A 54898-nucleotide genomic window follows, 5' to 3' on the forward strand; every position below is an offset into this window, starting at 1 on the left:
CCGCGCACGAGATCGCCGAGAAGCTCACCGCCGCCGGGCTCAAGCTCGAGAACATCACCTCGCACGGCCACGAGATCAAGAACGTGGTGGTCGGCCGGGTGCTGGAGATCGAGGAGCTCACCGAGTTCAAGAAGCCGATCCGGCACTGCCGGGTGGACGTCGGCGAGGCCGTGCCCCGCGAGATCGTCTGCGGCGCCGTCAACTTCGTGCCCGGCGACGTGGTGCCGGTCGCGCTGCCCGGCGCGGTGCTGCCGGGCGGCTTCGAGATCGGCTCCCGCAAGACGTACGGCCGGCTGTCGGACGGCATGATCTGCTCCGAGGCCGAGCTGGGCATCGCCGAGTCCTCGCCCGGCATCCTGGTGCTGCCCGCCGACACCGTGATCGGCGCGGACGTGGTGGAGCTGCTCGGGCTCCGCGACGAGGTGCTGGAGCTGGAGATCACGCCGGACTGCGGCTACGCGCTGTCCATCCGCGGCGTGGCCCGCGAGGCCGCCACGGCGTTCGAGGCGGACTTCCGCGACCCGGCCGCGATCGACTACCCCGTCACGGGCGGCCCCTCGCACCCGGCCTCCATCGCCGACCCGACCGCCTGCGACCGCTTCGTGCTGCGCGCCGTCTCCGGCTTCGACCCGGCCGCGCCGTCCCCGCTCTGGATGCGGGTACGGCTCGCGCGGGCCGGCATGCGCCCGGTCTCGCTGGCGGTGGACGTCACCAACTACGTGATGCTGGAGCTCGGCCAGCCCCTGCACGCCTTCGACGGGGCCACCGTGCGCGGCGAGATCGTGGTCCGGCGGGCCGAGCCGGGGGAGACCCTGGAGACCCTCGACCACGTGGTGCGCAAGCTGCACCCGGAGGACATCCTCATCACCGACGACTCGGGCCCGATCTCCATGGCCGGCACCATGGGCGGCCTGGCCACCGAGATCTCCGACGGTTCCACGGACATCCTGATCGAGGCCGCGCACTTCTCCGCCACCGGCATCGCCCGCGAGTCCCGCCGCCACAACCTGGTCAGCGAGGCGTCCAAGCGGTTCGAGCGCGGCGTCGACAGGGAGCTGCCGCTGGCGGCCTCCTGGCGCGCGGTGGACCTGCTCTGCACCCTGGGCGGCGGCACGGCCGAGCCGGGCGTCACGCACGCCTCCGCCGATGTCGCGCCGGTCGCCATCACCATCCCGGCCGGGCATCCCGGGCGGGTGGCGGGCGTGCCGTACTCGAAGGAGACGGTGGTCAGGCGGCTGGAGCAGGTCGGCTGCGAGGTCGTGGACGGCGCGGTGGCGCGGGACGGCGGCCAGGGCGTGGCGGCCAGCGGCGTGGTGTCCGGCGGCGACCTGGCCGGGAGGCTGGCCGTCACCGGGGACGACCCGATCACCGTGTACCCGCCGTCCTGGCGTACCGACCTGACCGACCCGAACGACCTGGCCGAGGAGGTCATCCGGCTGGAGGGCTACGACCGGCTGCCGTCGGTGCTGCCGGCCGCGCCCGCCGGGGCCGGGCTCACCGAAGCGCAGCGGCTGCGCCGCCGGGTCGGCCGCGCGCTGGCCCTGTCCGGCTACGTCGAGGTGCTGTCGTACCCGTTCATCGGGGTGCGCGACCTGGACGGGCTGCAACTGCCCGAGGGGGACCCGCGCCGCCGGGCCACCCGGCTGGTCAACCCGCTCAGCGAGGACGAGCCGCTGATGCGGACCACGCTGCTGCCCGGCCTGCTCAAGACGCTGGTCCGCAACGTGGGCCGCGGCTTCACCGACGTGGCCCTGTTCGAGACCGGCCTGGTCTACCGGCCGGAGGCGGACGCGCCGGCCACCGCGCCCATCCTCAACGTGGACCGCAGGCCCACCGACGAGGAGCGGGACTGGATCGAGGCCGCCCTGCCGGGCCAGCCGGTCCGGGTCGCGGTCGTGCTGGCCGGCGAGTTCGAGCGGTCCGGCTGGTGGGGCGCGGGCCGCGCCGCCTCCTGGGCGGACGCGATCGAGGCGGCCCGCTCGGTGGCCCGCGAGGCCGGGGCCGACCTGGAGGTGCGGGCCGACCGGCACGAGCCGTGGCACCCCGGCCGGTGCGCCGCCCTCTACGTGGACGGCACGCTGGTCGGGCACGCGGGTGAGCTGCACCCGCGGGTGGCGGAGGCGTACGGGCTGCCGCCGCGCACGGCCGCGATGGAACTGGAGCTGTCCCGCCTGACCCCGGCCGGTCCCGCGCAGACGCCGCCGGTCTCCGCCTATCCGGTGGCGACCCAGGACGTGGCGCTGATCGTGCCCGCGGACACCCCGGTGACCGCGGTCGAGGCGGCGCTGCGGGCGGGCGCGGGCGAGCTGCTGGAGTCGATCCGGCTGTTCGACGTGTACGCGGGCGCGCAGGTCGGCGAGGGCAACAAGTCCCTGGCGTACACGCTGCGGTTCCGGGCGCCGGACCGCACGCTGACCGCCGAGGAGACGACCGCCGCCCGGGAGGCCGCCGTGGCGGTGGCCGCCGAGCGCACCGGAGCCCAGCTCCGCGGGGCGTAGCCCTCAGAGACGCCTCTTCCACCCGGGGACTTCCCGGGTGGAAGAGGCGTCTTCGGGTGAACCGTTCAAAGCCGACGTGCGCGGATGCTCGCGGAACTTGCCAGGCTCGCCTACAGCGCGTGAGATCTGAATCCCCGGTCCGCTGCGTTGGAGGCGTGATGCGACTCATCCGTGCGCTGCTCGCTCTCGTGATCTCTCTGGCTCTCGCCGGAGTGGTGAAGGCCACCGCGGCGGAAGCCGCCGTCGCCTGCCGGGTGACGTACGCGGCGAACTCGTGGACCGGGGGGTTCACCGCGAACCTCACGATCAGGAACCTGGGGGACCGGGTCAACGGCTGGACACTGCGCTTCTCGTTCGCGGCTGGCCAGACGGTCACCAACGGGTGGGGGGCGCGCTGGAGCCAGGTGGGCGCGGCGGTGACCGCCCGCAATCCCACCACCAGCCCGGTGATCGAGCCGGGGGCGACGGTCACGCTCGGCTTCAACGGCCGAGCGCCGGGCGCGAACCCCAGCCCCACGGTGTTCACCCTCAACAACGTGACCTGCACGGGAATCCCCTCGCCATCCCCGTCGCCATCCCCGTCGCCGTCACCTTCACCGTCTCCCTCTCCTTCGCCCTCGCCGGTGGTCCGCGTCAACAACCCCTACCTGGGCGCGCGCGGCTACCTGAACCGGGACTACACGGACAAGGTCAACGCGGCGGCGACCGCGGAAGGCGGCACGCTGGGCGACCAGATGCGGCGGGTCGCGTTCCAGCCGACCGCGCTCTGGCTGGACAGCATCGCCGCCATCGGCGCGGTCCGCGGCGGCAAGAGCCTGCGCCAGCACCTGGAGGCGGCACTCGTGCAGTCGCTGTCCCAGGGCAACAACGACCCGGTCACCGTCACCCTGGTGCTCAGCAACCTGCCGGAGAAGGACTGCGCCGGCCTGGCCGCCAACGCCGAGCTGACCGCCGACCCGGCCGGGCTCAGCGCCTACCGCACCCAGTTCGTGGACCCGATCGCTGCCGTGCTCGCCGATCCCCGCTACCGTGACCTGCGGATCGTCACGATCCTCGAACCGGGCACCCTGACCAGCATGGTCGCGTTCAACGCCACCAACTACCGCTGCATGACCGTCGCCCAGTCCGGCGTCTACCAGGACGGCCTGCGCTACGCCATCGGCAAGCTGCGCGCCGTCCAGAACGTCTACGTCTACCTGGACATCGCCCGCGCCTCGCTGGGCGGCTACGACAACCTCGCCCAGCCCCTCGTCAACATGTACAACAGCGTGATCGCGGGCACCCCCGGCGTGGACGGCTTCGCCACCAACGTGTCCGAGTACGTCCCCCTGGAGGAGACCTTCCTGCCCGACCCGCTCAAACTGATCGGCGGCTCCCCGATCTGGATCTCCAGGTTCTTCGACTTCAACAAGGTCCTGGACGAGCTCGACTACGTCACCGGCATGCGCAACGCGTTCATCGCGGCCGGCCAGCCGTCCTCCATCGGCATGCTCGTGGACACCTCACGCAACGGCTGGGGCGGCCCCGACCGGCCCTCGGTGGTGAGCACCTCCATGGACCTCAACACCTACGTCGACCAGTCCAGGATCGACCGGCGACCGCACCGGTTCGCCTGGTGCAACCAGGTCGGCGCGGGCATCGGGCCGCGCCCGGCCGCCGCGCCGCACGCGGGCGTGGACGCGTACGTGTGGGCGAAGCCGCCGGGCGAGTCCGACGGCTTCAGCGAGCGCGTCGGCGCGCCCGACATCCCGGGCCTGCGGCACAACCCGTGGTGCGACCCCGACTACAACCCGCCCACCGGGGCCAGCCCGCGGTCCAACGCGATGGACAACGCGCCGCTCTACGGTTCGTTCTTCCCGGCCCACTTCCGGACGCTGGTGCAGAACGCCAACCCGGTGCTGTGATCACTCCTGTGATCACTCCTGGGGCTGGAGTTCGCCGCGGCGGCTGCGCTCGGCCAGGGCGTACTCGTCGGTGCGGGAGTCGTACGCGCGGAACCTGGGCATGAGGGCGGCGAGCGCGAGCACGCCGCCGACACAGAGCAGGCCGCCCGCCCCGAGGGCGAAGCGCTCGCCGCCCATGGCCGCCATGAAACCGGCCCGGCCGTTGCCCAGCATCGGCCCGGCCGAGTACGACAGCAGCTCGATCCCGGCCAGCCGTCCCCGGTACTCGTCGGGGATGGTCTGGTTCCAGATCATGCCCCGGAAGATGCCGCTGATCATGTCCGCGCCGCCGGCGAAGACCAGGCAGAGCACGATCAGCCAGATGTTCGGCATGATCGCCGCGGCCGCCACGCCCGCCCCCCAGAGCACGGCCGCGACGATCACGCCGAGGCCGTGCCGGTGCACGTGCGCGGTCCAGCCCGAGGTGAGCGAGGCGATCACCGAGCCGATGCCGCCCGCCGCCGCCAGCAGGCCGAGCGCGAACTGTTCGCCGGAGCCGCCGTAGCGCTCGGCCAGGAACGGGAAGAGCGCGTTGGACATGGCGAAGAACATGGCGGCGATGTCCACCAGGTAGGTGCCCATCAGGTCGGGGCGGCGGGCCGCGTACCTGACGCCGTCGATCATCGAAGCCAGCGACGGCGGGGAGGCGTCCTCGGCGGGGGCGACGGTCGCCACCCGGACCAGCAGGAGCAGCGAGAACAGGAACGAGACCACGTCGATGCCGTAGGAGGTGGCCGGGCCGAAGCCGACCACGATCACGCCGCCGAGGGCGGGCCCGGCGATGCCGCCGATGTTGCGGGCCAGCCCCTGGATGGCGAAGGCCGCCCCCATCTGGTCGAGTTTGAGCACCCGGTTGATCACGGCCTGCTCGCTCGGCCCGCGCACGCTGTAGAGGGTCGCGCTCACCGCGCCCAGCACGAACAGCACCCAGACCTGCGGCTCGGGCAGCAGCGCGTTCACCATGAACAGCAGCGACGTGAGGCACAGCCCGACCTCGGACCAGATCATGATCTTGCGCCGGTCCAGCGCGTCCGCGATCGCCCCGCCGTAGAGCCCGCCCACCACCATCGGCACGAACTCCACCACGCTCACCAGCCCCACCATCAGCGGCGAACCGGTCAGCTCCTTCATCTGGTACGGCACCGCCACCAGCGTGATGAAACTGCCGAACATGGTGATCAGCGAGGACCCCAGCAGCAGCCGGAAGTCGCGGGATTCGCGGACGGGACTCACGTCCATGCGCATGCGGCGCAGGAACCCCCGGGTAGTTTGCGGCACGAACGGCCATGATGGCCGGTTCGGCGGCGCGATCGCAACGTTTTATTGCGCGTGTCAGATCTCCCGACACCGTCCGTCGTTTCAGTAACGGTTGTCAAAGCTCACACATCCCGTCACACGCGGGCGGGGCAGAGTTCGCAGTGACGACGATCAGGGACGGTGAGAACGGTGCTGCGGACCTACCAGGAGATCCGTGCGAAGGCCAACGAAGTCGCCCGGGAGACGATCCTCAGGGAGCTGCCTGAGGACGCCCGGCCGGGGTTCCTGGCCGACTACGAAGCCGTCGGCGACGCGGCCCCCGAGCGCCTCCCGGAATTCCTGCACACCTGGTGGATGCGGACCCGTCAGTCCTGACCGCCGAGCACCTGCTGCCGGAGCCGGGTCTTGAGGATCTTGCCGCCGGGGTTCCTGGGCAGGTCGGTCTCGTGGAACCAGATCCGCACCGGGATCTTGAAAGGCGCCAGGGAGGACGTCAGGAACGTCTGGATCTCCTCCTGGGCGGCCGGCGCCCTGAGCTTCACGACCGCGCCGACCAGCTCGCCCAGCTCGTCGTCGGGGATGCCGATGACGGCGGCGTCGTCGACGGCCGGGTGCTCGAACAGGGCGGCCTCCACCTCGGCGCAGTAGACGTTCTCGCCGCCCCTGATGACCATGTCCTTGGCGCGGTCGACGATGTAGACGTAGCCCTCCTCGTCCACCCTGGCCAGGTCGCCGGTGTGCAGCCAGCCGCCGACGATGGTCTCCGCGGTGGCCTCGGGGCGGTTCCAGTAGCCCGGGATGACGATCGGGCCGCGCAGGCACAGCTCGCCCACCTCGCCCGGCGGGAGGTCCTCGCCGCCCAGGCCGCGGACGCGCACGTCCACCACGGCCAGCGGGATGCCGATGCTGTCGGGCTTGTCCTGGTAGCTCTGGCCGCTGTTGTAGATCGCCAGCGCGGTGGTCTCGGTCATGCCGTACCCGTTGGACGGGGTGCGGCCGGGCAGGAGTTCGGTGAGGCGCTCCAGGAGTTTGGGCGGGGCGGGGGCGCCGCCGTAGGAGATGCCGGCCAGCGAGGAGATGTCGCGGGAGCCGAGGGAGGGGTGGGAGAGCAGCTGCCAGGCGTTGGTGGGGACGCCGCTCATCACCGTGACCCGCTCGCGCTCGATCAGCCGCAGGGCGTCCTCGGCGTCCCACTTGTACATGAGGACGAGGCCGCCGCCGCTGAACATGGTGGTCAGCAGGACCGCGAAGCAGCCGGTGGCGTGGAAGAGCGGCACGGTGAGCAGGGTGATCCGGCGCTGGCCCAGCGAGGCGGCGGTGTCCTTGCCGGCCATGGCCACGCCGCGGAGCATCGCGTACGCGACGCTCATCGGGGCCTGGCCGAGGTTGCGGTGGCTGCCCAGCGCGCCCTTGGGGCGGCCGGTCGTGCCGGAGGTGTAGAAGATCGTGGCGGGGTCCTCGGGGCGGATGTCGGCGGGCGGGAGGGCGGCGCCGGGGGAGACCTCGCCGATGACGTCCTGCCATGATCCGGGGCCGGCCTGGCCGCGGGCGACGATCACGGGGAGGTCGATCCCGGACAGTCGTCCGGCGCGTTCCTCGTCGGCGATGAGCAGCACCGCGCCCGAGTCGGCGAGGCCGTACTCCAGTTCCGGGCGGGTCCACCAGGCGTTGAGGGGGACCGCGACCGCGCCGATGGCCAGGGTCGCCGAGAAGGCCACGATCCACTCGGGGAAGTTGCGCATCGCGATGGCCACGCGGTCGCCCTTGCGGACTCCGAAGTCGTCGGTCAGGCGGTGGGCCAGGGTGGCGGCCAGGCGGAAGTGCTGGGCGTAGGTGAGGCGCTCCTCGCCGTACACGATGAATTCCTTGTCGCCGTGGAAGGCGCTGTTCTCCAGGAGCGCGCGGAAGGTGGCGGGCGCGTGCTTCCAGGCCCGTACGCCGCCGCCGACCTCCTCCATCTCGAACAGCTGCCCGGGACCGGTCAGCGTGGCCAGGACCTGATCGTGCGTGATGCTCATCCGGAGGCTCCCTACCAAAGTGCGACAAGTCACGATACCGACCAGTAGGTATGGCAGCCAAGCGTCGCGATCACAAGGTTTCCGGCCCTCCGGTGTCGCGCGGCACAGCGTCCAGCACGTGGACGCCTGCTTGCATGCCCATGCCTTCGGGTGCATACTTTCCATGGGTAGGCAAGTTGATGAGCTGGACTGCATGAACATACAGCCATGGATTCGGGGGGATGCGGCGTGAAAGCGGCCGTGGCGGGAGCGAGCGGATACGCCGGAGGCGAGCTGCTCAGGCTCCTCCTCGCCCATCCCGGCATCGACGTCGGCACTCTCACCGCGGGATCCAGCGCGGGCACCCCCCTCGGCGACCACCAGCCCCACCTGGCCGACCTCGCCGACCGGATCATCCAGGACACCACGCCGGAGGCGCTCGCCGGCCACGACGTCGTCTTCCTCGCCCTCCCGCACGGGCAGTCCGCCGCCCTCGCCGCCCAGCTCGGCCCGGACACCCTGATCGTCGACTGCGGCGCCGACTTCCGCCTGACCAGCGCGGCCGACTGGACCGGCTTCTACGGCGGCCCGCACGCCGGCACCTGGCCGTACGGTCTGCCCGAGCTGCCCGGCCAGCGCGAGATCCTGGCCGCCGCGCGGACCATCGCCGTCCCCGGCTGCTACCCCACCTCGGTCACCCTCGGCCTGTTCCCCGCCTTCGCCGCCGGCCTGGTGGAGCCCGACGTGGTCGTGGTGGCCGCCAGCGGCACCAGCGGCGCCGGCCGCTCGCTCAAGCCGTCCCTGCTGGGCAGCGAGGTGATGGGCTCCGTCAGCGCGTACGGCGTGGGCGGGGCGCACCGGCACACGCCCGAGATGGTCCAGAACCTCTCCGCCGTCGCCGGCGGGCCGGTCACGGTCTCGTTCACCCCGACGCTCGCCCCGATGGCCCGGGGCATCCTGGCCACCTGCGTCGCCCCCGCCTCGCCCGGACTGACCGCGGCCGGGCTGCGGGAGGCGTACCAGGAGGCGCTGAAGGGGGAGCCGTTCGTGCGGCTGCTCCCGGAGGGCCGCTGGCCCGCCACGGCGATGACGCTCGGCGCCAACACGGCCGTGCTCCAGGTGGCGCTGGACGAGCGGGCCGGGCGCGTGGTCGTCGTGGTGGCGATCGACAACCTGACCAAGGGCACCGCCGGCGGCGCGATCCAGAGCGCCAACCTCGCGCTCGGGCTGCCCGAGGAGCTCGGCCTGCCCACCACCGGCGTCAGCCCGTAAAGGAGAGCACCAATGAGCGTGACCGCCCCCCTCGGCTTCCGCGCCGCGGGCATCGCCGCCGGCATCAAGAAGCGCCAGGGCCCGCCGGACCCGGCCAACGACAGCCGCGACCTGGCCCTGGTCGTCAACGACGGCCCGTCCAGGGCCGCCGCCGGGGTCTTCACGAAGAACCGCGTCAAGGCCGCCCCCGTGCTGTGGTCGGCGCAGGTCGTCGCGGGCGGCCTGGTCCGCGCCGTGGTGCTCAATTCGGGCGGCGCGAACGCCTGCACCGGACCCGCCGGGTTCCAGGACACGCACGCCACCGCCGAGAAGGTCGCCGCCGTGCTCCAGGACTCGGCCGGGGAGATCGTGGTCTGCTCGACCGGCCTGATCGGCGAGCGCCTGCCCATGGACCCGCTGCTGGCCGGGATCGACACGGCCGCCGCCCAGCTGTCCAGGGACGGCGGCGTGGCCGCGGCGGACGCCATCCGCACCACCGACACGGTCAGCAAGATCGCCTTCCGCCGGGGCGCCGGCGGCTACATGGTCGGCGGCATGGCCAAGGGCGCCGGCATGCTGGCCCCCGCGCTGGCGACCATGCTCAGCGTGCTCACCACCGACGCCGACCTGACCGCCGAGGAACTGGACGCGGTGCTGCGCCGGGCCGTCTCGGTCACCTTCGACCGGCTCGACGCCGACGGCTGCATGTCCACCAACGACACCGTGCTGCTGCTGGCCAGCGGCGCCTCCGGCGTCCGGCCCGACCTGGCCGAGTTCGAGCGCAAGGTCACCGAGGTCTGCGCCGACCTCTGCCGCCAGCTGCTGGTGGACGCCGAGGGCGCCAGCAAGGCCATCGCGATCGAGGTGGTCGGGGCGGCGTCGGTCGAGGACGCGGTCGGCGTCGGCCGTACGGTCGCCCGGAGCAACCTCCTCAAATGCGCCATCTACGGAGAGGACCCCAACTGGGGCCGGGTGCTGAGCGCCGTCGGCACCACCGACGCCGTGTTCGAGCCGGACCGGCTCAACGTGGCCATCAACGGCATCTGGATCTGCCGCGGCGGCGCCGCCGGAGACGACCGCGCCAAGGTGGACCTGAGCCCCCGCGACGTGACGATCACCATCGACCTGTCCGCGGGCCCGCACTCGGCCACCATCCACACCACCGACCTGACCGCCGCGTACGTCCACGAGAACTCGGCCTACTCCTCATGACCGCCGAGAAAGCCCAGACCCTGATCGAGGCGCTGCCGTGGCTGGCCCGCTTCCACGGCGCCACCATCGTGATCAAGTACGGCGGCCACGCCATGACCGAGGACGGCCTGCGCGCCCAGTTCGCCGACGACGTGGTCTTCCTCCGGTACGCGGGCCTGCGCCCGGTCATCGTGCACGGCGGCGGCCCCCAGATCAACGCCCACCTGGACCGGCTCGGCATCGAGTCGAGTTTCACGGCCGGGCTGCGGGTGACCACCCCCGAGGCCATGCAGGTGGTCAGGATGGTCCTGGTCGGCCAGGTCAACCGGGACGTGGTGGCCGCCGTCAACCGGCACGGCCCGTTCGCGGTCGGCCTGTCCGGCGAGGACGCCCACCTGCTCACCGCCGAGCGCAAGCACGCCGTCGTGGACGGCGTCACGGTCGACATCGGCCAGGTCGGCGAGATCGTCCGGGTGGACGCCGACGCCGTCGTGGCGCTGCTCGACAACGGGCGCATCCCGGTCGTCTCCTCCATCGCCCGCGGCGAGGACGGCACCGTCTACAACGTCAACGCCGACACGGCCGCCGCCGCCCTGGCGGTCGCCCTGAAGGCGTCCAAGCTGATCGTGCTGACCGACGTCGAGGGCCTGTACGCGGACTGGCCGCACAGCACCGACGTGATCAGGTCCATCGAGGCGACCCCCCTGGCCGAGATGCTGCCGGGGCTGTCCACCGGCATGGTGCCCAAGATGGAGGCCTGCCTGGCGGCCGTCCGCGGCGGCGTGCCGCAGGCGCACGTGCTGGACGGCAGGCAGCCGCACGCGGTCCTGCTGGAGATCTTCACCGACGAGGGCATCGGCACCATGGTCCTGCCCGACAGCCACCAGGAGCGGGCATGAACCTCTACGACCGGTTCGAACGGGCGTTCATGCCCAACTACGGCGTGCCTCCGGTCGCGCTCGCCCGCGGCGAGGGCACCCTGGTGTGGGACGTGGACGGCAAGGAGTACCTCGATTTCATCGGGGGCATCGCGGTGACCTCGCTGGGCCACGCCCACCCGGCCCTCGTCGCGGCCGTCTCCGCGCAGGTCGCCACTCTCGCGCACACCTCCAACCTGTTCCTGCACGAGCCGGAGGTGCTCCTGGCCGAGCGCCTGCTCGCCCTGCTGGGCGGACCCGGCCGGGTCTTCCTCGCCAACTCCGGCACCGAGGCCAACGAGGCCGCGCTCAAACTCGTCATCAAACACGGCAAGACCACCGGGCGCGGCTACGTCGTGGCCGCCGAGATGGGCTTCCACGGCCGTACCCTCGGCGCGCTGTCGCTCACCGGCAAGCCGTCCATCCGCGACCAGTTCGGGCCGTTCCCCACCGACGTGCGCTTCGTCCCGTACGGGGACGCCGGCGCGCTGGACAAGGCCGTGGACGAGAACTGCGCGGGGATCTTCCTGGAGCCCACCCAGGGCGAGGCGGGGGTCGTGCCGCCGCCGGACGGGTACTTCGCCGCCGCGCGGGAGATCGCCACCCGGACCGGGGCGCTGCTGGTGGCGGATGAGATCCAGTCGGCCATCGGCCGTACCGGGCACTGGTTCGCGCACCAGGCGGACGGGGTGCTCCCGGACATCCTCACCCTGGCCAAGGGCCTCGGCGGCGGCCTGCCCATCGGGGCCGTGGTCGGCTTCGGCGAGGCCGGCACCCTGTTCGCCAAGGGGGAGCACGGTTCCACCTTCGGCGGCAACCCGGTCTCCTGCGCGGCCGCGCTGGCCGTGCTCGACAACGTCGACCTGGCCCACGTCCGCGAAGTCGCCCAGCGGCTCCGCGACGGGCTGGAGGCCATCGAGCATCCGCTGCTCAAGGGGGTGCGCGGGCGCGGCCTCTGGCTGGCCGCCGTGCTCACCGAGGACCGCGCCGCCCAGGTCCAGGCCGCGGCCCAGCAGGCCGGATTCCTGGTCAACGCCGTGCAGCCCGACGCCGTCCGGCTGGCCCCGCCGCTGGTCGTCACCCCCGCCGAGATCGACGCGCTGACGGCCGCCCTCCCCGCGATCCTCACCGAGGCCCACCATGGTTAGACATTTCCTGCGCGACGACGACCTGTCGCCCGCCGAGCAGGCCGAGATCCTCGACCTGGCCGAGGCCATGAAGAAGGACAGGTACGGCTACCGCCCCTACGCCGGCCCCAAGACCGTCGCCGTCCTGTTCGACAAGCAGTCCACCCGCACCCGCGTCTCCTTCGCCGTCGGCATCGGCGAACTGGGCGGCCTGCCGTTGATCATCGACGGCGGCTCCTCCCAGCTCGGCCGGGGCGAGCCCATCGAGGACACCGCCAAGGTCCTGGCCCGCCAGGTCGCCGCCATCGTCTGGCGCACCTCCGGCCAGGACCGGATCCAGGCCATGGCCGCGGCCAGCGCCGTGCCCGTGGTCAACGCGCTCACCGACGAGTTCCACCCCTGCCAGGTCCTCGCCGACCTGCAGACCATCCGCGAGCACAAGGGCGCGCTGACCGGCCTCACCCTCGCCTACTTCGGCGACGGCGCCAACAACATGGCCCACTCGTACCTGCTCGGCGGCGCCACCGCCGGCATGCACGTACGGATCTGCGCCCCGGACGGCTACCACCCCGATCCGGCGGTCGTCGCCGACGCGGCCGCCATCGCCGCGGGCACCGGCGGATCCGTCGCCGTCCTCACCGGCCCGGCCGACGCGGCGCGCGGAGCCGACGTGCTGGCCACCGACACGTGGGTGTCCATGGGGCAGGACGGGAAGGAGGCGCGGATTGCGGCGTTCGCGCCGTACCAGGTGAACGCGGACCGGCTGGCCGACGCCGCGCCCGGCGCGATCGTGCTGCACTGCCTGCCCGCCTACCGGGGCCTGGAGATCTCCGCCGACGTGCTCGACGGCGAGCGGAGCGTCGTCTGGGACGAGGCCGAGAACCGGCTGCACGCCCAGAAGGCCCTGCTGCACTGGCTGGACGCGCGATGAGCATCCCGCTCACCAAGACCGCCCGGCACGCCCGGATCGTCGAGCTGCTCACCCGCAACAAGGTGCGCTCCCAGCCCGAGCTGGCCAAACTGCTCGGCGAGAGCGGCGTCGAGGTCACCCAGGCCACGCTCTCCCGCGACCTGGACGAGCTCGGCGCGATGAAGCTGCGGGCCGACGACGGTACCCTCGTTTACGCCGTGCCCGGGGAAGGCGGCGAGCGCATCCCGCTCTACCGGACCGGCAACACCGGCGAGAACCCCGACGCGCGGCTCCGCCGGCTGGCCGAGGAGCTCCTGGTGTCGGCCGAGGCGTCCGCCAACCTGGTGATCCTGCGCACCCCGCCGGGCGCCGCGCAGTTCCTCGCCTCCGCCATCGACCACGCCGACTGGGAGTCCATCCTCGGCACGGTCGCCGGAGACGACACCATTCTCGTCATCAGCCGCGACCCCCACGGAGGTGACGTCCTGGCCGAATCCATGCTTCGGCTGACCAACCGTTCGAGAACCAATTCACTGGAGAAACAATCATGAGCGACCGGGTCGTACTCGCCTTCTCTGGCGGCCTCGACACGTCCGTGGCCATTCCCTTCCTGGCCGAGAAGATCAACGCCGAGGTCATCGCGGTGGCCGTCGACGTCGGCCAGGGCGGCGAGGACATGGAGGTCATCCGCAAGCGCGCCCTGGACTGCGGGGCCGTCGAGTCGGTCGTCGTGGACGCGCGCGAGGAGTTCGCCACCGACTTCTGCGTGCCGGCGCTGCAGGCCAACGCGCTCTACATGGACCGCTACCCACTGGTCTCCGCGCTGTCCCGGCCGCTGATCGTCAAGCACCTGGCCGCCGCCGCCAAGCGCTACGGCGGGACCATCGTCTCGCACGGCTGCACCGGCAAGGGCAACGACCAGGTCCGCTTCGAGGCCGGTCTGGCCGCCCTCCACCCCGAGCTGAAGGTCATCGCCCCGGCGCGCGACTACGCGTGGACCCGGGACAAGGCCATCGCGTACGCGGAGGAGAAGGACCTTCCCATCGAGACCACCAAGAAGAACCCGTACTCCATCGACCAGAACATCTGGGGTCGCGCGGTCGAGACGGGCTTCCTGGAGGACATCTGGAACGGCCCGATCGAGGACGTCTACTCCTACACCGCCAACCCGGCCGACCCGCGCGAGCCCGACGAGGTCATCATCACCTTCCAGTCCGGCGTGCCGGTGGCCCTGGACGGCCGACCGCTCTCCCCGTTCCAGATCATCGCCGAGCTGAACGAGCGGGCCGGCGCGCAGGGCGTGGGCCGCCTGGACATGGTCGAGGACCGCCTCGTCGGCATCAAGTCCCGCGAGGTGTACGAGGCTCCCGGCGCGATCACCCTGATCACCGCTCACATGGAGCTGGAGAACGTCACCGTCGAGCGCGACCTGGCCCGCTTCAAGCGCAGCGTCGACCAGCGCTGGGGCGAGCTCGTCTACGACGGCCTCTGGTTCTCGCCGCTGAAGAAGGCCCTGGACGCCTTCATCGCCGACGCGCAGCAGCACGTCACCGGCGAGATCCGGATGACCCTGCACGGCGGCCGCGCCGTCGTCACCGGCCGCCGCTCCGAGACCTCCCTGTACGACTTCTCGCTCGCCACGTACGACACCGGCGACAGCTTCGACCAGTCCCTCGCGAAGGGCTTCGTCGAACTGTGGTCGCTGCCGAGCAAGATCGCCGCAGCTCGCGACGCCCGCGCCTGACGATCGTCCCGACCGGCGGGACCAATCCCGCCGGTCACCCCTCGCCGCCCGTCTACCCTCACCTCGTGACGGCCGGTCACCTCTCGCCCGCCCGTCGCCCTCGCCTGGTGGTGACGGCCGGTCACCCCTCGCCGCCCGTCGCCTCGCCTACTGGTGGCCCATCGCTTACCGGTCACCCATCCAGCCGGTCACTCTTGCCGCCTGCCAGCCCTCCTGCCGGTTACCCATCTCACCGGCTCACCGGTCAGCCCTTCTCGCAGGGCGGGCCGACGATCCTGGCGCGGTTCAGTTCGTCCTCGTCGAGTTGGGCGACGGCGGCCTTCAGTTCGTTCCTGAGCTTCTCGTCCACGCTCTCGTTGGCGATCAGGACCAGGTTCCTGGTGGGCAGCAGGTCCTTCAGGAGCGGATCCGCGCAGGTGTAGGCGGGATTCAGGCCGAGGCTGTCCGGCACCAGCACGCCTTCCTTCGCGCCCAGGGTGGCCAGTTTCTCCCGGAAGGCGTCCGGAGGCTGGTAGACGACGGTGAGTCCCGGGTACTTCGTCAGCCGTTTCCGGAACCCCGGCAGGTAGCCCTCCCGGGCGTAGACGGCCACCACCTCCCCGCCTTTGCCCTCGATCCGGTCCTGGGCGTCGTCGCGCGCCTCCTCTGAGCCGACGACCAGCACGTCGCGGCCGGATGCCGGCGCCGTCGCGAGCAGGGTGAACCGCGGGTTCTTGTGGTCGAGTTCGCTTCTCAGCCTGGCCTGGATGTCCTTCTTGCGGGTGCCGACGAAGCCGGCCGTCTGGACGGACTCCAGCACGTCCAGGTCGTAGGCGATGATCACGGTGGGTTCGCCGCTCCATTCGAGCGCCGCGGGGTCGTCCGCCGGTTTGGCGCGCACCTCGTATCCCGCCTTCCGGAGTCTGTTGGTGATCATGGCGTCCACGTACTGGGCGGCGCTTCCGGAGACCGTCTCGATGATCACCTCCTTCGGCGCGGCGGCTGGGGGCCCGGTCGTGGCCGCTGCGGGCGCACTCGTGGCGGCGTTCGGCGGCGGTGCCGTCCCGTCGGAGAGGCCGGGCTTGATGACGAAGCCCACACCGAAGCCCGCGCCGAAGAGCAGCACCCCTGTGGCGACGACCACAATCGCCCGTGGCGGCCGCCGTCCCGCCCGCTCCGGTTCGGCCGGAGCAAGGAGTTCTGCCTGGTCCGCCCACGGCAGGAGCGGGCCGGCCGGTTCCGGCACGATCGGCTCCGAGTCCGGCCGCGACCCGGCTGACTGCGCCGTCCCCGGCCGTATAGTCCCCGGCCACATCGCCACCGGCTGCGGCGTCCCCGGCGGCGGTGGCTCTGGCTGCCACATCACTTGCTGCGGCGTCTCTTGCTGCGGTGGCTCTGGCTGTGGCATTGCTCGCTGTGGCATCACTTGCGGCATCGCTTGCTGTGGTGGCTCCTGCCGCGGAGGTTCCGGCTGTCCGGCCCAGTTCGCCAGTTGGTTCACCACCGCTTCCCGGTCCTTGGGGCCGAAGGTCATGGGGTCGGTCATGCGGGCCAGGTGCGCGATCACCTCGTCAGGGGGACGTGCCGTCAGAGCCTCGTGGTAGCGGACGGCCAGTGGTTCGGTGTGGGGGAGTTCGATGTGGCCTTGGAGGGTGACCCGGTGGGCGTCGCCGACCGCGTGGGTGGCGAAGGAGAGTCTGATCTGGTGGGGAGAGGTGCCGCTGGTCCAGGTGGAGGCGGCCAGCCGGGTGCGCATGCCGTACGGGAGGAGGGTGGCGACCGTGTCGAGGAAGCGCAGGCGGTCGTCGAGGGAGTAGGTGTCGCCGTCGGCGATGTAGACGGGTTTGCCGGTCATCAAAAGGGCGGCGATTCGCATCTGGCTGAGCAGGAGCTGGCCGAACTGGGGGACCCGCAGTCTCAGTTCGGGGGAGGGCAGGACTGTGGTTCTCAGTTTGCGGTAGAGGTCGTGGTAGCCGACCGGCTCGTTGAGGAGGTCCCGGTAGGGGAGGTAGAACCAGCGGGTTTGGGCGATTTTGCGGCCTCGCGCGTCCAGGTTGCCGGACCATTCCTTGAGGCCGAGGACGACGTGGTCGATCACGTTGCCGGCGGGGTCGGTGAAGGGGGCGTTGCAGATCGTCACCTGCGGTAGTTCGGTGGCCGTACCGATCGAGAACTTCGCGCTGACGTCGGCGAAGTTCTGCCGGCTGTAGAGCCGCCTGCTCCACACCATGATCGTGTAGTCCCCGTGGCTGCCGGGAAGTTTCCCTTCAAGCGCCCACTCGAACGGAATGCCCTGAGCCCTGCCGTCCTCGTCCATGGGACCGTTCGCCTGGCCGTTCAGCCGGCCGTTGTTGATCTGCCCGTCGTTCATGGGGCGGTCCGATCGCCGGACAGGCGCCGGCCGAGCCAGAGGAGCGGCTCCACCACGTTGATCGGATGGACCTGGCCGCGGATGCGGAACTCCCGCTCGGACACCAGCGGAGGCGCGCCCCCGAGCGACGGCGACGGCGTCGTCGGGATCATGTTCCTGACGTTGCCCTGGTCGAACCGGCCGGTGTCCCTGTTCAGGTGGAACCCGATCGACGAGGTGACGAAGAACTTGATCCGATCCTTGTGGAAGTACTTGCTGAGGTTGTTCAGCATCAGGTCGGCGCTGCCGGTGGCGGACACCGAGCAGAGCCCCTCCAGCAGCGTCCGCGCCTCCTCGCTGCGCACCACCGGGAACCCGTGCGGGTCGTCCGGCCTGGTCGTCAGCAGTCCCAGCTGCCGCGCCGTGTCCAGCACCTGCGGCTCGTCGAACTTGGTGATGCAGATGCTGATGTAGTGGGGCAGCCGGTCCGCCGTCGCTCCCGGGCCGCCGAGGATCCGGCTCGCCAGTTTGGTCAGCGGGCCGTGCAGGTGCTCGAAGGCGTCCCCGATCTCGAACTCCCTGATCGGGTCGAACAGGAACACGATGCCTTCGCTCTGCGCCAGGTTGTCCTGGAGCTTCTTGGCGGCCTCGGGGGCGGGGGGATTCTTGTCGCCGTACCAGCCGCCGGGGACGTCGACCAGGCTGAGGCTGATCCGGAGAGCGCCCGGCCCCCGCCGGTGCCGCCACCAGGATCTGGGCTGTTGCTCGGGCCCGATGAGCGTCCAGTGGTAGGACTCCAGGGACTCGCTCGCCAAAGGGAAGGCCCTGCCGTCGGAGAGCGCGTTCGTCATCGTGATCAGATACTCCATGGACGCCTCGTCCGAGCTGGCGATCAGCCAGTCGGGGCGGCGGGCGAGGGCGATGCCCAGGGCGGCCAGCATGGTGGTCTTGCCGCTGCCGGGCGCGCCCCACATGGCGATGTTCTTGCCGGGGCGCGCGCCCGCTTGCTCAGTGCTCATGGCGCTCATCGCAGAGTCTCACCAGGTCTCATTCGTCGGGGCTCGGCTTCGTCAGGGCTCGTCGAGCAGGGGGAAGGGAACCGGCGTCGGCGGTGCCGAGGTGAGGCCGAGCGCGGGCCCGAGACCGCGCACGTCCACCTCGCTCGTCTGTGCCAGCAGATCCCGGCCGAGCAGAGCCCACGCCCCCGAGGCCGGCTCCGGGGGCGCGTCGCAGATCGCCGCGAACGCGAGCCCGAACTTCTGCGTCAGGTACCGGACGAGGCCGGCCCAGTCGTGGTGGCGCGGGCAGGGCAGCAGCCGCGACGGATCGTCTTCGGGCGGATGGGGCGGCCGGGCGCCCACCGTGAGCAGCACGGTCCTGGCCGCTCGCGGCCCCGGCCCGGCCTCGCGGAGCAGGCCCGTCACGGTCGCCAGCATGTCCTCCAGCTGGGCCGCGTCCGGATGGTACGGGTAGCCGGGTTTCGGCACTCCCCGTCGCGCCAGCCGGTCCACCCCGGCCGCGACCTCGGCGGGGGAGGCCGCCCAGGCGAGGACCTCGACCGGCCTGTCCGGGGTCCGCCAGTCGTAGGAGTGCGGGCCGTAGGCGATCAGGGACGCCTGGAGGTCGCCGGAGCCGCCCGCCACCGTGACGATCTGGCTGATCCGGCTGAGCCGCTCGGCCACCTCCGCGGCGGTGCCGTAGACCTCGACCGCGCAGATCAGGTGCGCCGAGTCCACCCGCCCCGGGAGTTCGGGCGGCACCATGGCGACCAGCTCGCCCCAGCCGGCCTCGGCCGGGACGAACCCCTCCGGATCGACGAAACGCACCAGCCCCGGACGTTCCAGCCGGGCGGTCAGGGTGTGCTTCCCGGGCCCGAGCCGCGCGGCGTACTGCACCACGAGCCGGGGTACGCCGCCGTCCCAGGTGACCACGGCGAACACGGTGCCCATACCGCCGTCGGGCCCGCACCGTACGCTCACCTGGGCGGAGGACCCCCGCTTCGCCCCGCTGCCGAACAGCCGCAGCCCGCCCAGCCTGAGCCGCCCGGTGTCAGGCGCGGGCCTGAGCACCACCAGGTCGTACGGCTGGCAGAGCGGGTCGTTGGCGATCGCCTCCGTGATCAGCGAGCCGATCGGCGTACCGGACCGGAAGACGGGCGCGTCGGGACGGGCGGCGCGCAGCCAGCCGCGCACCCGGTCCGCCCGCGAGTCGTCCCCGTCCGGCGCGAACACGAGGATGACCGGGCCCGCGGCCGGCAGGCCGGCGACGCCGAGGAGCTCACGTTCCGCGTCCGTGGTGCCGGGCAGGTCGCCCTCGGTCCCCACCAGCAGGTCCGCCCACGCCACCGGGCGGCGGCGGTATCCGCACGGGGTGCCGCTCTCGTCGCGGCGCACGTGGCAGCGGACGACCCCGTCGGCGCCCGCCGCCACCACGACGAGGCGATCCGTCCCGGACAGGGCCGCGATCGCCTGGGCGAGGGCGACCCGGAGGGGACCGCTGTCGGTCTCGGGCACGATCGCCTCCAAAAATTCCTTAAACGCGAAATTTGTCTTTTGGGCAGCATTCATCGCCACGTGGCGAGATATGTGCCAGTGGAACCCCCGATGTGCTGAGACGCGCGGCCCCGAAGGGCGGTTTACACACTCCCCGTCTTTTGAATTGGTTGACTCGCCGTCGATTTCTCCGTGAAATCTACCTGTATGTGCTGAAAGTCTAAGACGAGAACTAGGATAACGGGAGTTAGGGTGAGTCGCGATGTTTCATGGCACTCGTGAAGCTGGAACTCCATTCCATCTATGGAGCGTGATATGAGGCGTTTTCTCCAGATTCTTTCTGGGGCACATCCCGAGGTGCTCGAACGCTGCGAAACCGACCGCAGGAAATTCCAGGGCATCGGCGGCGCGGTTCTCACCACCGGCGTGCTGGCCGCCGTGTCGATGACGTTCGCCCTGCACAGCATGCTCGGCGTGCCCCTGGCCGTCGCCGTCCCGGCCAGTCTGGCCTGGGGACTGGCCATCCTGAGCCTGGACCGATGGCTCGTCGGCTCGATGCAGGCGGGCGAGCCCCGGCGCTGGCTGATCGCGATGCCGCGCATCCTGATGGCCGTCCTGCTCGGCTTCGCCATCTCCACCCCGCTGGTCCTGCAGATCTTCAAACCGGAAATAGACGCGCAGACCAGTCAGATAAAACAGCGCCACGCCGACGAGTTCGCCGCCCGGCAGCAGGCCGGCGCGAGCGGCGCGGACATCGAAAAACTCCGCGCCGAAGTCACCTCCCTGGAGAAGGTGGTCTCATCCGGCGGCGACGATCCGCTCGACCCCGCCAGGGACCCGCGAATCAGCGCCCTGACCGCCGAACGTGACGCCGAGCAGGTACAGGCCGACAAGAGCTATAAGGAATGGCGCTGCCAGCTGTACGGCGGCGAAGGCTGCCCCAAGAAAGGCAACGGCCCGCTCGCCCAGGGCAGTGAGGCCGCCTACACCAAGTCGAAAGACCGCGTCGACGAACTCAACCGCCAGATCGAGAAGCGGAAGAAGCAGCTCTCCGACGCGAGCAGCGGCGCCAAGGCGACCCGGCTGGCCATCGCGAAGCAGGCGCTGCCGCAGGCGCGGGACCGCCTGAGCACCGCCGTCGACCAGCAGCGCAGGCTCCAGGACGCGTTCGCCGAGGAGAACCTGCGATCCAGCGGCCTGCTGCTGCGGCTCCAGGCGCTCGACGAGGTCGCCGACCGCGACGTCACGCTCCGCGTCGCGCACGTGCTGCTGATGCTGCTGTTCCTGCTCATCGAGTGCCTGCCGGTGGCGGTCAAGCTGATGCAGCGTCCCGGCAACTACGAGCGGCTCTACCCGCTCGTCATGGACCACGAGTTCCGCCAGGCCAGGACCGATCTGGTCACGCCGGGCCAGACGGGCGACGGGACGACGGGAATCCAGCGGATCTGGGCCCGCCAGGAACGGCCGGCCCGCGTCACGCCCGTCCCGGTCGCCGTGCCCGCGCAGGCACCGGCCGCCGGCACGATGCCGTACCCGCCCGGCGACCCCGAAGGCTCGTACGGCACCCTGGCCGACGACGCCCTGCGTGACATGCCGGACGGCCAGACCACCACCTGGGTGGCCCGCCCGGAGGACCCGGCCGACGGCCGCGTCGGGGAGTTCGAGCTGCTGGCCGATGAGAACTGAGCCCGCCGCCCGCCTGGTCAAGGGCAGATACCGGGTGGGGCGCCTGCTCGGGGCGGGCGGGATGGGCTCGGTGTGGCTGGCCTTCGACGAGCTGCTCGGCCGCGAGGTCGCGCTGAAAGAGATCGTGCTCGGAGAGCAGCCGGGGCATCCGGCCGAGCTGCGGCGGCAGGCCCTGGACGAGGCTCGCGCCTTGGCCCGGGTCGACCACGCCTCGATCGTGGAGATCTTCGACATCTTCCTCGACGGCGGCACGCCCTGGATCGTGATGCGCCACATCCAGGGCCGCACGCTGTCCCGCGAGATCGCGGCGACCCGGCTCGGCGAGCGCAGGGTCGCCGAGATCGGGGGAGCCGTGCTGGCCGCGCTGCGCGCCGTGCACGCGGCGGGGGTGGTGCACTGCGACGTGAAGCCCGCCAACATCGTGATCGACAACCAGGGCGGGGTGTTCCTGGTCGATTTCGGCATCGCGTACCTGGGCGGGCGGAACGGCCGCACCGGTGTGCTGGGCACGCTGGAGTACATGGCGCCGGAACGCCTCCGGGGCGGCGACTTCCACGCGCCCGCCGACCTGTGGTCGCTCGGCGTCACCCTCTTCCAGGCGCTGGAGGGCTATCCGCCGTTCCGCCGGGACACCCAGGAGGCGACCAGGAACGCGATCCTCACCGAGGATCCGCCCCCACCCGCCTGGCCGGGACCCCTCGCCGCCGCCATCACCCGTCTCCTGTACCGGAATCCCGCATCGCGGATGGGCGCGGCCGAACTCGCGGGCATCCTCACCTCAATCGCCCGAAGCCCGGCCACCCTCAACACCCCGGATCACGGCCACATCCCGGATCACGGTCGCCCCCATATGCCCGGCCCGGCCCGCCCCCATGTCGCCGGCCACGGTCGCGCTGCCATGCCAGGCCCGGCGGGCTTCGACATGCCGGGTCAGGCCGGAGCTCATCTCCAGGGCCATGGCCATCCCCGCATTCCGGGTCCGGTTCGCGGCGGAACTCCGACGCCCCTCCCGGCTCCCGGGGCCGAGCCGGGTGAGCCCGGCAGGCGGCTCGCGGCGACGCTCCTCGCGGCCGACCCGAAAACGGCCGGTTCCCTCCTGGACGGCATGGCGGGACAGCCGTCCGCGGTCGAAGCCGTACGCGTCCTGATGGCGACCCAGAGCGCCGCCGCGGCGAAGATGGTCGGCTACATGACCCCGGCCCGCGCGGCCGCCCTGCTCGCGGCCATGCCGTTCGGCGAGGCCGCCCACCTGCACGCCCGTACGGAGACGCAGACGGCCGCCGGGCTGCTCACCGCCCTGGGGACCACGCCCACCGCGCTCCGCCTGGTGGAGGCGATGACCGTCTCCCGCGCCCGGGACGTCTTCGACTACGTCCGCCCGGCCGTCGTCGCCGCGCTGCTGGCCGCCTCCACCGACGGCCGGCGGGACCGCCTCCTCGACGCGCTCAGGAAGCCGCTCGGCGACCAGGTCCGCCGCCTGCTCGGGCAGAATTGATCTTTATCGGGCTTTCCGATTCCGCGGCTCCGCCGGGCTCGGTGCGCAGGTCACCGATGGCGCCGGTCATGGGCTATCGTCGCGGATTGAACAGTGAGAGGAGACGACTCGGTGGTGCAGGTGACGCGCTCGCGCGATGACCAGAGGGTGAGCGGCACGTGAGTCCTGAGGGGAAGCCGATGCGGCTCTGGGGCGGCAGGTTCGAAGGCGGCCCGGCGGACGCGCTCGCCCGGCTGTCGGTGAGCGTGCATTTCGACTGGCGGCTGGTGCCGTACGATCTGCTCGCCTCGCGGGCGCACGCCCGGGTGCTCAACCGGGCCGGGCTGCTGTCCGACGACGAGCTGGCCCGCATGCTGGCGGCCATCGACGACCTGGAGGAGGCCTGCAGGTCGGGCGCCTTCCGTCCGACGGTGGCCGACGAGGACGTGCACACCGCGCTGGAGCGCGGCCTGCTGGAGCGGCTCGGCACGCTCGGCGGCAAGCTGCGGGCCGGGCGGTCCAGGAACGACCAGATCGCCACCGACCTGCGGCTCTACCTGCGTGACCACGTGCGCACGATCGTGTCCCGGCTGGTGGAGCTGGAGACGGCGCTGATGAGCCAGGCCGAGCAGCACGCCGACACGGCCGCGCCGGGCATGACGCACCTGCAGCACGCCCAGCCGGTCTCGTTCGGCCACCAGCTGCTCGCGCACGTGCACCCGCTGACCCGCGACATCGAGCGGCTGCGGGACTGGGACCGCCGGGCCGCCGTCTCGCCGCTCGGGTCCGGCGCGCTGGCGGGCTCCTCGCTGCCGCTCGACCCGCAGGCGGTCGCCGCCGAGCTCGGCTTCGACGCCGCCGCGCCCAACTCCATGGACGCGGTCGCCGACCGGGACTTCGCGGCCGAGTTCCTCTTCTGCGCGGCCATGATCGGGATCCACCTGTCCCGGCTGGGCGAGGAGATCGTCCTGTGGGCGTCGCAGGAGTTCCGCTGGATCGAGATGGACGACGCCTACTCGACCGGCTCCTCGATCATGCCGCAGAAGAAGAACCCGGACGTGGCCGAGCTGGCGCGCGGCAAGTCGGGCCGCCTCATCGGGTCGCTGATGTCGCTGCTGACGACGTTGAAGGGCCTGCCCCTCACGTACAACCGGGATCTGCAGGAGGACAAGGAGCCGGTGTTCGACGCGGTCGACACGCTGCTGCTGGTGCTCCCGGCGGTATCGGGGCTGGTCTCCACGATGCGGGTGAACACGGCCAAGCTGGAGAGCTCGGCGTCGGACGGGTTCGCGCTCGCCACCGACCTGGCCGAACTGCTGGTCCGCAAGGGCGTCGTGTTCCGGGAGGCGCACGAGGCGGTCGGGCACCTGGTCGTCTGGTGCCAGGTCAACGACAAGGAGTTCGGCGACCTGACCGACGAGGAGCTGGCGAAGATCTCGCCGCACTTCGGCGGCGACGTCCGGGATGTGCTGAGCGTGCCGGGCGCGCTGGCGTCCCGGAAGGCGTACGGCGGGACCGCGCCCGACCGGGTCCGCGACCAGCTGGCCGCGCTCCGCGAGGCCGTGGACGCGCAGGCGGCATGGGCGACGGGAGCCTGACCCCGCTGGGGCGGGATTTCTTCGACCGGCCCGCGCACGAGGTGGCCCCCGACCTGCTCGGGCGGATCCTCTCGCACGGGCCGGTGTCCGTCCGCCTCACCGAGACCGAGGCGTACGGCCTGCCGGGCGAGGACCCGGCCTCCCACACCTTCCGCGGCCTGACCCCCCGCAACTCGGTCATGTTCGGCCCACCCGGCCACCTCTACGTGTACTTCACGTACGGCATGCACTTCTGCGCCAACCTGGTCTGCCTGCGGCCCGGCCTCGGATCCGGCGTGCTCCTGCGCGCCGGGGAGATCGTCACCGGCGAGACCATGGTCCGGTCCCGCCGCGAGAACGCACGCCCCCTGGTCTTCCGTGATCTGGCCAGAGGGCCGGCCCGGCTGGCGGTGGCGCTCGGGCTGGGCCGCGAGCACAACGGCCTCGACTGCTGCTCGGGCGACGGGATCGTCAGGATCCTCGAAGGAGAGCCCGCCACGGGCGTCAAATCGGGCCCCCGCACCGGGGTCTCGACCGGAGCCGAGACCCCGTGGCGTTTCTGGATCGACGGGGACAGGACGGTTTCGCCCTACAAGCCGCACGTACGGCGGATCAGGACCTAGTCGGCCCAGGTCCGGGGAGCGTACGGACCCGGACCGGGGTCAGCGGACGTACACGTTGGGCTTGGCGGGCGTGGCCATGCCGTCCCCGATGAAGAAGCTCGGGTGCGGCGGCTGGTTGTAGGCGGTGTTCTGCTTACCCCGGTTTGCTGACCTGGACCAGGTCCCCGTGCAGCCCTTCTGAGCTGGTAAAACACCGGTGGACGTTGGTGGCCGTCGGTGGCGTCCGGTGGCTGTCGGACGGCCCACCGACGGCCCGGGGGAGTAGGCGACGGCCCGGCGTGTTACTCGTTCGCCTTCTTCCCGGGCGGACGCCCGCCCTTCCGGGAGCGCCGCTCACGCAGCTCCCGCTCCCCGGCCTCAAGGTCGGCGAGATCCTTTTCATCTCCGTGGTCACGGATGTCCGCACGCACGTGATCGAGCAGCCGGGCGGTCCGGTTGCCGCCCATGCGTTCGGTTACGCGCCCGAACGCATCCCACATCGGCCGGGGGATCCGGAACCGGGTGTGGTGCGTGTGGCCGGCGCTCTCGTCGTCAGGCTCGGTCGGCATCTTCTTCCTTTCGTGTTCCCACGGGGATTCTCGCACGCTTTATTGTGTGGGACCACGGTTGTCTGTTACTGTGGTCCCACACAGTTAATCGTGGGACTTGAGGGAGCAAAGATGTCCGCCAGCACCGAGATCCAGGTCACCACCCGCGAGGCCGCGACCGCCCTGGGCGTCTCGGTGCGGACCATCCAGCGCCACGCCAAACAGGGCAAGCTCAACGCCGCCAAGGCCAACGGTCGCTGGGTCATCACCCTCACGATCGCCGACGAGTACAAGCCCGCCCAGGTCGCGAAGGCGCTGGAGCTCGTCGAGCAGGCCGCGATCATCCCCACCAGCTCCAACGGCGCGTTCGCCGCGATCGGCAGCGACGGGGAGACCTGGTACCCGGTCACCGTCCACACCTGTGGCTGCAAGGCCGGGCTCAGCGGCCGCAACTGCTACCACCGCCTCGCCGCCCACCTCAAGACCCGAGCCACCTACGGGAGCGCAGCGTGAACACCCAACACCCCACCCCCGCAACGGGCCCCACAGGGCAGGGGGTGCTGGTGGTCCCCATCACCCGCGAAATCCTCGCGAACGCCACCATCGGCGAACTCGCGTCCGCCTTGCACGACGAGGGTTACGAGGTCCAGATCATCCCCGCCGGGATGGCCAGCCTCCCCGAAACGCGCGTCCTCGCCCGCCGAGGCGACTACCACGCCACCGGGGCAAGCCTCGACCTTCGTGACGCCCTGGCCGCAGCGGCTCTGTACACGCCCGGAGTCGCCTCGCGTATCCACGCCGCCGACCGGGCCGCTCGCACCCGCAAGTGGTCCGGCAGGCGCGGCGGCCCCTGCATCGGCCCCCAGGCCGAGGAGGAGTACCGGCGCGAACAGGCCGACTACGACGACTAGAAGACGGACGGGCCAGGTGTCCTACCACCCGGCCCGGCCTGGATCCCTATCCCCGAGTGCACGGAACGGAAAGAGACCCATGAACAACAGTATGGGCGCCAACGACGACGCCGACACCAGTTCCCCCAGCACCGACTTCGCCCCCGACACCTCGCCCGTCACCTGGCTGACGGGTGACTGCCCCGCCTGGTGCGACGGCTTGCACGCCGCCAACGAATGGGGCTCGGACCGCCTCCACATGGGGCACGTCGGTCGCGTCGAACTCCTGACCATGAGGTTCTTCAACCACGGGAGCGAGAACGCGCCCCGCTACCTCCCTCGCGCCATCGAGATCAACCTGGCACAGCAGTACCGGGAGATCGAGCCGAGGCTCACCTTCGAGATGGACCTCGGGGCCAAGGAAGTCCCTGAACTGTCCCTCACGGAGGCCCAGAGCTTCATCGCGGCCCTCGCGGCGGCGATCGTAGGAGAACTCCCGCTCGACCAGGCCAAGAGGCTCGTGACGTCTCTGGGGGTGACGATCGCCGGGCGCCTTATCGGGGAGCGGCCGGAACGCGCCACACCCGAATGTCCGCCATGGTGCGAGGACCACACCGGCGGCCACCGGACCGACGACGGGGCATGTTGCCGCGACCTTCAGGGCGAGTACGGCGACATCGCCATGACGGAATGCGCCGACATGGGCGCCCCGGCGCTGTGTGTCCGTCCGGCCAGCCAGGAGCTGACGGTCGACCAGGCCGAGGAACTCGCTAGGGATCTGCTCCTGCAGGTCGCAGCGGCTCGGCTCAAGGACGCCAGCGACGGCGGGGACGCCGTCGAGATCGAATAGCGCAACGGACCCAGGCGGGTGTCTCACCACCCGCCCGGGTCCTGACCCCACCCCTGCACACACAGGAGCAAGGCATGGTCATCGACCCTAGCGCCCACGTCAGCCCGCCGCACTGCCCCGTCAGCTGGTGCGGCGAAGGCCGGCCCGTGTGGAACAAGCCCCACGGCCGCGCCCACATCGCTGACCTCACCACGATCGACTGCGGAGACCGCGCCGTCGCCGCCCTCCTGTACCGACTTGTGGACGAACGCGACCCGGCCAACGCGTGGGTGCGCGTCCAGTACGGCCTCGACCTCGCGAAGCCGACCAACGTCGACATCAACCCGGACGTGGCGTCGCTGATCGCGGACGCCCTGGCGATGGTGCCGTTCCAGCTCATGCCCGACTTCACCGCCGCCCTGCGTCTCGGCAAGACCACGCTCGCCCGCGAGACGGCTCGGCCCTAACCCTCTCGGCCGCCCTCCGGCCGGCGACCTCACCGCTGGCCGGAGGGCTTCCCCCAACCCCTGCCAAGACAGGAGATGGAGACCTTGAAAGAAGTACCCGACGCCCGGGACCAGGCGCCAGAGAACAACCGTTCGGGCGAGTGCCCGGCCTGGTGCGGCGTCCCCGCACCGCACCCTGACCTCAGCCACCTCCGTTCCATCGGCCTGGTCACCGCCCATCGCATCGAGCTCACCCTGATCGGAGATCAGGAGACCGATTACGTCCTGGTGGACGCCAAGGGCTTCCCGCTGATCGGCCACATCTTCGAGCTGTCCGAGGCGCGCGCCGAAGTGCTCGGCATTCTGCTGAGCCACCTGGGTTTCGCGGACCTGCGCATCCTCGGAGCGGCCCTCACGTGCGGCTACCGGCTCATCTCTGAGGGGTCGGTATGACGAACCCTCGCCCGGCCATGAGCCCGGCCACGCGCCGCTTCGCCTTCACCGTGATTTCGGTGATCGCGGCCGTCGCCGCGTACGTCTCGTTCCGCCACCAGTTCGGTCTGGCCATCGCCGCCAAGGAGCCGCCCGAGGTGGCGTGGACGCTGCCCGTCCTCATCGACGGCATGATCGCCATGGCGTCGCTCGTCATGCTCGACACGTCCAAGCGCGGCCAGGCAGCGCCATGGCTCGCCCGCCTCACCCTGGCTGCCGGCGCGCTGGCCACACTCGCTGCCAATGTGGCGCATGGCTGGTCGGGCGGATGGGAATCCCGCCTGATCAGCGCGGTCGCGCCGCTGGTCTTGGTGGTGGCGTACGAACTGCTGATGGGCATGCTCCGCCGCGGTGCCATCGTCGCCGAATCGGCGATCTCCGGACCGCCTGCCGACCAGCCCTCCGTGCCCATCGCCGACGTGCCGGTCCTGACGCCCGCCGTACCGCGCACGGCCAGCGAGGCGGCCCGCGCCGCCTACGAAGCCTCCATCACCGAGGGCAAGCCGATCTCTGAGCGCGGCCTGGGCGACCGCTTCAACCTCACCCGCCCCCAGGCCCGGCAGACCATCGGCCACGTGGTCATCGAGGCGGTCGCGGCCGATCTCTCCGGGCAGCTCGGTATGCCGCAGGCCGACCGCGTCGCCAGCCAGTACGGCGTCTCGCTGAAGCGGGCGGGCGAACTCATCGCTGCGGCGGTCGAGGGGCGCGCCGAGACACCCGTCCCGGAATCGGCCGATGGCGGGCTGGTTGCCGGGCCGACTCCGGGCGAGGTGCTGCGAGAGCGGTACGCCGCCGTGAACGGGACTGGGCGGCGCGATGGCTGAACCAGCCGCCGAACACGGGCCGGACGCGGAAGTCATTCCGCTCCGGCCCTCGGCCGTCCCCGCACCCGTCCCTGCCATGCCCGCCGGCCCGGGGGAGAGGCGGCATCGGGTGCGCCGGTTCATCCAGTGGACCCGCCAGCACCGGTACGGGAGCCGTGCCGTCAAGGGCGCATGGACCATCGTGGCGACGCCCGCCGTGGGCACCGGGAAGATGACCGCCAAGGGGTGGCGGTGGATCCGCGCCGACGACTACGCGGACGCCGACAACCCGATGTTCCGCGAGCAGGTCCGTACCCGCCGGCGGCGTACCGCCTGGTGGGTCGGCGGCCTGTACGCGGCCGGCAGCGGAGCGAGCATGCTGTGGTGGACGCCCGCCCCGCTCACCGGGGTCGGTGTGGCGGTCGCGGCCGGGACCATCATCGAGGGCAGCCGTCGCTTCCAGCACCGCGCCAAGAAGCCCGGCTTCCCGGGCCTGAACAAGAAGACCCCGAGCGAGAACCTGGTCACCCGGGCTGCCGTTGCCGCCAAGCTCGGCCGCGCCGAGGGCATGCAGCTGGCCATGCCCGTGCTGACCGAACCGGACGGCTGGTCGACGGTCCTGCAGTTGCCGCCCGGCCAGCGTGCTCGCGCCTGCCTCGGCAAGGAGGGCGACTTCGCCTCAGCGCTCGGGACGGGGGAGACGCAGGTCGTCTTCACGCTGGTGCCCGAGCATGCGGGCCGCCTTGAGGTGTTCGTGGCCAAGTCGGACCCGTTCCTCAAGCTGCACCCGTCGCCCCTGCTCGGCCGTACGGACCCGATCGACTTCTGGGCGGGCATTCCGGCCGGGGTGAACGCGCGAGGCCGGGAGGAGCGCCTACGGCTCGTTGACGCCTCACTCCTGGTCGCCGGGGAGCCGCGGGCGGGGAAGTCGGCGGCGGTGAACGGCATCATCGGCGCGGCGGCGCTGGCGGTCACGCCGAGGATCCATCTGTGGGACGGGAAGGGCGCCGGGGACCATCGGCCGTGGCGGCGCATAGCGCACACCGCGGAGAAGCGGAACGCGGCCGGGCTGCTCGACCACCTGCGCCGGATGCAGGACCGCATGGAGCAGGTCTTCGACATGCTCGACGAGGCGGGCGGCTCGTCGAAGCTGAACCCCGAACTGTGCCGCCAGCTGGGCGTGGACATCGAACTGACGATCGTGGACGAAACCAGGTACTACGTGACCTCCCCGCACGGACCGGAGATCGTACAGGCCGCCACCGACATCGCCTCGCGCGGACCGGCGGCCGGGATCCTGCTCGTGCTGGCCACCCAGCGGATGACGAAGGAGGGCATCCCGCCGGAGCTGAAGGGCGTGTGCTCGCTGCGGTGGGCGATGCGCTGCCCGGACGTGATCGCCTCCAACGCCGTCCTCGGCCCGGGAGCGGCCGGCGCCGGGTACGACGCGTCGGAAATCCCGCGTACGCACCGCGGCGTCGGGATCCTGGACGCGGACGGCGCCGACCCGGTCAAGCTTCGGTCGTACTACCTGAACGACGAGGGGCCGGACCTGGTGGCCGTGGCCGATGCGGCGTACGCACTGCGGGCGGCGGCCGGCACCCTGCCCGCCCGAGAGACCGCGCAAGACGGCATCGTCGTAAGCGGGTCGGCGGAGATCCTGGCGGCGTTCGGCGATGACGAGAAGCTCCTGCCCGGGGAGCTGGCCGAGCGGCTCGGCTGGACGCGCCAGCACCTGGCCGACGCTTTGCGCGGTGTGCAGGTGCGGCAGATCTGGCGTGACGGCGGGAACGCCGGACGCGGATATTACCGGGAGGACGTTGCCGCACGGGCTCGTTAGGAGTACTGCTAGGGCCTGGCGTGGCGCTAGGCCCTAGCAGGTGGTCTAACGGGTGCTGACCTGCGACCTAGCGGTTCTAGCGAGGTGTGAGGCATCAGTTCTGGAGCCCGTCGTCCACGTCTTGCATGCGGTATCACGGGAGAGACGCTTCGCTCCCAGAACCCGTTGGCCAGTGCCCCTCCCAGCCAGACAATTCATCATAAAGATGATAATGAATCGTCTGGTTCCAGTCATTGGTATGAGTCCAATGCATGTTGGAACAATGGTCTCAAGCCGATATGTTGCCGGAGAGCGACAAAGGGCCCAGGCCGCTGGCACGGCTCAGGCCCTCTGTTGCGGAGGTTGATGGCGACCGACCATTTGCCGACTGCTCACAAACCCCCAGCAAGTGACAGCGCGAGGGTATCCGGATGCGGAGCGTCGAAGCAAACGGTCGGTGGCCTTATGAGCCATTCGTCCATTTCGACAACGGAGACTCGCATGTCCGACTTCTCGCTCCAAATCACCATTCCCGAATCCTGGGGCCGACACATCAGAGTCGTCGTCGTGGTGATCGTGCTCGCCGCCGCTCTCGGCCTTGGCGACCACGTCTACCCGATCCTGTCCGCCCTCTAGGCGGTACGCGCGAGAAGCTGAAGACGGCCCGGGTGCCCCTTCCCGAGGCACCCGGGCCGTCCCTGGCCTCACCGAGGTCCCTCAAATACCTCCTTGGTGAGTCCCTTCCCGAGGCCGGCCAAAGCCTCGGGGTTGATCGGTCGGCACGGCCAGTTCCTGCGCAGCAAGCCGTGCCGACCAGCTCATGGGGACTTGTCGGTCAGCCGGACGAAGAAGTCGAGCAGGAGTTCACCGGCCCGCTGCTGGGCGTCTTCCCACGTGGTGCGGCGCTCTAGCGCAGCGGAGCCGTTCTCGGCAGGCAGAAGGGAGTGAATCTCCAGCCCGTCGAACGTCTCCGTGATTCGGGCCACCGTGACTCTGCCGACCTTGCCTCGGATCGCTCCGCTCGGGCGACGAGCCCACCTGATCGTCCAAGGGCCCGCGTGGGTCTGCTCCTGCCAAGCCTGGTTAGTCCATGTCACGTGCTGCACGCCTCTCGTGCCTTGTTCCGTAGCTGCTCGGCGAGGCCGGTAGCGAAGTCGTCGACGTACGCACTGGGCAACCCGTAAGCGGGTCCGTGGGTGATCGCGTGAAATCGGCCGTCGTATTCGAAGCGGTATCGCTCGCCGAACTCGTCGCGCAGGCTGCCCAGTTCGGGCGGCTCGTCATGTGCAGACCGGGACACGGGGTCATCGTAGGCAGCTTGCGTATGGATGGCTATAGCCAAGCATGATGAAGTGTGGGTTCCTACAGGTCAGCGTGGTTGCATACGGTCGGCGCGTGATCGTGTGGAAGCCGAACCTCCCGAAGTCCGACCAGATCGCGAACATCATCCGCGAGCGCATCGCGGACGGCACCTACCGGCCTGATGAGGCGGTGCCGAGCCAGTTCCAGTTGGTCGAGGAGTTCGGCGTGGCCAGGGGCACGGCGCGTAAGGCCGTGGTCAAGCTGATGGAGTCTGGCGACGTCTACACGGTGCGCGGGCTGGGCACGTTCGTCTCGCCGCCCAAGCAGCCGAGTTCATGAAGCGGCCTACACAATGCAAATTGCACCAGCTCTTGCACGCAATACTCTTCTGGGTCAAGATTTTTTTAAATGGGTGCGCGCCGTGCCGTCCAATGCCAGCAGTGCCGTCCCTCCGCATGCTGCGGCTACAAAGACCATCTGAGCCACGGTGGGCGCGCTGTTGAAGTTGGCCGCCAGGCCGAACAGCATCGTGGCGGTGGGGAGAGCCCATGGGAGACGGCGTCTCGGCGCGCCTTGCCGGCGCTGCGCACGTCCTCCCATACGGTCAACGCTAAGTCGCCGCATTCCGGGATGAGTCGCACCGAGCGGTGATGATTATGTCGCCGTCGGTGGACCTGCGAGCCCTGACGTTGTCAACCCTCCAGCGCGAGCGCGCGTCTCACAGGCACCTGACGCCCCCGCCACAGGAGCCCCCTCATGATGCCCCAGCCCGTCCAGATCCGCCGCTCCACGCCCGCCTTCAGGACCGCACTCGGGGCCGTCCTCGTCGGCCTGCTCATCTACTGGGCGGTCGGGTTCGTCCGCGACTCCATCGCGTGGATGACCCTGTGCAACGCCAACCCGGGCGCTGCGATCAACGCCACAGCGTTGTTGGGCGGCCCCTCCGTCAGCGAGTGCGCCCTGGTCCGGATGAGCCAGAGCCGAAGCTGACGAGCATGCGAACGGCCCCGGGTCGCGCCCCCCGGGGCCGTCCTGTCGCGCTGGCTCTCAGGTCGAGCGCGACGTTCTACCGCTGATGCCCCGGCAGGTCCGGCCGCGGCGTGTGCCGGGCCTTGTAGCCCGCCACGGCCGCCATCGCCGTCGGGATCAGCGGAATCCCCACGGCCTCCAGCCAGTCCGGCAAGAACTCGATCAGCGAATGATCCGCGTCCACGACCTGCAGGACCGCCAGGCCGGCGACGCCCAGGATGTACTGGACGAACGTCATGGCCTTGACCTTGGCCTCGACCGGCGGCCGGCTGTACGTGATGGGTTCTCCGTGCATAGCCCCTCCTTCAGGGACTGCCCGCCAGCCATCCGGCGGGACGTTCGGTGGGTGGCTACGGCAACACGAGCAGGGGCCAGGTCTTCGGCCCGATGATCCCGTCCGGCTCCAGGCCCTTGGCCTTCTGGAACTCCACGACGACCGACCTCATCGCGCCGGTGTACACCGTCGTGTCGAGGGCCTTCGGGTCGAGGGTGTATCCGTGGGAGAGCAGCAGGTAGAACGCCCGCTTGACCGCCCACCCGGTTGACCCCTGCCTGATCAGCGGCAGCTGCTCCATAAGTTCCTCCGTCCAGGTCTTCGCCGTGTCCGTGCCGTACAGGGGGTAGCCGAAGCCTGCGATGTTCGCCCGCCGCACCTGCCTCCTCACGGCGTTGGCGACGTTCCCGCCGATGGTGACGATCGCCCCGTCCGTACGGACCGCCTCGACGATCTCGACGTGGTCAACGAGGTCGCCGCCCGGGAAGTTGAAGTAGACGAGTGCGCCAACCCGCGGCTTGCTGCCCCACTGGCCGCGCTCCCTGAACCAGGCCCGCGCGTACGGCGTGTACGCCATTCGGGGGAACACGTCCTCGCCGAGTCCGATCTGGTTGGCGCACCATGCGGTGAACATCTGGCACCAGGCCGCCGCCGCGAACGCCGTGGGTGCGGGCTTCGCGCGCACGTACCAGGAGCCGTACTTGGTGCTCCCGTCCGCGCGCTCCCCCGTGCCCAGTTCGGCGCGGGCAACGGCCAGCAGGTCATTCGCTCTCTTCGCCATCGTCCACCTCGCTCTCGAACACGTCGGTCGGGTCCTGGGTCACGTCCTGCTCGCCGTCTTCCGGGCGGGGCAGCGCACGGAGAGCAGGTTGAACCGGCATGGGTTCGGACATCAGGCGGCACCTCCTCGGAATGCGGCAATGAGCGCAGTCGCCGCGGCGACGAGCGCACCGAGGGCCGAGACCGGTAGCGCGTACTTCCACCGCTCGATCGCTCGGATCCGCTCCTCATGGTCGCGGGACACGGTTTCGCTGGCGGTGTGCTGCATGCCGATCAGGTCGATCTTCCCCTCGATCCGGGTGAGCCGGTCCCGGGTGTCGGCGTCGTCGCTCAAGTTCCCCCCTCGGGTGAATGGTGTGCGGTCCGGCGGGGGCACGGCCTGGACCGGGATGTCGGCGGTCATTACGGCGTGAAGGTGAAGTCGTCGTAACTGAATCTGTCCACGCGCACTCCCGCGGCGGTGTACAGGACCACCGAGTCCTTGCCCGAGTTGCTCCACACGTGGTTGTAGCGGCCCCAGTACAGGTTGATCGTGGCCGTGATGTCCGCGCTCGGCTGCAGGTTGCGGCCGGTGTGGACGACCACCCAGGCGCCCGGCGCGAGGATCCACGGCGCGGCCGTGCTGCCCGGGAACGTGAAGGTGTTGCCGACGGCGTCCTCGAGCGTCCAGCCGGTCATGTCCTGGCCCGAGTCGGCCGAGACGTTCCGGATCACGACGTACTCGTAGCGGGCGTTGGACGGCGTGTCGACGCCCTTCACGTTGTAGCGCACGGTCTGGATCTGCACGGCCGGGGCGGACACCGCGATGAGCACTTCGGCGGTGCTCGCGGTGGCGATGGCAGCGGTCGGGGTGAGGCCGGCGGCGGCCAGGATGAGAACCGCCAGGGCGGCGAGGATGCGCTTCATGTAACCCTCCATGTGGAGATCGGGATGCTGGTCAGGCGGGTGAGAGTTCCCACGTCACCACCCACCGCTTGCGGCCCTCGGATAGGGCGTGGCCGATGGACTCGATGTAGAAGTCCGCCTCCACTCCCAGGCCGCTCGCATAGTTGGCCACCAGGTGGATGCGGTCGCCGAGACGGCGAGACAGCGCCTGGTGGCGGTAGGCCGCGCTCTTGTTGGCCGTGAACGAGATCGAGAAGATCGGCCGGTCGTTGGCGTGCCGGGACAGCACGAGGTTGGTGTACGTCAGCGCGTCGGCCGGGGACGCGAACAGCGACGCGGAGGTGCGGTAGGTCCGTTTGGCGCGGTGCCGTTCCTGGGAGACCACGTCCTCTTCCTGCACGGTGACGTCGTCGCCGCGGGTGAGCAGCACGCCGGACACCTCGATGGCGGTGTGGCTCTGGAAATCGCCGCCGATCGCGTCCACGTAGCTGATCGTGAAGACGCCGTTCGTCCCGGCCGGGGTGTCGCCCGTGACCGGGACCGGCGCGGTGGTCCCGCGGATGGCGATCGTCCACGCCATCGTGCCGTTGGAGGTCGCCCCCGTGTTCAGCGCGTACGTACCGGGATTCTCGGTCGTCAACTCCGCGACGCGGCGGCTGACGGTCAGCCAGGGCCGATCGTTTCCGCCGCCGTTGGCCTGTGCAGGCCCGACCGTGAAGACGTTGTCCCCATAGTTCGAGGGGATGCCGGACTGTGTCGGGGTGACGTTCGTGCTCGGGAGCGACATACCGCCGCACGCCAAGTAGAGGGTGGGAATCGCACCCCACGGCGGCGTGATCAGCGGAGGGTTCGGGTTGCCCGACGTGAACACCGTCGGCGTGAGGGCGATACCGCTGAAGTCGCCGAACCAGCTGGTGATCCGGTACAGCTGGGCGGCCACCGTTCCCCGCTCGATCTGAAAATCCACCTCATCGTTGACCTCGTCGCCTTCGGCGATCCGGCCGAAGACGAGGCCCTTGTAGTAGCTGCCAAGCCCGTCCGGGGAGAGCAGGTCCCAGCCGGAGGGCACGTTCTCGTCCCAGTCGCCCGGCGCCATGATGATGAGCAGCAAGTCCCCGGTGGCCGTGGTGGGCAGCGTGATGGTGAACGGTTGCTCACCGTTGAGGTTGGTGTTCTGCGAGTGCTGAGTGACCGTGATGCCCGACGGTGCCGCGGGCGCGGACACGCCTCGGGTGTGGCCGGTCCACCGGGTGACGATCCCGTCGGTGCCGGAGTAGCTGGCGGCGAGCTGTACCGACTCGCCCGGCGCGAGGATGTACGGGCCGGGGTCGGTGTAGAGCACGGCTCCCTCGCCGAGCGCGTACGGCGACACCCCCGCGGACACCAAGTTGAAGATCTCCCGCTTGCGGTCCATCGGGCTGATCGACCCGTACGCGAACTGGGCTTCGGGCTGGTCGCTGAAGGTGACCAGGGCGGTGCTGCCGTCGCGGGCGGTGCGCGAGTCGAACGCGATCGGCCCCTCCGGCAGCTCGTACATGAAGCCGAACTCGGCCTCTTCGATCGCCCGCGCGACCCTCAGCGCGGTCGTCGGCTGCATCGCGAACGGCCCGGTCGTCACCTCGCCCAAGTCCAGCGGGCCGGGCGGATGGATCAGCCCGCACTCGGCGAGCACGGCGCCCAGCAGCCGGCCGGTACGGCGGCCGGGAACCGAGGTGGGCGGGGCGACGTCCTGGGCAGCCATCTTCGACAGCCAGCCCTCACCGATGAGGTTGGCGACCTTGACCGGGCCGGGGATGACCGACGGGGCCACATCCGACACGTCGCCCGTCCACAGGATCCCCTCCTGGGTGGTGCCGAGCCCGTTCCAGGCGAAGATGTTGTCGATGACCGGCGCGGTGTCCCCGGTGCCCCATACGGCGTAGATGCCGGCCAGTTCTGAGCTGGTGTTGATCGCGGTAGCGGTGGTGAGGGGGATGCCCTCGACGTAGACGGTCACCTCGTCCTCGTCCAGGAGCACGCCGAGGGTCACGCCGGAGTAGATCTCGGCCGGGACGGACGCGACCACGCTCTCCACGCCGGCCACGATGTTGAGCACGCGCACGGCCTGGGCTGCGCAGTCGATGACGGCGAGGCTGTAGTCGTTGCTGTCGACGTACCTGTAGCAGATGCCGACCTGGTTGGTGAGGGATCCGAGCCCGGCGATCAGCACCTGGAGGTAGTAGTCGGCGGCCCCGAGATCGAGGTAGGCCAGGTGCGGTTCGCCCTCGTCGGTGGCAACGGCGTGCTGACTGATGATCTCGAAGTCGTCGGCGAGTGGCTGCGTCCAGGAACCGCCCGGGTCAGCGCTGCCCAGCGACGTGGAGTCGGCGCGGCGGAACCGGTCGAGCGCGATGAGCAGCGGGTCGGGGCTGGCGGCGTCCGAGGTGCGGACCCGCAGTTTCCTGCCCGTGTTGAGGGAGAACGCTCCCTGGTTGAGCGGGGAGTTGGACTGGAAGTAGTTGAACCGGTCGTCCTCGTTGTTGAGGATTGCCCTGAACCGGCCGGGCCCGGCGGTGCCGGTCAGCTGGGAAGGCCAGTCGCGGCCGGAGAAGGTCTCCAGGGCCATCACCTTCGTGGTGATGTCTTCTACGTCCTCGTCGAAGTCGAGGTCGTTGTCGAAGTCCCACTCGATCGTGACGTCGCTGGCGACCGGGGGCGTGTGCCGGAACGCCGGGCTGCCCGATCCGCCGACCAGCGCGCCGCCCGCTCCGGTGATGGCGGCGACCCGGTGGGCGGCGGCGAGGGTTGCCGCTCCGCCGACAAGCACACCGCCGGAGCCGACGATCTCGGCGACCTGTGTGTGGGTGAAGACCGTGACTGTTGCGGCCCCGCCCATGACCACGCCGCCGGCACCCTCGATGGTGGCGAGGGGCGGTTGCACGACCTTCGACGGGGGCAGCCAGTTCTGTCCCCGCTTGGTGAATGGCGGCCGCCACGCGATGTTCGGCACGGGCTAGCCCAGGCCCTCTTCCACCCACGCCGTACCGCAGAATGTGTAGTCGTCAGCGGCCGTGGTTTCTTGCCGGATCACCAGCGCTTCGCCCTGAACGAAGGCCGGGGCGAACTTCGGGTCGGGATACCAGATCTCGTACGGCGAGTTCCTGATGTTCCACGCCAGCTCCTCGACCGTCTCGGTGGTGCCGTTCGTGGTGGCCACCGTGGTGTCGTTGGCGCGAGCCGTGAAGCTCGGGGCCTGGTTCGACCGGCCGACCTCCTCCGGCGTTACCGAGCCGCCGCCCGAACCGATGGTGACGGTGGCCAGCAGTCGCTTGACCGTGAGTTCCAGCGACTCTTCAGCGGCATCGCCGACCTCGGATCGGTTGCCGAGGCGGAAGCCGCGCAAACAGCAGGGCAGGTCGTCGGCTGGCTGGAACGACCAGATGTCGACGTTGCCGCCAGCGGCGGTAATTGTCCCGGTGAAGGGGACGGCGTAGATACGGCCCATCAGTAGACCTTCCAGACTCGGGGCGGGCGGGAGGTGAACATGGGGGGCGCGAGCGCAGCGCCCGCGTGGGTGATCGTCAGCGTGGGCTCAGCCGAACTCGCGTCAGCTGCGGCCCACAGGACGTACTCCGGGTTGCCCCCGGACGGGGCGGTCCCGGTCCGGGTCCGCGACGAGGAGAGGTTCATGTAGACGGTGCCGGTCTTCATGCCGGTGGCCGTGAGCAGGGCAGCCTCAGACGTAAAGTTCTTGTACGCACCGCTGGCTCCGATGCCGGAGGTGGCGATCGAGGCCAGCAGCGTGTTGCCGGACAGGCTCGCCCCGGCGATCCAATCCGCCGTCGTCAGGCCGCCGCTGGACCAGTTGAATTGGCGGGCCTCGACAGTGAAATCGGTGGCGCTTTCGTCGTTGTCCAGCCACAGCGAGAGCACGGCGGCCGAGACGGTGTCGGCGTCGGGAATCGCGCTCGTGTCGAAGCCGACGTAGCTCTGGTAGACGGAGAACCCGACGTCCTGACCGACGGCCATGACGAAATTGCTGGTGTCGGCGTTCAGGTTGGAGCCCGACCGGGCGGTGTTGTACGTGGCGTTGAACGAGTCAAGGAAGCCGTCGCCGGTCCCGGCCAGGACAGCGGTGACGGTGCCGCGATCCCGGCGGCGGGTCCAGCCGCGCGGGTGCGGGGCCCGCTCTACGCAGTCCGCGACGGATCGGTAGAACGCCTCGACTGGATCGGCAATCGCGCCCTCTCGCTGCCAGACGCTGGTGGGCGGGTTGATGATCCGCCTGTGCGGATCGATCTTCCGTTCCCGCCCGTCCGCGCCGAACAGCTGGACCCAGGCGTCCACGCCCACCAGCTCGCCGTCACGCCCGTAAACGAACTCGGGCTCCCGCTCCACCACCAGCAGCCCGCCGTCCCCGTACGGGCGTTCCAGGCGCGCGTACCCGCCCCGACCCCAGTGAGATCGGGTCGCGGCGTGCACCTCGCGGGCACGGTCAGCGGCGATCACGCGTCCACCGTGTCCGCCAACGTCAACCGGGGCGTGACCTGGATGTACTCGCCGTTGAACTCGATCACTGCGGGCGCGTTCAGGTACTCGTACCACTGGAGCTTGTTGTCCGAGGTGCGCACCACGTAGTAGCCGTAGACCGTCTGCGGTGTGCCCGTGCTCGATCGGGTGAACGTCTGCTGGCCGTAGGTCCCGGCGCACGGGTTCCCGGCCGTGGTCGTCCAGCTGCCGCCGGTCAGGTCGGCATCCGCGTAGCCGGTGAAGGTGGCCTCGGTGAAGTCGGTCTCGTCCAAGGCGTTGATCTGGGTGTCGTTCAGGCCGTCTTCGGGGTCGTTGACGAAGAGCTTCACCGTGTAGTTCACGGCCAGGATGAGGTCCAGGAAGTGCTCTTCGGCCTGGTCAACCACTCGCAGGGTCATGACTGCAGCGCCCCCCTGAAGGCGCCCCTGAGCAGGGCGCTGTTGATGATGTCCTCGATCTCGCGGTCGGATCTGATCGACCCCTGGACGTAGACGTTGATCGTCAAGCCCACACCGTCGGGCCCGCGCCCGCCGCCCGATGACGATCCGCCGCCACCTCCGCCACCGCCGGAGACGGAGAAGCCGGGAGACCCGGCGAAGAATCCCGCCCCGAAGTCGTCGCCGCGGCGGGCGGCCGGGACCGGGTTGGTGTCGATCACGGGTGGAGGCTTGCTCCCGCCGGGCCGGCCGATCGGCACGTACGTGGAGATGGTGTCCTCCTGCGGGCCAGGGGTCGGCCCGGTCCCCACCCCGCCACCACCGCCTCCTCCGGAGCTGCCTCCGCTGTAGCCGCCCGAAGTCATGTAGCCGCTGTCCTGCGTCACGTACCGGGGATTGACCACGTCGAGCTCGACCCGGCCGCCGCCACTGCCCGACCGTGGGTCGAACTGGCCGAGGAGGCTTCCGCCGTACGGCTGCGTCTGCTGGGGCATCGGCGGAGGGGCCAGCACCGGAGTACCCAGCGGGCCGCCAGAGGCGTAGCCGCGGATGATGCCTGCCCCCTCTTCCAGCATCAGCTGGGTCTGCCCGGCCGGGATCACGGTGGACCCGTACGGCAGGCGGACGAGTTCGGGGCCGGCCTCGCCGACGAGCGCCATCGCCGATCCGGACTGAGCGAGCGCGCCTGCTCGGGTGTTCCCACCGGACGCGTACGCGCCGATGGCACCCCCGTGCGCCCGCTGGTTGGCCAGCACGCCCACGGACACGTTGGCGCTGGACGACCCGATCTTGCGCAGCAGCGACGCCAGCACACCCTCGGCTTGGGAGGCGTCCGCGCGGATCGCGACAGGCTTCGGATTCGCCTTCCCGATCAGGTTCATGAACTTGTTGAAGACGGGCGTGCCCTTGTCGTCCGCTTCGATCTTCACGACCTTGCCGTTCGGGAGGATCTTGACCTTGTTGCCGAAGCTGTCGGTGACGACGATCGCCTTCCCGACCTGCTCGATCGTCCCTCCGATGGCCGCGACCAGGCCGTTTACCGCGTCCGTACCTTCCTCGGATCCCTTGGCGAGCTTCAGCATCGCGGGGATCTGGTCCATCAGCAGATCGGTCGAGGTCTTGATGTTGTCGTTCATGACCGAGTCGGCCTCGATGCGCTTCTCCATCGCCCTGACCAGCTCGGACAGCGCCTTCTCGTTGCCTGCGATACTGCCTTCCTGGTCCAAGAGGGCATTGCCCGCCTTGACGATCGCCTTATCGAGGGCAACCTGAGCGGCCAGGACATCGGAGGCGGGCGTGAAGTACTCGGCCATGGCGGCCGACACGTTCGCGATCCCCCCGGCCAGGGCATCTGCGCCTTCGCTGGCCTCGAAGAATCCGGCGGCCATCTCGACCGCGCTCGCGGCCGCGCGGGCCGCTGCCTCACCGCTGTTGTCGAGATCCGCGACCCACTCACGGTCCATGTTGCCGGCGGTGAGCCACCAGTTGAACGCCTGCTCCATCTCTCCCATGGACCGGTTCCAGTCATCAGCCAGGAAGCCGATGAACTTGGTCGTCTCGCTAAGACCGGTGGCGATGATCTCGATCGATGATGCGATGTCGTCCGCGTGCTCAGCTGCGACCCGGCTCATCTCGTCGAAGGCCTCGCCGAATTCGCCGCCGATCTCATCGGCTCGGTAGCCGATGGCGTCCAAGACCTGCACGAAACCGTTCGTTTCGGCGCTCAGGTTGGCACCGCCGATGGTTTTGCCCCAGTCTGCGGCGAAGTCCGTGAGCTGCGGACCGATGGCCGCGAAGCTGTCATGGAATTCGCCCCGCAGCTGGGCGCCCGCGTCCCGGGCGATATCCGGGATGCGCATCAGCGACTCTTCGATCGGATCGTCCAGCGCGCCCAGCTCCGACTTGAACCAGCTGCCGAGGTCTGACCACTCGGACTTGACCTGATCGGAGGACGCAGCCGAGCTCACACCAATGGCGGCCAAGCCGCCACCCACGCCGAGCGCCATCGCCGCGCCAGCCAGCTGCCCGACCGGGCCGAGGAGGGACAGTCCCGCACCTATCGCAGTGGCCACGGCCAACGTCTTGGCCTCGACGGGCTCGATCCCGTCCAGGAAGCCATCCGCGACGTCCTTGCCCGCCTTGGAGCCCGAGGACCTGAACCGGCCGCCCGAGTCCCGCAAGGGGCCGTCCGCGCCCTCAACGAACGCGTCCCCGGCCCTTTCGCCGGCCTCGCGCGCCTCCTCCTCGACTCCGTCGAACAGCCCTCTGACGTTGACACCGCCGGACACGCCGATGTTGATGTCGCCAATCCCAGACAGGGCTTCGTCGATCTCGCGGCGCATCCGCTTGATCGACGAAGCGGCGTCGAGGGCAGCCCGGTCGGTCGCCTTGGCGAACCCGCCCGCACGCTGTCCCCCGCGGTCGAAGGCGGCGCCCACCGCCCCCAGGTCGGCCCCGGTGGAGGAGGACATCCTGCGGGTGCTCGCGGAGGCGGAGGATCCGACCTGCTCCAGGTCTCGGGCGAAGGCGCGCCACTCGGCGTTGACGTCAGCGAGGGTCCGGCCGGACTTGTTCTCGGCTGTAACCGTGATCCTGACCTCGTTCGACATCTCTCACCTCCAGTCGGGGCCGCCGCCCGCCTCTTCGATCGCCAGCAGGGACATCAGCGTCTGCGCGTCCTCGGCCAGCACCTGGCTGGGGAGGACCTTGAACCGGTCGCACACCCGCAACACCCAGCGGGCGCGGTCGAGCTCGCGCGGGACCGCTACTCCATGGGGATGCTGGCCTCCACCTCCGGGTCCGGCCCGCCAGGCCGCGAGGATGCGGCCAAAGGGCGCGGCGCTCCGGTGACGACCCGGGTGAAGCCGTTCATGAGCATGGTCGCGAACTGGAGGTCCATCGAACGCAGGCCCTCGGCGTTCGCGGGGATCGCGCTGCCGTCCGGCCGTTCGTTGTTCCAGCTGATGAGGAGCTGCGCGAACACGTCGATCTTGGGGAGGAGGCCGGGGCCGTCGAGAACCTTCTCGACCTCGACGAACTCCTCCACCGAAAGCCGCCGGATCTTGACCTCCAGGCCGTGCAGCTCGTGGTCCTCATCGAAGTCGATGGTGAGTTCGTTGGCGCGTACGAAACCCATCGTCAGACCGCCGCCCATGTGGGGACAGCGCCGTCGGCGAGGACGCCGGGCGCGGTCCACGGCAGCTCACCGGACTGTGCCCGGTTGAAGCTGTAGTCCGTGATCAGGATGTTCACCGACAGGGTGACCCCACCGTGGCCGAGAGCCATCGCCCGCGCCACGGAGGTGGACGGCACGGTCTTCAGCACGTCGTGGGACTTGTTGGCGTCCGGGTTGAACGCCCCGTTCATAGTGGTGCTGAAGTCGGCCAGCAGCAGGCGCCGCTCCATGCCGGACTTGTCGATGCCGGTCACGTCCCACACGCCGCGAGGCGTCCCGAACTGCAGGCCGGTCAGGTCGTTGCGGACATCACGCGGGGTGCCGCCGGAGTCGGCCAGGGTGAACGTCGTCCACCCGATGCCGCTGGTCTTTCCTGCCATGATCCCTCCTTAGATTCGTGCTGGTCAGCCGCGGTTGAACTCGGTGGCGAGCGCGTCCTGGTGGAGCGCGAAGTCCTCCACCCAGTCCGCGGCCCGGGTGTGGCGGCGGATGAGGCCGAGGTTGTCCCGCCAGTCGCCGACCCGGGTGAGGAAGGTCTGCGGCCGGGTCTCGTGCTCGCGGAAGCAGCGCTGTCCGCTGGCGAAGGTGAAGACGGTGATGCCGGCGCCGGTCTTCGACTCCTTGAAGGTCCGCCCGGCCCAGTGGCGGATGTAGGTGGCCTGCTCCCTGCCGAGCGGGGTGGACTCGTCCACGCGGGTGATCCAGCCGTTGCGCCACTGCTCGCAGCCGACCTGCGAGCAGGCGTAGCGGATCATGCGGTCGGACGGGGACAGGATGCTGAACGTCTGGTAGGCCTCTACGGGCATGAGCGGGGGGCGTCGATGCGGCTGCATTAGAACTCCGGCGCGGTGAGGTGGCGGACGATGAGCACGGCGAAGCTCACGCTGGTGAACGTGCCGGAGCTGACGACCCGCAGGTAGCGCTCCACCGTCAAATCAGCAGCGGTCGAGATGCGCTCGTAGGAGTGACTCGCGGTGACCTCGGCGAACTCGCCGCCCACCACGGCCGCCCACGAATCGGCGCCGCCGTCGTCGGATGACTCCTCGATGCCGATCGTCACGTCGTCGCCGTCGAGGTCGAACACGTGCAGGTAGGCCGACAGGCCGAACTCGGTGGCCGCGCCGTCGTCGATCGAGTCGCCGTCGGTCGCCTCGGTGTCCGTCCGCGCCCCGGGCGTGCCCTGACGCCCCCACTCCACGCCGAACCCTGCGGCTGCCAGCGAGCTCACGTCGAAGGTGAACATCCCATCGGCGGCGCGGTTGCCCGGGTAGTCGATCTGCTTGGCCACCAGGCCGGCGCCCGGGTTGCCCAGCGTGGTGCCGCGGCAGTAGGAGAGGACCTGGTCTCCGGTCGGCAGCGCCGAGAACACCGGGTGCGCCCGGCCTTCATCGGGGTTGAAGAACGCCTGGAGCGCGATCTCCCCGTCGATCTTCCCGCCGATCCGCTCCTGGCCCTCCTTGTCGATGCCCGTGACGATCAGCGGGGCGGGGCCGCCGCCGATGCGGGAGATGCTCCCGATGTCGTTGGCGAAGTCGTAGCCGGAGACGAACAGCCTGTCCCCGAACCCTGGACCCTTCGGCATGCCTCAGCCTCCCTGTTCCCATACGTCGGTGCAGATCAGCGGGATCACCATGTCCCCCACCCGGTAGAGCCGTTCGTCCTGCTCGAAGTAGTTGAGGTCGGCGGCCAGGCCGATGCCGTGCTCGCCCATGAGGTCGATGTAGGAGACGGCCCCGCCCAGCTCGAAGTCCGCCGTGTACAGGCCCATCAGGTGAGTGAGCGCGTTCATCAGCAGCAGATCGATGTCATCGCGCGGCTCAGCGTCGGCGCTGGTCTTGATGCGCAGAAAGAACAGGATCCGCACGCTCGTGGACGACAGCCCCGACATCGCCTGCACTGGCTGGATGTGCTGGCCCCATAGGTCCGCGTGCAGGCCGGCGCCGACCGCGTTCACGGACTCGTGCTTGTTGACCGTCTCGAAGTGCCCGCACGCCATCGCATGCGACACCAGCGCGTCCCGCATCGGCTCCAGGTCCAGGCTCATCGCATCCGCTCCAAGTACCTCGGAAGGATGCGCTCCGCGAGCGGCCGAGCCTGGTGCTGGAGCATGCCGGTGGCGCGCTCGAAGGAGTGGTAGCCGCGGAAGCGGGTCTTCGGATAGTTCCGAGAGCCGATGCCCTCCAACCACCAGCCGTAGATCACCTGACGGTCGTGGACCACGACGTCGCCGCCCATGGCCTGCACGGTGATGGCCGACTCGTAGCGGCCCGTAGGGTTCCGAAGCGACCGGTCGAGGAGCAGGTGCACGTTGGCCAGGCCCTGCTGTCCCACGTCCTTCTTGGCGGCGTCGATATAGTCGGCGACGGCGCGGACCGCCCGCCCGTCGAACAGCGGCCCGGAGATGCTGACCTTGATCTGGACGTCCATCACACCGCCCCCACCCTGAGCCGCCGGTAGGCGCGCATCACGTCGGCGCGGAGTTCCTTCAGGCCGCGGCCGGTGAACTCCTTCTGGTGGTCACCCGACCCAGACACCCGCGCGTAGCCGGAGCGCTCCTGCAGCAGCTGGTTCAGCGCCAGCGCGAGAGAGAAGTCCCGGACCAGCTCGGGCGGCTCATGCACGGCGACCGCATCCGCCTGCGCGTGCGTGGCCGCCTCAGTGCCGAGGACGCCGCGGCGTACGGTCAGCGCCCGCCCGGCGTAGACATCCGCGCCGGAAGTGTGGGCCGCGAGAGTGGAGCCGTCCCAGCCTCGCCGGACGATCAGGTTGTTGCCCGCGACGTCCTCGACCAGCATTCGTTCGGCGTCGATCAGGATGACCTCGTCGGCCGAGAACGCGGCCCCGGAGCTGACCGCGACGAGCGTGCCGTTGTTGAGCGCGGTGAGGTTCCCGCCCAGGTTCTGCCCGGTGTCCGCCATGCTGCGGCCGGACACGATCATCCGCTCCGACCCGATCCGGATCAGCGAGCCCACGCCGACGACGGTCGAGTCCGACACGGTGGCCGTGGCCGCCGTGGTGCTGGCCAGCGCGGCGGCGAGGGTGCCGGCCGGAGACTCGTCGGCGCTGTGCCCGTACACGCCCATGACCTCGATGGCCCGCTGGTGGGTGGCGGCGGCTTGCAAGGACGCGGACCGGGCGAGGTTGATTTCGATCGAGGTGTACGGCGGCTCGTCCCGGCCGTCGCTGCGGCGGAGGATGTAGTCCTCGGGGTCGAGGGTGACGCCGCCGGACACGATGGAGTCGACGCTGATGACCTCGTTGGGGCCGAGCCACAACCGCCAACTGCGGCTGTACTTCTGCGGCCAGTCGAAGTAGCGGGTGCCCGTCCACGGGTAGAAGCGCCGGCGCGTCGTCGACTCTACGGTCCGCTTCGCGGAGCCGATCGCCCGGTCGATCTGGGAGTTGCTACGCGCGGTCTCCGCGACGTCCAGGGCGCGCTTGACCTGCTCCCTGGTGCAGTAGACCGGCGTGACGAACATCAGGCACCGCCCTCGTAGCGGTACCCGCAGAAGGTGCAGCCGAGGACACCCGTCTCGCCGTTGAGCACCAGGAGGATGGCGTCGTTCGGGCAGCGCTCAGGCGCCCGGGACGCCTCCTCCTCCCGGAGGGCTTGCGCCTCGGCGGCGATGTCGGCCAGCTGCTCCCAGCTCATTTGCTCGCGTCGTCCTGTTCGAGTCGCTCGATGAGGTCGCGCTTGTTGCCGGCGGTGGGCAGCTGGCGGCGCGCGAGCTCGGCGCGGAGCTCCTCCACCTTGTGGTCGCCGTACGGCGGTCCCAGCGGCGCACTCGGCGGGATGACCGCCGGACCGGGGCCTGGAGCCGCGGTCATGTCATCGCCGAACGGAGCCCGCTCCGGCTCCCGGCCGGGCTCGGACACCTCAGGCGGCACCCTCACGTCGCCGTCCGGCCCAGCCGGGATGTCCTGCGCGTACGTCGGACCGCGATCCTTGTGGACCTTCGGCACCTTGCCCTCCTCATACCAGTCGGTAGAACCGCAGTGCGGGCATGCGCCGAGGCCGACCGCGTAGGCGGTCGTACAGTCGGCGCACACCCACAGCACGGTCAGGCCGCCGCGAGCTTCGACGCGCCGTCGTACCCGAACCAGGTCGCCGTCCACTGCACCGCGCCCGCGCCCGGAGCATGGTCCGAGCACAGGACCCGCAGCACGCCGACAGGGAGGATGAGCGGCACGTGCAGCAGCGGCGCGAACGTCACCGTCGGCGCCTCCGACCCGGCCGGGGATTGCTCCGACAGCAGGTCTGCGGCGATGCCCGTGGTCAGCGAGTAGAAGGTGCCGACGGCGTCCGCCGTGATCACCGTCGCCGCCGACAGGTCCCCGGCCGAACCGCCGGAGGGTGTGTGCTGCAGCTTGATCGTGAGGCTCGCGGTGTTGGGGATCACCGTGGACACCTGGCCCACCAGGCTGGTGAGGATGACCCTGCCGCCCGTCACCGCGAACAGATCCGTGCCAGCGTTCTGGGTGAACCCCGCCGTCTTGGCTGCACGCCGCCCCAGCAGGACAGACCGCATCTCGTTGTTCTTGATCAGGGCGCTCATTAGACGACGCTCCGCGGGAGTCGCTCCGGGGCCCGCTGCGAGTGCAGGTCGTGGATGATCGCGATGACCGGGTTACCGCCATCGTTGGTCAGCTCGACGCAGTCGAAGCCGTCCGAGAGCTGGTCGGCGCCGACGTAGATGGCGATGGCGTCGTTGGTGGTGTCGTCGGCGAGGTCGAAGGTGGCCGCCGCGTTCTGCGTCACCTTCGTCCACGTGCCGCCCACACCCGGGGCCTTGTACACCTTGCTGATGACGGCCAGGTTCTGCTCGGACAGGCCGTTGACGCTCTCCTTGAGGGTGACTACCTGGGAGCCGTCGTCCTCGAAGCAGACGAACGTCACACCGGACGCGCCCCTCAGCGGGATGTGCACCCCGTTGGCCTGGGGGACGACGTTGAACAGCCGCCCCAGCCCTTCTGTGCTTGCCATGCCGGAATCTCCTTAACGGGCCGCGAGCTCGACGAACGGGGACAGGCTGTTGCCGCCGTTGCGCGGCGTGATCGCGTTCTGGATCCACGGGCGGCCGTCGACCCGCTGCACGATTCTGAACGTGGTCTGGTTGTGGCCGAACCGGTAGTCCGAGGAGCTGTCGGCGGTCATCGCCAACCGGTCGCCGATCAGGTAGTAGGACAGGTCGGCGAAGGCGATGTCGCCGCGCTCGCCGAGGCGGCCGGCCTTCTCGCTGACGATGATCGGACGGCCGAGCAGGGTGGCGGGGCCAGGCCCAGCCGCGTTCACCACGAGCACGGGAGCGCCGCCGGTGCCGACGGACAGGGCCATCGTGTACAGCTGCGGGATCGCGTCAGGCGAGACGACCCACACCGCCGAGTTGAGCGAGGACGGGAGCATCCTCGCGTACATGTTGACGACGTTTTCGTAGACGATCGTGTCCGGGTCCTGCTCGGCGTCGGCCGCGACCGCGATGGCCGCCGGGTTGCCGGCGCCCATCCAGCCGAGGGGCTTGCCGACCCCGTTCGCGGTCATGAACGCCGCGTCCTCCTCGAAGGCGAGGACCTTCGGCCACAGCCGCTCCATCAGCGCCACGAAGCTCACGAAGGAGTCCTGGAGCAGCTGGTTCGGCACCACGCTCAGGCCGGTGAGGGTGTTGGCGTCCAGCATGACCCGGCCGAACTCGGGCTCGGACTCGGTGAGCAGCGCCGACTCCTCCGCCCAGTAGGCGATCATGCCGCCGTACAGGCTGGACGCGTTGCTGGAGACGTCGATCGTCGGGAACGGCACCCGCGAGGAGTCCATCGGGACGACGGTGGCGCGGGAGCGGACGACCGCCATCTCCAGGGCGATCTCCATCAGCTGGGCGCGCATCCGCTCCGGCACCAGGAAGCCGCCGTCGGCCGGGGAGACCGACGAGGCGGCGTTAAGGATCAGCTTCCGCTTGTCCTCGGCCTCAGGGCTGGTGTTGCGGTGCCAGATCGCCTTGATGAAGTCGAGCGCGTTGGCGAACTGGCCGTCGAGGGCCGCGCCGGGGGCAGTGGGGCTGGGCGTGGCGCCCTGCCCGTAGGAGGTGAGCATGCCGCCGCGGTTGCGGTTCTTGGTCTGCGGGTCCAGGTTGAGCCGCTTGATCCGGTCGACGTTGTCGCCGTCGAGTTCCTTGTCCTTGATGAGGTTGCGCAGCTCGCGCTGAAGCTCGGTCTGGACGATCTGACGCAGCTCGGTGCCCTCGCCCTGCTGCTTCTGCGCGTACGCCTCGACGAAGTCCTGGAACGCCTTCGGGTTGGCGATGACCGGGGCCAGGCGGCCGGGGTCTCCGATCATCTCGGCGAGTTCCTCGGAGTTGGCCGGGATCGGCACGTCCTTGGGCGGGATCGCGGTCGCCCGGTTGAGCACGCGGCCGAACTTGGTGTGGGGGATGCCGAGGCTTTCCAGCCGGTGGCGCTGCCCCGGAGTCAGAACCTTGGTCACTGAAGTGCCTCCGTTGCGGGGGTGAGCAGGCCAGCCGTCCGGGCGGCCCAGTCGTCTTCTGGTGGGGTGAGGAGGTGGGCGACCTGATCGGCCCAGGAGTCCTCGGCGCGCTCGATGGGGCCGGACTTAGCCCGGCCGGAGGAGGACGTCAGGGCGGCGCGGATGGCCTCAGCGATGTCCGCTTCGCCCCGGATCGATCCCGCCACACGTATGTTCACGACGGTGCCGCCGCCGGCGGCCTGGCCGGAGGGAGACGGCGGCGGCACCTCCACAGCTCCAGCCGCCGGACCTGGGAGAACGGCGGCAGGGCGTGCGGGCGGGGGCAGCAGCGCGGGCACGTTTGCGCGTGCTGCCGGCCGAAGACGATCGAGCTGGGCCGCCAGAGCGTCGCCCGGCTCGGCCACGTCGTCTTCGACGTCCTGTTCCTCATCGACCTCGTCAGCGAGGCCGGCCGCGACCGCGTCGGCCCCGTTGTGGTACCAGGTCTCCGCGCGCATGAGGTTGCGCCACTCCTCGACCGGGCGGCCGGACCGCTGGGCGTAGACGTCGGCGATGTTCGCCGAGATGCCGTCCAGGACCTCCGCCATCTGCTGCATGTCCGCCGAGTTGCCGGCGCACAGCCCGGACGCCTCGTGGATCATCATGGTGGCGTTGCGGGCGATGACGACCCGGTCGCCAGCCTGGGCGATGAACGAGGCTGCCGAAGCGGCCAGCCCGTCGATCATCACCACGATGTTGGCGGGGTGCTGACGGAGCGCGTTGTAGATGGCGAGCGCCTCGAAGACGTCGCCGCCGGGGGAGTTGATGTGCAGCTCGACGTTCGGCGCGGACACGGTGGCCAGCTCACGAACGAAGTCGCTGGCCAGGACACCCCAATAGCCGATCTCGTCGAACAGGTAGATGGCCGTGGTGTCCGGGCGGACGAAGTTCTCGAACCGGAACCATGTCCGGCCAGGCTCTGAAGTCGTCGGCGCCGGTCGAACGGCCGCGCGCGGTGCCCTACGGGCCTTCCTGCGATCCACCCGGGGCCTCCCACCGTGGTTCCACGTTGCCCCGACAGCTCAGCTGTCCGAGGCAGTAAACGTGGCCACCCTTGGGATAGGCCCTTCGCGCGTCTTCTATCGTGGTGAAGCGCTTGCCGTCAATGATGCCACAAGGCCTGCAAGTCGATGTGTCGTCCTCTTCGACCGCCTCCAGGTAGTCCCAGTCCATGCGGGCGAGGATCTCCCACCTGGCTTCACCTTCGGCCTGCCACAGCGCCCACCCGAGCTGACGGCGGAGCTCGGCCTGCTTCAGCGCGGCCAACTGCTCGTCGACCTCCTCGGCGACGGACTCCCCGGACTCGCCCTCCGACCAGAACCACCAGGCGAGCCGGGCCGCGAGCGTGGCCAGTGCGGAGGCCAGCAGGAGCACGATCAGCAGCGCGGCTGCGGCGAGCGCCTCGGCGAGCGGCCCGTCCTCCTCGGCCGGGTCGATGGCCTCGACGTCTTCGCCCGCTTCCTCCGCCATCGCGGCCATGCGCTGCTGGGCGGCGTACGCCTGCACCATCATCGCCGCGGTGAGTACGGCGGCGGCCTCCTCGGTCGGCACGGTCAGCTCGGCCAGCCGCTCAGGATCGCCCGAGTTGACGATCTCCTCGATCTGCTCGGCCAAGGCCTCGCGCTGTGCCGCGCTGACCTCTGCCCAGTCCGACAGGAGCTCGTCGAGCAGCTGCTCCCAGTCCGCTCGGGCCTCCTCCTGGTCGTCGTCCGCCGCGGCGCGCGGCCGCCGACGGCGAGGCACACGGGCCCACGTCGCACGCGCTCGGGCCAGCACATCCTCCGGCGTGACCGGCGCCGGGCCCGGCGGAAGCGCGGCCGGCGGCGCGGACCGCTTCTCCCACACCAGCGAGTCGGGCAGGTCCAGGGCGGCCTTCACCGAGTCGCCCGTGTACCCCGCATCGACGTACGTCTTCGCTGCGGTGGCCTTGGACTCCCGCTCCGCGTTCTGGGCCTCGGCGTCGGGTGGGACCGGGTCGTCGAAGTCCAGCTCCAGGCCGACGGCGGTTGCGCCGAACAGCGGCAGGTAGCGGGCGTTCAGGACGCTCCGCCACCGTGTCAGATGATTGTTCACCAGCCAGCGGGAGAAGACGACCTCCCCAGCCTCGGCGTTTGCCCTGTTGACGTCGTCCACGGAGCCGAGCAGGGGCTTGGGGAAGCGGAACGCCTTGCGGACTTTCTCGTCGGACAGCTCGGACAGCTCGGTGAACTGCATGTCCCGCATCGTGAATTTGCGATCTTTCCACTTTCCGCGCTCCAGCAGCGCCACCCGGTGCGCCCGCGAGACGCCGCGGTGCTGCTCGTCCCAGCGCTCGCGGAGCTGCTCGAACTCCTCGTCGTCCAGTCCCTCGTCGAACTCGATGATGCCGCCGGGTTCGGCGCTGTTCAGGAAGAAGTTCCGGTTCCACTGGGCGCCGTATCGGGCCGAGTCGAGGTCGGTCAGGATCGCCTGCACGGGGCCGAGTCCGCGGTACGGGTCGAGCGGGTTGGGGAGCCGCATGAAGACGACCTCGTCCAGCTCCAGTGGCACCTTCTCGCCGTCCGGCCCGGTGTACACGTACCCCGCGATGAACTTCTCCCGCGACGGGACGGGCGCCATCCTGTCCGGCCGCACCGGCCAGATCTCCAGCGGGATGGAGCGGACCCGCTCGTCCCGGGAGATGACCCACCAGCCTTCGCCCGTGAGCTGCAGGTGCTGGCTGATGGCCTCCCGGAACTCGAACCCCGTGAAGAAGTCGTTCGGCTCCGCAAGCAGGTCGAGCGCGAGGTGCGAGGTCACCTCGACGCGGTCTTCCTTGAGCCCGGACTTGGCCTTGCGGTAGAGCCGCCATGTCGCGGAGGCGACCGCCTGGGCGTTGGCGTCCACGATGGCGAATAGGGTGCCGTTGGTCCCGTACGCGGTCATGTGCGCGACGGCATCGCTGGTCTGCGTGGCGGCCATGCCGAGGAACCCGCTGGAGGCGGATCGGCTGACGTAGGGGACCGGCGCCTTGTTCGCCGGCCGTGCGGCGTCGAGGGGGTTGCGGAGGGAGAGCGCGCTCATCGCGACGCCCACTCGGTGTACAGGCAGGCGATGCCGGTAGCAGCCAGGCCCGCGGTCATGTTCCAGGTCCAGGCGGCAGCCACCAGGCAGGCGAGTCCGGCGATGACCAGGACGGCGCCGGGCTTGATGGCATCGAACAGGGATCGCTTCACGTGGGTCTCCTTGTACGCTCGGGGTGTTGAGCGCGTACGCGGAGGCCTACGCCTTGAAGGGTCCTGGTGGCTGCCGGGGCCCTTCCGCATTCATGATGACCGGTCAGAGGCGGCGGATGTTCTGGCGGCGCTTCAGGTCCTTCTCAGCGACCATGTATCGCTTCGCGTCCTGGCCGTGGTTGTCCTTGTCGACGGGCGTCTCCTTCGGTGGTTTCCCGGGGGTGCTGTCCCAGACGTAGCCGGTGATCTCCTCCGGCGTGCTGCACGGCTTACGCGCGTCGTCCAGCTCGGGGTCACGCTCGACCAGGCTGTCCCGCAGGATGTAGAGCCGCGGCCTGCCGTCGCCGGCCAGGCGGTACCGGGCCTGAACGGCTTGGATGCCGTCGCTCTTGGACTTCTTGGCGGCCTTGGTGGACATGCCGAGGTGGCGTTCGAGTGTGGCCCGGTCTTCGGCGTCGTGGTCGCAGATGACCCCCCGCGGCCGGGGCTCGGTCCATACCAGCTTGCAGTCCTTGCAGGTGTGGCAGTCATGTTCGTCGGCCTCAGAGTCGCAGCACTCTTCGCAGGCACGGACGAGGCGGAGGATGGTGCGGGCATGGTCTTCGACCAGGCGTTTCGTGTAGTAGATCTCCCGGTACAGGAACAGCCGGCCGTCGGGATCCTCCGCCCAGCACTGGAGCACGAACGGGTTGGTGTACCCGAAGTCGATCGACCACCACCGCACCCACGAGTCCGGGATGTTGAACCGGTCGACGAGGTGTACGGCAGGGTCGAAGTCTTCGTAGATCAGGCCCTCGGCCGCCGCCCACACGCCGTACCTCAGCCGTAGCTTCCGGACCCCGGTGAGCCGATCGAGCTTGCCGATGTAGTCGGCGCCGAAGGGGGTGACCTGGCCGTCGTCGTCGAACAGGACCGGGTTGTCCTCATGCCGGCTGAACAGCATGACCGTGTCGCCGCGCTCGGACCGCTGGTTCAGCCAGTGGGCGGGCGCGGACGGGTTGCAGTCGGCGAGTAGCTGCTGGAAGGGCAGCTTTCCGTTGCGGAGCCGGGTGGTGATGGCCTCCCAGTCCTCGACGTTCAGCTCGATGGCTTCCTGCACGAACACGATGTCGTAGTCGCTGGACATGATCTTCTGCGGCTTGTCCATGCCGCCCACCACGACCGCGCTGCCGTTCGAGAAGCGGTAGGCGGCGGCCTCCTGCTGGGATCCGCCGTACCACTCCACGTCCCCGGTCTTGATCGCCTCTGTCGCAACATGCTGCCGCCACGTCACCAGGCCGGTGGAGCCGAGGGACACCATGGTCTTGCGGACGATCAGCGCCCGCATCTCCGGATGCATGAGGGCCAGCAGCAGTACCCGCTCCAGCGTCGAACGCGACTTGCCCGTGCCGGCCGGGCCGGACAGGAGCAGCTCGTCGTCCTCACGCCGGAAGATCTCCGCAGCGGAGCCCCGCGGCCGGTAGGAGTGCCGTACGGGATCGCCTGGCTCTGGTGCGGAGCGGCGGACACGGACGACTTCGTGAACCATCTGTGGCAGGCCGCCGCCCGACAGGGTGAGCACCATGCCGTCCTCTTCGCGGATGTGACACCGCCGGCCGCTCTCGACCGACCACAGCAGCCGCCCAAGTTCGGCGTCACGGGCGAACTCGCCCCCGGCATGCTTCAGGGCGGCGGCGAGGATCCGGTCGGTGGTGACGGACATCAGCCCTCCAGGGATCCGGCGATGAGGCGCAGGTGCCGGATGGTGGCCTGGTTGGCCTTCTCCCACTGCTCCGGGGACAGGCCGAGCTCGTCGAGGACAGCGCGTAGCAGGGCGGCGATGAGGTCCCCGACCCGCTCGGAGAGTTCGATCTGGCGCTGGGCGATCCCCATGTCGTGGGCAATCTTGCACATGCGGACGAGGCGATCCCGCTCCTGGCCGTACAGTTCCAGCCATGCGTGCGCCTTCGCCGCGCGGGTGATGTCCAGGCCAGGGAA

60 protein-coding genes (2 of these 60 running past the window's edge) are annotated in these 54898 nt (G+C 70.1%); 24 read left to right on the forward strand and 36 right to left on the reverse strand.

All coding sequences use genetic code 11. The annotated features are described in order from the left end of the window. Both Aph01nite_RS06265 and Aph01nite_RS06270 read left to right on the forward strand, forming a co-directional pair. A protein-coding gene (locus Aph01nite_RS06265; protein ID WP_204039780.1) for a phenylalanine--tRNA ligase subunit beta crosses the window boundary here: on the forward strand, window positions 1-2498 show its 3' portion. Its footprint begins 52 nt before the window's first position; 2498 of the gene's 2550 nt are visible here — the last part of the coding sequence; its start codon lies beyond the left edge, outside the window; its stop codon occupies window positions 2496-2498. 158 nt (window positions 2499-2656) lie between these two features. Beyond that, entirely contained in the window at window positions 2657-4402 is a 1746-nt protein-coding gene (locus Aph01nite_RS06270; protein ID WP_204039781.1) for a glycoside hydrolase family 6 protein, read from the forward strand. Window positions 4403-4414: 12 nt separating this feature from the next. Here the strand turns inward: Aph01nite_RS06270 and Aph01nite_RS06275 are convergent, their stop codons facing one another. Further along, the gene (locus Aph01nite_RS06275; protein WP_239161430.1) at window positions 4415-5719 is read right to left on the reverse strand and encodes an MFS transporter; all 1305 of its coding nucleotides are present in this window, start codon (window positions 5717-5719) and stop codon (window positions 4415-4417) included. A gap of 159 nt (window positions 5720-5878) precedes the next feature. Here Aph01nite_RS06275 and Aph01nite_RS06280 point away from each other — a divergent pair, with 159 nt between their 5' ends. Beyond that, complete coding sequence (locus tag Aph01nite_RS06280; protein ID WP_204039782.1) at window positions 5879-6073, forward strand: hypothetical protein; 195 nt, start codon at window positions 5879-5881, stop codon at window positions 6071-6073. Here the strand turns inward: Aph01nite_RS06280 and Aph01nite_RS06285 are convergent. Beyond that, window positions 6064-7716: a class I adenylate-forming enzyme family protein gene (locus Aph01nite_RS06285; RefSeq protein ID WP_204039783.1), complete on the reverse strand. Its 1653-nt coding sequence runs from the start codon at window positions 7714-7716 to the stop codon at window positions 6064-6066. The two genes, Aph01nite_RS06280 and Aph01nite_RS06285, sit on opposite strands and share 10 nt — an antisense overlap. A 207-nt stretch (window positions 7717-7923) precedes the next feature. Here Aph01nite_RS06285 and argC point away from each other — a divergent pair, with 207 nt between their 5' ends. Genes argC through Aph01nite_RS06320 form a run of 7 tightly spaced genes read left to right on the forward strand, consistent with a single transcriptional unit; the run spans window position 7924 to window position 14835 of the window. After that, window positions 7924-8967: an N-acetyl-gamma-glutamyl-phosphate reductase gene (argC, locus tag Aph01nite_RS06290; RefSeq protein ID WP_204039784.1), complete on the forward strand. Its 1044-nt coding sequence runs from the start codon at window positions 7924-7926 to the stop codon at window positions 8965-8967. 12 nt (window positions 8968-8979) lie between these two features. Next, complete coding sequence (gene argJ, locus Aph01nite_RS06295) at window positions 8980-10158, forward strand: bifunctional glutamate N-acetyltransferase/amino-acid acetyltransferase ArgJ (protein ID WP_204039785.1); 1179 nt, start codon at window positions 8980-8982, stop codon at window positions 10156-10158. Then, window positions 10155-11036, forward strand: coding sequence for an acetylglutamate kinase (gene argB, locus Aph01nite_RS06300; protein WP_204039786.1), 882 nt, complete (start codon window positions 10155-10157; stop codon window positions 11034-11036). The genes argJ and argB overlap by 4 nt, the downstream gene beginning before the upstream one ends. Then, entirely contained in the window at window positions 11033-12202 is a 1170-nt protein-coding gene (locus tag Aph01nite_RS06305) for an acetylornithine transaminase (protein ID WP_204039787.1), read from the forward strand. Before argB ends, Aph01nite_RS06305 begins: the two co-directional genes overlap by 4 nt. Beyond that, window positions 12195-13112 (forward strand): ornithine carbamoyltransferase, encoded by a 918-nt coding sequence (gene argF / locus Aph01nite_RS06310; protein WP_204039788.1) that lies wholly within the window; start codon window positions 12195-12197, stop codon window positions 13110-13112. Before Aph01nite_RS06305 ends, argF begins: the two co-directional genes overlap by 8 nt. Next, window positions 13109-13642 (forward strand): arginine repressor, encoded by a 534-nt coding sequence (locus tag Aph01nite_RS06315; protein WP_204039789.1) that lies wholly within the window; start codon window positions 13109-13111, stop codon window positions 13640-13642. The genes argF and Aph01nite_RS06315 overlap by 4 nt, the downstream gene beginning before the upstream one ends. After that, a complete protein-coding gene (locus Aph01nite_RS06320; protein ID WP_204039790.1) occupies window positions 13639-14835 on the forward strand; it encodes an argininosuccinate synthase in 1197 nt (398 codons plus the stop codon). The genes Aph01nite_RS06315 and Aph01nite_RS06320 overlap by 4 nt, the downstream gene beginning before the upstream one ends. 244 nt (window positions 14836-15079) lie before the next feature. Here Aph01nite_RS06320 and Aph01nite_RS06325 read toward each other — a convergent pair whose 3' ends face one another. The 3 genes from Aph01nite_RS06325 to Aph01nite_RS06335 are packed head-to-tail and all read right to left on the reverse strand — an operon-like array spanning window position 15080 to window position 19677. Next, window positions 15080-17185 (reverse strand): hypothetical protein, encoded by a 2106-nt coding sequence (locus tag Aph01nite_RS06325; RefSeq protein WP_204039791.1) that lies wholly within the window; start codon window positions 17183-17185, stop codon window positions 15080-15082. Continuing rightward, window positions 17182-18183, reverse strand: coding sequence for a hypothetical protein (locus tag Aph01nite_RS06330; RefSeq protein WP_204039792.1), 1002 nt, complete (start codon window positions 18181-18183; stop codon window positions 17182-17184). The genes Aph01nite_RS06325 and Aph01nite_RS06330 overlap by 4 nt, the downstream gene beginning before the upstream one ends. Window positions 18184-18234: 51 nt before the next feature. Next, on the reverse strand, window positions 18235-19677 hold the full coding sequence (locus tag Aph01nite_RS06335) for a hypothetical protein (protein ID WP_204039793.1): 1443 nt from the start codon (window positions 19675-19677) through the stop codon (window positions 18235-18237). A 294-nt stretch (window positions 19678-19971) separates the two neighbouring features. Here Aph01nite_RS06335 and Aph01nite_RS06340 point away from each other — a divergent pair, with 294 nt between their 5' ends. The 4 genes from Aph01nite_RS06340 (at window position 19972) to Aph01nite_RS06355 (ending at window position 25016) form a co-directional block, all read left to right on the forward strand. Continuing rightward, window positions 19972-21342: a DUF4407 domain-containing protein gene (locus Aph01nite_RS06340; RefSeq protein WP_204039794.1), complete on the forward strand. Its 1371-nt coding sequence runs from the start codon at window positions 19972-19974 to the stop codon at window positions 21340-21342. After that, window positions 21332-22837 carry a protein kinase domain-containing protein gene (locus Aph01nite_RS06345; protein ID WP_204039795.1) on the forward strand — a complete coding sequence of 502 codons (1506 nt, stop codon included), beginning with the start codon at window positions 21332-21334 and terminating at the stop codon, window positions 22835-22837. Before Aph01nite_RS06340 ends, Aph01nite_RS06345 begins: the two co-directional genes overlap by 11 nt. Window positions 22838-23016: 179 nt before the next feature. Further along, entirely contained in the window at window positions 23017-24414 is a 1398-nt protein-coding gene (gene argH / locus Aph01nite_RS06350) for an argininosuccinate lyase (protein ID WP_204039861.1), read from the forward strand. Then, window positions 24396-25016 (forward strand): DNA-3-methyladenine glycosylase, encoded by a 621-nt coding sequence (locus tag Aph01nite_RS06355; RefSeq protein ID WP_204039796.1) that lies wholly within the window; start codon window positions 24396-24398, stop codon window positions 25014-25016. Before argH ends, Aph01nite_RS06355 begins: the two co-directional genes overlap by 19 nt. 39 nt (window positions 25017-25055) lie before the next feature. On the opposite strand, the gene Aph01nite_RS42560 is transcribed toward Aph01nite_RS06355, so the two are convergent. Both Aph01nite_RS42560 and Aph01nite_RS06360 read right to left on the reverse strand, forming a co-directional pair. Then, window positions 25056-25262: a rhamnogalacturonan lyase family protein gene (locus Aph01nite_RS42560; RefSeq protein ID WP_373872263.1), complete on the reverse strand. Its 207-nt coding sequence runs from the start codon at window positions 25260-25262 to the stop codon at window positions 25056-25058. A 35-nt stretch (window positions 25263-25297) separates the two neighbouring features. Next, window positions 25298-25564, reverse strand: coding sequence for a hypothetical protein (locus Aph01nite_RS06360; protein WP_204039797.1), 267 nt, complete (start codon window positions 25562-25564; stop codon window positions 25298-25300). Window positions 25565-25675: 111 nt separating this feature from the next. Here Aph01nite_RS06360 and Aph01nite_RS06365 point away from each other — a divergent pair, with 111 nt between their 5' ends. The 8 genes from Aph01nite_RS06365 (at window position 25676) to Aph01nite_RS42050 (ending at window position 31458) form a co-directional block, all read left to right on the forward strand. Further along, window positions 25676-26056: a helix-turn-helix domain-containing protein gene (locus Aph01nite_RS06365; protein WP_204039798.1), complete on the forward strand. Its 381-nt coding sequence runs from the start codon at window positions 25676-25678 to the stop codon at window positions 26054-26056. Next, the gene (locus Aph01nite_RS06370) at window positions 26053-26454 is read left to right on the forward strand and encodes a hypothetical protein (RefSeq protein ID WP_204039799.1); all 402 of its coding nucleotides are present in this window, start codon (window positions 26053-26055) and stop codon (window positions 26452-26454) included. The genes Aph01nite_RS06365 and Aph01nite_RS06370 overlap by 4 nt, the downstream gene beginning before the upstream one ends. A gap of 79 nt (window positions 26455-26533) precedes the next feature. Beyond that, a complete protein-coding gene (locus tag Aph01nite_RS06375) occupies window positions 26534-27283 on the forward strand; it encodes a DUF6907 domain-containing protein (protein WP_204039800.1) in 750 nt (249 codons plus the stop codon). Window positions 27284-27357: 74 nt separating this feature from the next. Then, entirely contained in the window at window positions 27358-27729 is a 372-nt protein-coding gene (locus Aph01nite_RS06380; protein WP_204039801.1) for a hypothetical protein, read from the forward strand. A gap of 84 nt (window positions 27730-27813) precedes the next feature. Further along, complete coding sequence (locus tag Aph01nite_RS06385) at window positions 27814-28161, forward strand: hypothetical protein (RefSeq protein WP_204039802.1); 348 nt, start codon at window positions 27814-27816, stop codon at window positions 28159-28161. Continuing rightward, window positions 28158-29024, forward strand: coding sequence for a DUF2637 domain-containing protein (locus tag Aph01nite_RS06390; RefSeq protein ID WP_204039803.1), 867 nt, complete (start codon window positions 28158-28160; stop codon window positions 29022-29024). Before Aph01nite_RS06385 ends, Aph01nite_RS06390 begins: the two co-directional genes overlap by 4 nt. Next, complete coding sequence (locus Aph01nite_RS06395; RefSeq protein ID WP_204039804.1) at window positions 29017-30843, forward strand: FtsK/SpoIIIE domain-containing protein; 1827 nt, start codon at window positions 29017-29019, stop codon at window positions 30841-30843. Before Aph01nite_RS06390 ends, Aph01nite_RS06395 begins: the two co-directional genes overlap by 8 nt. Before the next feature lie 480 nt (window positions 30844-31323). Then, a complete protein-coding gene (locus Aph01nite_RS42050) occupies window positions 31324-31458 on the forward strand; it encodes a hypothetical protein (RefSeq protein WP_275418652.1) in 135 nt (44 codons plus the stop codon). A 182-nt stretch (window positions 31459-31640) separates the two neighbouring features. Here the strand turns inward: Aph01nite_RS42050 and Aph01nite_RS06400 are convergent, their stop codons facing one another. Together Aph01nite_RS06400 and Aph01nite_RS06405 are read right to left on the reverse strand one after the other, a co-directional pair. Beyond that, window positions 31641-31808, reverse strand: a complete 168-nt coding sequence (locus tag Aph01nite_RS06400; RefSeq protein ID WP_204039805.1) for a hypothetical protein — start codon at window positions 31806-31808, stop codon at window positions 31641-31643. A gap of 107 nt (window positions 31809-31915) precedes the next feature. Further along, window positions 31916-32122, reverse strand: coding sequence for a hypothetical protein (locus Aph01nite_RS06405; protein ID WP_204039806.1), 207 nt, complete (start codon window positions 32120-32122; stop codon window positions 31916-31918). A 95-nt stretch (window positions 32123-32217) separates the two neighbouring features. Here Aph01nite_RS06405 and Aph01nite_RS06410 point away from each other — a divergent pair, with 95 nt between their 5' ends. Both Aph01nite_RS06410 and Aph01nite_RS06415 read left to right on the forward strand, forming a co-directional pair. Then, window positions 32218-32463, forward strand: coding sequence for a GntR family transcriptional regulator (locus Aph01nite_RS06410; RefSeq protein WP_239161431.1), 246 nt, complete (start codon window positions 32218-32220; stop codon window positions 32461-32463). A 417-nt stretch (window positions 32464-32880) separates the two neighbouring features. Then, on the forward strand, window positions 32881-33114 hold the full coding sequence (locus Aph01nite_RS06415; RefSeq protein ID WP_204039808.1) for a hypothetical protein: 234 nt from the start codon (window positions 32881-32883) through the stop codon (window positions 33112-33114). A gap of 76 nt (window positions 33115-33190) precedes the next feature. Here Aph01nite_RS06415 and Aph01nite_RS06420 read toward each other — a convergent pair whose 3' ends face one another. From Aph01nite_RS06420 to Aph01nite_RS06545, 27 genes are all read right to left on the reverse strand, one after another. After that, window positions 33191-33448 carry a hypothetical protein gene (locus Aph01nite_RS06420; protein WP_204039809.1) on the reverse strand — a complete coding sequence of 86 codons (258 nt, stop codon included), beginning with the start codon at window positions 33446-33448 and terminating at the stop codon, window positions 33191-33193. A gap of 55 nt (window positions 33449-33503) precedes the next feature. Beyond that, on the reverse strand, window positions 33504-34208 hold the full coding sequence (locus Aph01nite_RS06425; protein ID WP_204039810.1) for a CHAP domain-containing protein: 705 nt from the start codon (window positions 34206-34208) through the stop codon (window positions 33504-33506). Continuing rightward, window positions 34189-34320, reverse strand: a complete 132-nt coding sequence (locus Aph01nite_RS42055) for a hypothetical protein (RefSeq protein ID WP_275418656.1) — start codon at window positions 34318-34320, stop codon at window positions 34189-34191. The genes Aph01nite_RS06425 and Aph01nite_RS42055 overlap by 20 nt, the downstream gene beginning before the upstream one ends. Further along, entirely contained in the window at window positions 34320-34541 is a 222-nt protein-coding gene (locus tag Aph01nite_RS06430) for a hypothetical protein (RefSeq protein ID WP_204039811.1), read from the reverse strand. The genes Aph01nite_RS42055 and Aph01nite_RS06430 overlap by 1 nt, the downstream gene beginning before the upstream one ends. A 68-nt stretch (window positions 34542-34609) precedes the next feature. Beyond that, window positions 34610-35113 (reverse strand): lamin tail domain-containing protein, encoded by a 504-nt coding sequence (locus tag Aph01nite_RS06435; RefSeq protein ID WP_204039812.1) that lies wholly within the window; start codon window positions 35111-35113, stop codon window positions 34610-34612. Between the two features lie 31 nt (window positions 35114-35144). After that, window positions 35145-38081, reverse strand: a complete 2937-nt coding sequence (locus Aph01nite_RS06440) for a hypothetical protein (protein WP_204039813.1) — start codon at window positions 38079-38081, stop codon at window positions 35145-35147. 3 nt (window positions 38082-38084) lie between these two features. Then, window positions 38085-38576: a hypothetical protein gene (locus Aph01nite_RS06445; RefSeq protein ID WP_204039814.1), complete on the reverse strand. Its 492-nt coding sequence runs from the start codon at window positions 38574-38576 to the stop codon at window positions 38085-38087. After that, complete coding sequence (locus Aph01nite_RS06450) at window positions 38576-39580, reverse strand: hypothetical protein (protein WP_204039815.1); 1005 nt, start codon at window positions 39578-39580, stop codon at window positions 38576-38578. The genes Aph01nite_RS06445 and Aph01nite_RS06450 overlap by 1 nt, the downstream gene beginning before the upstream one ends. Then, window positions 39577-39999 carry a hypothetical protein gene (locus Aph01nite_RS06455; RefSeq protein ID WP_204039816.1) on the reverse strand — a complete coding sequence of 141 codons (423 nt, stop codon included), beginning with the start codon at window positions 39997-39999 and terminating at the stop codon, window positions 39577-39579. The genes Aph01nite_RS06450 and Aph01nite_RS06455 overlap by 4 nt, the downstream gene beginning before the upstream one ends. Then, complete coding sequence (locus tag Aph01nite_RS06460) at window positions 39996-42476, reverse strand: hypothetical protein (protein WP_204039817.1); 2481 nt, start codon at window positions 42474-42476, stop codon at window positions 39996-39998. Before Aph01nite_RS06460 ends, Aph01nite_RS06455 begins: the two co-directional genes overlap by 4 nt. A 326-nt stretch (window positions 42477-42802) precedes the next feature. Further along, window positions 42803-43174 (reverse strand): hypothetical protein, encoded by a 372-nt coding sequence (locus Aph01nite_RS06465; protein WP_204039818.1) that lies wholly within the window; start codon window positions 43172-43174, stop codon window positions 42803-42805. A gap of 2 nt (window positions 43175-43176) precedes the next feature. Then, window positions 43177-43593 carry a hypothetical protein gene (locus tag Aph01nite_RS06470; RefSeq protein ID WP_204039819.1) on the reverse strand — a complete coding sequence of 139 codons (417 nt, stop codon included), beginning with the start codon at window positions 43591-43593 and terminating at the stop codon, window positions 43177-43179. 24 nt (window positions 43594-43617) lie between these two features. Continuing rightward, entirely contained in the window at window positions 43618-44019 is a 402-nt protein-coding gene (locus tag Aph01nite_RS06475; RefSeq protein WP_204039820.1) for a hypothetical protein, read from the reverse strand. A 26-nt stretch (window positions 44020-44045) separates the two neighbouring features. Beyond that, window positions 44046-44795, reverse strand: a complete 750-nt coding sequence (locus tag Aph01nite_RS06480) for a hypothetical protein (RefSeq protein ID WP_204039821.1) — start codon at window positions 44793-44795, stop codon at window positions 44046-44048. 3 nt (window positions 44796-44798) lie between these two features. After that, a complete protein-coding gene (locus Aph01nite_RS06485) occupies window positions 44799-45257 on the reverse strand; it encodes a hypothetical protein (RefSeq protein ID WP_204039822.1) in 459 nt (152 codons plus the stop codon). Next, window positions 45254-45640 (reverse strand): hypothetical protein, encoded by a 387-nt coding sequence (locus tag Aph01nite_RS06490; RefSeq protein WP_204039823.1) that lies wholly within the window; start codon window positions 45638-45640, stop codon window positions 45254-45256. Before Aph01nite_RS06490 ends, Aph01nite_RS06485 begins: the two co-directional genes overlap by 4 nt. Beyond that, window positions 45640-46692, reverse strand: coding sequence for a hypothetical protein (locus tag Aph01nite_RS06495; protein ID WP_204039824.1), 1053 nt, complete (start codon window positions 46690-46692; stop codon window positions 45640-45642). The genes Aph01nite_RS06490 and Aph01nite_RS06495 overlap by 1 nt, the downstream gene beginning before the upstream one ends. Next, the gene (locus Aph01nite_RS06500; protein WP_204039825.1) at window positions 46692-46865 is read right to left on the reverse strand and encodes a hypothetical protein; all 174 of its coding nucleotides are present in this window, start codon (window positions 46863-46865) and stop codon (window positions 46692-46694) included. The genes Aph01nite_RS06495 and Aph01nite_RS06500 overlap by 1 nt, the downstream gene beginning before the upstream one ends. Next, entirely contained in the window at window positions 46862-47329 is a 468-nt protein-coding gene (locus tag Aph01nite_RS06505) for an SAP domain-containing protein (protein WP_204039826.1), read from the reverse strand. Before Aph01nite_RS06505 ends, Aph01nite_RS06500 begins: the two co-directional genes overlap by 4 nt. Beyond that, window positions 47275-47769, reverse strand: coding sequence for a hypothetical protein (locus Aph01nite_RS06510; protein WP_204039827.1), 495 nt, complete (start codon window positions 47767-47769; stop codon window positions 47275-47277). Before Aph01nite_RS06510 ends, Aph01nite_RS06505 begins: the two co-directional genes overlap by 55 nt. Next, complete coding sequence (locus Aph01nite_RS06515) at window positions 47769-48197, reverse strand: hypothetical protein (protein ID WP_204039828.1); 429 nt, start codon at window positions 48195-48197, stop codon at window positions 47769-47771. Before Aph01nite_RS06515 ends, Aph01nite_RS06510 begins: the two co-directional genes overlap by 1 nt. Before the next feature lie 12 nt (window positions 48198-48209). After that, window positions 48210-49688: a phage major capsid protein gene (locus tag Aph01nite_RS06520; protein WP_204039829.1), complete on the reverse strand. Its 1479-nt coding sequence runs from the start codon at window positions 49686-49688 to the stop codon at window positions 48210-48212. Continuing rightward, the gene (locus tag Aph01nite_RS06525) at window positions 49685-50710 is read right to left on the reverse strand and encodes a head maturation protease, ClpP-related (RefSeq protein ID WP_204039830.1); all 1026 of its coding nucleotides are present in this window, start codon (window positions 50708-50710) and stop codon (window positions 49685-49687) included. The genes Aph01nite_RS06520 and Aph01nite_RS06525 overlap by 4 nt, the downstream gene beginning before the upstream one ends. Next, window positions 50688-52769: a phage portal protein gene (locus tag Aph01nite_RS06530; protein ID WP_204039831.1), complete on the reverse strand. Its 2082-nt coding sequence runs from the start codon at window positions 52767-52769 to the stop codon at window positions 50688-50690. Before Aph01nite_RS06530 ends, Aph01nite_RS06525 begins: the two co-directional genes overlap by 23 nt. After that, complete coding sequence (locus Aph01nite_RS06535; protein WP_204039832.1) at window positions 52766-52921, reverse strand: hypothetical protein; 156 nt, start codon at window positions 52919-52921, stop codon at window positions 52766-52768. The genes Aph01nite_RS06530 and Aph01nite_RS06535 overlap by 4 nt, the downstream gene beginning before the upstream one ends. Window positions 52922-53024: 103 nt before the next feature. After that, window positions 53025-54623 (reverse strand): phage terminase large subunit, encoded by a 1599-nt coding sequence (locus tag Aph01nite_RS06540; protein ID WP_204039833.1) that lies wholly within the window; start codon window positions 54621-54623, stop codon window positions 53025-53027. Beyond that, window positions 54623-54898: the 3' portion of a hypothetical protein gene (locus Aph01nite_RS06545; protein WP_204039834.1), read on the reverse strand. Its footprint extends 213 nt past the window's final position; only the last 276 of its 489 coding nucleotides appear in the window; its start codon lies beyond the right edge, outside the window — the gene reads right to left on this strand; it ends in the stop codon at window positions 54623-54625. Before Aph01nite_RS06545 ends, Aph01nite_RS06540 begins: the two co-directional genes overlap by 1 nt.

It is taken from the genome of Acrocarpospora phusangensis (genome assembly GCF_016862995.1).
Lineage (GTDB): Bacteria > Actinomycetota > Actinomycetes > Streptosporangiales > Streptosporangiaceae > Acrocarpospora > Acrocarpospora phusangensis.

Coding starts and splice junctions, on each gene's coding strand:
- argF (WP_204039788.1), top strand. CDS start 12,195: ATGGTTAGACATTTCCTGCGCGACGACGACCTGTCGCCCGCCGAGCAG.
- Aph01nite_RS06320 (WP_204039790.1), top strand. CDS start 13,639: ATGAGCGACCGGGTCGTACTCGCCTTCTCTGGCGGCCTCGACACGTCC.
- Aph01nite_RS06420 (WP_204039809.1), bottom strand. CDS start 33,448: ATGCACGGAGAACCCATCACGTACAGCCGGCCGCCGGTCGAGGCCAAG.
- Aph01nite_RS06485 (WP_204039822.1), bottom strand. CDS start 45,257: ATGAGCCTGGACCTGGAGCCGATGCGGGACGCGCTGGTGTCGCATGCG.
- Aph01nite_RS06510 (WP_204039827.1), bottom strand. CDS start 47,769: ATGAGCGCCCTGATCAAGAACAACGAGATGCGGTCTGTCCTGCTGGGG.
- Aph01nite_RS06270 (WP_204039781.1), top strand. CDS start 2,657: ATGCGACTCATCCGTGCGCTGCTCGCTCTCGTGATCTCTCTGGCTCTC.
- Aph01nite_RS06375 (WP_204039800.1), top strand. CDS start 26,534: ATGAACAACAGTATGGGCGCCAACGACGACGCCGACACCAGTTCCCCC.
- Aph01nite_RS06315 (WP_204039789.1), top strand. CDS start 13,109: ATGAGCATCCCGCTCACCAAGACCGCCCGGCACGCCCGGATCGTCGAG.
- Aph01nite_RS06305 (WP_204039787.1), top strand. CDS start 11,033: ATGAACCTCTACGACCGGTTCGAACGGGCGTTCATGCCCAACTACGGC.
- Aph01nite_RS06515 (WP_204039828.1), bottom strand. CDS start 48,197: ATGGCAAGCACAGAAGGGCTGGGGCGGCTGTTCAACGTCGTCCCCCAG.
- Aph01nite_RS06355 (WP_204039796.1), top strand. CDS start 24,396: ATGGGCGACGGGAGCCTGACCCCGCTGGGGCGGGATTTCTTCGACCGG.
- Aph01nite_RS42055 (WP_275418656.1), bottom strand. CDS start 34,320: ATGTCCGAACCCATGCCGGTTCAACCTGCTCTCCGTGCGCTGCCCCGC.
- Aph01nite_RS06390 (WP_204039803.1), top strand. CDS start 28,158: ATGACGAACCCTCGCCCGGCCATGAGCCCGGCCACGCGCCGCTTCGCC.
- Aph01nite_RS06455 (WP_204039816.1), bottom strand. CDS start 39,999: ATGACCCTGCGAGTGGTTGACCAGGCCGAAGAGCACTTCCTGGACCTC.
- Aph01nite_RS06415 (WP_204039808.1), top strand. CDS start 32,881: ATGATGCCCCAGCCCGTCCAGATCCGCCGCTCCACGCCCGCCTTCAGG.
- argB (WP_204039786.1), top strand. CDS start 10,155: ATGACCGCCGAGAAAGCCCAGACCCTGATCGAGGCGCTGCCGTGGCTG.
- argH (WP_204039861.1), top strand. CDS start 23,017: ATGCGGCTCTGGGGCGGCAGGTTCGAAGGCGGCCCGGCGGACGCGCTC.
- argC (WP_204039784.1), top strand. CDS start 7,924: ATGGATTCGGGGGGATGCGGCGTGAAAGCGGCCGTGGCGGGAGCGAGC.
- Aph01nite_RS06445 (WP_204039814.1), bottom strand. CDS start 38,576: ATGGGCCGTATCTACGCCGTCCCCTTCACCGGGACAATTACCGCCGCT.
- Aph01nite_RS06380 (WP_204039801.1), top strand. CDS start 27,358: ATGGTCATCGACCCTAGCGCCCACGTCAGCCCGCCGCACTGCCCCGTC.
- Aph01nite_RS06470 (WP_204039819.1), bottom strand. CDS start 43,593: ATGGCAGGAAAGACCAGCGGCATCGGGTGGACGACGTTCACCCTGGCC.
- Aph01nite_RS06340 (WP_204039794.1), top strand. CDS start 19,972: ATGAGGCGTTTTCTCCAGATTCTTTCTGGGGCACATCCCGAGGTGCTC.
- Aph01nite_RS06540 (WP_204039833.1), bottom strand. CDS start 54,623: ATGTCCGTCACCACCGACCGGATCCTCGCCGCCGCCCTGAAGCATGCC.
- Aph01nite_RS06500 (WP_204039825.1), bottom strand. CDS start 46,865: ATGAGCTGGGAGCAGCTGGCCGACATCGCCGCCGAGGCGCAAGCCCTC.
- Aph01nite_RS06490 (WP_204039823.1), bottom strand. CDS start 45,640: ATGGACGTCCAGATCAAGGTCAGCATCTCCGGGCCGCTGTTCGACGGG.
- Aph01nite_RS06330 (WP_204039792.1), bottom strand. CDS start 18,183: ATGAGCACTGAGCAAGCGGGCGCGCGCCCCGGCAAGAACATCGCCATG.
- Aph01nite_RS06345 (WP_204039795.1), top strand. CDS start 21,332: ATGAGAACTGAGCCCGCCGCCCGCCTGGTCAAGGGCAGATACCGGGTG.
- Aph01nite_RS06495 (WP_204039824.1), bottom strand. CDS start 46,692: ATGTTCGTCACGCCGGTCTACTGCACCAGGGAGCAGGTCAAGCGCGCC.
- Aph01nite_RS06395 (WP_204039804.1), top strand. CDS start 29,017: ATGGCTGAACCAGCCGCCGAACACGGGCCGGACGCGGAAGTCATTCCG.
- Aph01nite_RS06285 (WP_204039783.1), bottom strand. CDS start 7,716: ATGAGCATCACGCACGATCAGGTCCTGGCCACGCTGACCGGTCCCGGG.
- Aph01nite_RS06365 (WP_204039798.1), top strand. CDS start 25,676: ATGTCCGCCAGCACCGAGATCCAGGTCACCACCCGCGAGGCCGCGACC.
- Aph01nite_RS06480 (WP_204039821.1), bottom strand. CDS start 44,795: ATGCCGAAGGGTCCAGGGTTCGGGGACAGGCTGTTCGTCTCCGGCTAC.
- Aph01nite_RS06435 (WP_204039812.1), bottom strand. CDS start 35,113: ATGAAGCGCATCCTCGCCGCCCTGGCGGTTCTCATCCTGGCCGCCGCC.
- Aph01nite_RS06425 (WP_204039810.1), bottom strand. CDS start 34,208: ATGGCGAAGAGAGCGAATGACCTGCTGGCCGTTGCCCGCGCCGAACTG.
- Aph01nite_RS06325 (WP_204039791.1), bottom strand. CDS start 17,185: ATGAACGACGGGCAGATCAACAACGGCCGGCTGAACGGCCAGGCGAAC.
- Aph01nite_RS06475 (WP_204039820.1), bottom strand. CDS start 44,019: ATGCCCGTAGAGGCCTACCAGACGTTCAGCATCCTGTCCCCGTCCGAC.
- Aph01nite_RS06530 (WP_204039831.1), bottom strand. CDS start 52,769: ATGAGCGCGCTCTCCCTCCGCAACCCCCTCGACGCCGCACGGCCGGCG.
- Aph01nite_RS42050 (WP_275418652.1), top strand. CDS start 31,324: ATGTCCGACTTCTCGCTCCAAATCACCATTCCCGAATCCTGGGGCCGA.
- Aph01nite_RS06360 (WP_204039797.1), bottom strand. CDS start 25,564: ATGCCGACCGAGCCTGACGACGAGAGCGCCGGCCACACGCACCACACC.
- Aph01nite_RS06465 (WP_204039818.1), bottom strand. CDS start 43,174: ATGGGTTTCGTACGCGCCAACGAACTCACCATCGACTTCGATGAGGAC.
- argJ (WP_204039785.1), top strand. CDS start 8,980: ATGAGCGTGACCGCCCCCCTCGGCTTCCGCGCCGCGGGCATCGCCGCC.